Here is a 57,671-nt window from a genome sequence, read left to right on the forward strand (position 1 = left end):
AACTCAAGGGTTACCTTGTTTTAAAACGTTAATTCATGAAAAATAAATTAAATGTATTTATTGCATTATTCATCATAATCATTTTTATAGATGGCGTTTACGGCCAGCAAACGCCAGTTTTTTCAAGTTACAATTATAATGCAGTTTTAATCAATCCGGCGCACGCGGGCTATTATTCGGATACAGATATTGTGATGACAACAAATGGTTATTTCAATTCGGTTGACGGAAGTCCGAAGAATTTTGATATTTCGTTAAATACTTTGTCGTGGTCAGAAAAAGTAGGTTTGGCTGCCGGAATATCGCACGATCAGATTGGAGTAACCAATACGACTTCCTTTTTTGGCTCATATTCGTATAAAATCAAATTTGATTCTGATTATAAATATGGAAAATGGTGGGCATACGATCCTAATGTCATTTCGTTTGGAATCACGGCTGGAGCAATGATTTACAATGAAAACCTAACGCAATTAGGTTTAGAAAATGATCCTGAATTTCAGGAAAATGTAAACAGTTTTACGCCAACTCTTGGACTTGGTTTTCTATATAATAAAGATGCTATTTACTTCGGAGTTTCGGCGCCAAATGTTTTAAGCAGTACTTTCAATTCAAAAAATAATACCAATTTGCAGAATGTGTATTACAGTTATTTTGGCTATCGAATTTTCACAAATCGTTTTGAAGAAGTTCTTATTAATCCAAGTGTTTTATTCAAATATGTTGAAGGTGCCCCTTTTCAAGCCGATTTCAATCTTTTGGTCAATTATAAAAATAAACTGGAATTTGGAGGCGGATATCGTTCATCAAATACCTTGAATCTTCTGGCAGGTTTTCATTTAAACGAAAATTTCAGAATCATTTGCACGTACAATAAATCATTTGAAAATGTCGTAATTCCGGATACTTTTGGTTTGGTTTTAAATTATAGATTTGGTAATGGATTTGAATAAAATTAATCAACCAAACCATTTTCAACAGCATATTTTACAAGTCCCGCCGTGTTTTTTGCATTCAGTTTTGATAGTAAATTACGGCGGTGTGTATTTACAGTATTTAGGCTGATAAAAGTTTTTTCGGCAATTTCAGCTGTATTGTATTCGTGGGCAATTAAAACTAAAATCTCTTTTTCGCGCGAACTTAATTCGGTTAAAACAGAAACTTGTTTTTCAATTTTTAAATGATTTGCCAAATGTTTTTCTTCTGTTTCTTCGGAAAAATAATTTTCACCCGAAGCGATGCTATGAATGGCTTTTAATAACTCAGATTTCTCAGCATTTTTCAGCAAATAGCCATTTACGCCAATTCTGATTAATCGTGAAATAATTTTGACATTGCTGTGTGTACTTACAATCAAAATTTTTATTTCTGGAAAATCTTTTTTCAAAATTTTACTCAGTTCAATTCCATCCATTTCCGGCATACTGATATCGAGAATAACCAAATCAGGATTTTTGGTTTTTATTACTTCCAACGCTTCAATTCCGTTTATAGCTTTTCCAACAATATTTATTTCAGATTCCTGTTCCAATAAAGAAACAATTCCCTGTAAAAACATAGTGTGATCATCGGCAATAAGCAGGTTAATTTTTTTCATTTTAAGTGGTATTTTGGGATTAAAACCAGTTTTAATTAATAAGCTGATTTTTTATCTGAATTCCCTGAACAGGATTTTTCTTGACATTTGAATGATCTAAAATCGGAATTTCAATATTTGCAATTGTTCCTCTTTTGAGTTTTGAATCCAAAGCGAAAGTTCCGTTCAGTTTTGCAATTCTGGCTTCTAAGTTAATAAATCCGATGCCTCGGGAATAATTTTCGGTATTAAATCCAACACCATTATCTTCAAATAAAATATTGAACGAATTATCGATGAGGTTAAACTGTACTTCAACAGTTGAGGCTTTTGCATGTTTTATCGTATTAGTCAAAAGTTCCTGAACAATTTTAAAAGTTTCAATTTGAATTGTTTCATCCATCGCATTTATTTCTGTTTTTGGATAAGTAGTAAACGAAATTTTAATTTTGCTGGCTTCGCTGATGTTCTTCAGATAGGATTCTAAAACTTCACAAAATTTATGATTGCTGAATTTCTTCGGAATCAGATTATGCGCCAAATTCCGAACCTGTTGATACGTTTCATCAAGTTGTGAGTTGAGGTTTTCAACATTGGATAAATTTGATTCATTCAGGTTGTTTAATTGCAGTTTTATCGCCGCCAGATTCCCGCCAATACTATCATGAAGTTCCTGCGAAATGCGTTCACGTTCTTTATCCTGTCCGCTTATTGAAGCTTTTATTAATTTCAATTCCTGATCTTTCAAAATCCCGTTAATTCTTTGTGTGCTGATTTCAATTTGTTTGGCATTCAGCAAACGCTGATTTTTCAGACGATTTCGGTATTGAAATGAAAGTCCTGCAATCGGGATTAAAATAATCAGAAAAGCTAGAATTGTAAAAGCTCTGTTTTTCTTTTGTTGCGAAATTTCAAGCGTTTTTAATTGTTGATCTTTTTTTAGAAGCTTAATTTCATTTCGTTTTTTATCGGCTGAATTCTGAAAAAATAAAATCGTATTCTCATTTATTTTCTTCGTAATTTCTTCCCGAAGTCCCATATTTTTTAGCGCTTCAGCCTGATTAGCCAAACTCAGTTTTTTAGTTTCATTTTCAAACTCCAGCTGTTTTATTGCTTTCTCTTTTTCAGATGTATTGTATTTGATTTCAAGTTCGTTGATTTCTTTTATTTTCTGAAGTTTATTAATGGAGTCTTTAATCTGATTTGATTTTCCCAGATAATTATAAGCGTTTTTATAATCGTCTTGCAGAACGGCAATTTTTCGAAGTTCATCATAAAAATGAACCTGATCTTGCAGGAAACCAAATTGAACCGCTTTCTGAATTCCTTCAGAAAAAATAAGTTTGGCTTCGTTGTATTTTTTTTGATCAATATAAATATCGGCAACATTCCCGCGTGCAATCACCGCAATCTGGTTTAGTTCACCTTTATCGGCTATCAGAACTGCTTCCTGATACATTTTCAAGGCTTCATCAAGTTTGTGTTGTAGCTGATAATTTGCTCCAAGTCCAAGTAAAATGATAGCTTTTCCTTGATTATTATTGGTTTTTTCGCAGAGTATTTTTCCTTTTTTATAATAAGAATTAGCATTGTCGTATTCCTTCATTTCCGAATAAATATCACCAATGTTAATGCAACTTCCCAGAATGATTTCTTCATCTTCTTTGTACTCAAGGCACTTTTTAAAAAGTTCCAGCGCTTTTTTATAATCTCCTAAATCGCTGTATGTTTTTGCCAAACCGTGCGTGTGCGTGTAATAAAGGTTTTTCTCGTTGTATTTTTGAGAAACTTCAATTCCTTTAATATGCCACTTTTTACTTTCTTCGAATAAACCGCGTTTTTTGTAATTGATAGCCATTAAATTATAACTCAAACCGAAAAGCCTATTTTTGAGAGAGTCATTGACGGTTGTATTGAATTTTAAAGCTTGTCTGGTATAATAAAGTGAAGAATCTACAAGCGCTCTTTTGTTAAAATAATAAGCCAAAAGCAAATCTGCTGAAGCAATTGATCTATTGCTGGAAGATGATTTTAGTAGTGAATGTGCTTTTAAATAGGCTTTTTTTTCGTCGCCTTTGTTGTATAAAGCATATAGAGCTTTAATGTTTTTTTCTTCGGGGCTTAAGGCAGTATTTTTATGCACGATTGTTTTCTTTCCGTTTTCAAGCTGAGCCAGCGCAGAAAAAGAAAAGAACAAGAACATCCAGAAATGAAGTCTTTTAAAATAAACTGCCATAATCTTAATTTAAGCTCTTAAAGTAGAGCAGGTTAAAGTCTTGTAAATTTGGGATTTATAAGAAATTACAAAATTTTAATTAGCGCTTAAAAGTACTACAAAAGGATTAAAAAAGACTTGATTTTAATTCAATTTTTTGGGTTAAATTGTGATATAATTTCTGTAAAACAGAAAAGTTTAGAATTGTTTCTGCAAAACTTCTAATTCGGCTATAATCAATCCTTTCATTGTGGTGTTCACGTAATCTTTCACTTCGGCATATGAAATGTGATATTTTCTTTTAATGTCTTGAAAATGAATAGGAAATGGATTCAGGATTTTGTCGTAATAAAGATCTAACTGACTTTCATTTGGCATTTCAAAATTCAGTTTAATCTGAAAACGTCTTAATAATGCAGAATCAATGCTGTTATAAAAATTAGTAGCACAAACGAGCAGGCAATTTACTGGAAAATAATCTATTAACTGAATAATAGTATTGACAAGACGTTTCATTTCGGCAACATCTTTGTCATCGTTTTCGCGACTTTTGGCAATTTGGTCAAATTCATCTAAAAACAAAACGGCATTTTCGCGAGCCGCTTTATCAAAAAGGGCTTTTACATTTTTAGACGTTTCACCAATTCTCGCATTTATAATCGTACTTAGATTTACAATAATAATTTCTTTGTTTAATGCCGTTGCAATGGCTTTTGCAGTAGTAGTTTTGCCACAACCAGAATGACCGTGGAGCAAAATTTTATTGTCAACCTGAAGATTGTATTTTTTTAGCTCGTTAATATAACGATGCTCTTTTATAGTCTGTTCTAAAACCGCTTTGTTTTCAGGACTAAAAAACAGATCCTGAATCGCAATTTTTTCGGTATCGTTTACGGTAAGCTCGTATAGATTCATTAGAATTTTATTTGGTGCAAAATTAAAGTTTATTCTGGAATATTTTCATCCCAAATTTCTTTGCCTAAAAACCGATTTCCAAAGATGGAAGTTCCAATTCTGACCAAATTTGAACCTTCGGCTATTGCCAATTCTAAATCCTGAGACATTCCCATTGAAAGTTTTAAATCCTTGATTCCATGAATTTCGGCAGCATAAATCTCGTCTCTGATTTCTCTCAATAATCGGAGGGATGGTCTCATTTTTTCTTTTTCAACATCTAATAAACCAATAGTCATTAAACCTTTTATATTTAATGTATCAAACTGTTTTATTCTGTTTATAAAAGGAATCACTTCAGAAGGAGGAAGACCAAATTTGCTTTCTTCAAAAGAAGTATTGAGCTGAACATAAATATCAAGATTTCTGCCTTCCTTTTTCAATTGTTTGTCTAATTCTTCAGCGAGATTAAGTCGATCAATGGATTGAATACAAGTGGCGTATTTTAGAACATCTTTGATTTTATTGGTTTGTAAATGTCCAATAAAATGACGTTCAATATTGAGATTTTTTAAATCAGAATCTTTATCGCGAAGTTCCTGCATTTTGTTTTCGCCAATCAGAGTTTCACCAGCTTCAATCGCAATCTTGATTTTTTCTGCCGAAACGGTTTTGGTCGCCAATAAAAGTTTCACATCTGCCGAATTTCTGCCCGAAAGTTTGCAGGCATTTTCGATACGGTTGTGAACCTGTTCCAAATTAAAAATAATATCCTCTTTCATAATACAAAATTACGCTTATCTGGATGATGAATAAGATCCAGTTTTGATTATTTGAAATAGTCCAGTTTTAGATTTGATTTTGAACTGGACCAGTAATCTTAATATAATTCAAAAAACTGGATGAGTTGCAAAATTGAAAGCCGTAATAAATTTGCAGTACTAAAAAGTACTATAAAAATAGTTTAAAACATACAATTATGAAAGTAGCAGTATGGGATACTTATGTAACCCGAAAAGATGGTAAAATTATGCATTTTGATATTTTGGTTGACGAAAATACAGATGATGCAAATCAGGTTTTTGAATTCGGAAAAGCATACCTTAAATCAGTTGCGCAGGAAGGCCAACCTTTAACTTCAAAAGAATGTAATTTTTGCCATATTGATAAAGCTCCAATTGAAATTGAAAATCAGATTAGAGAAAACGGTTTTTCTATTATTGAAATGGAAAACTGCAATTAACTAATTTTTAAGGTATAAAGGCTGAAAATTTGGGGATTTCAGTCTTTATGCTATTATTTATAAAAGTTTTGAAAGAGCAATAATGCCTTCTTCCATTTGTTTTTCAGTAAGTGAGGCATAACCGAGTCGTAAGCCAGAAACAGGGTTTTTAAAACTAAATTTTTCGGGACTCATTATTTTAATTCCTTTGTCGAGTAAATTTTCACAAACAATCTGCAAGTCAATTTCTGACTTTGGAACAATCCAAAAAGCCAGTCCGCCTTCAGGTTTTGTGTAAGTAATTTTATCTTTTAGATATAGCTCACAAAGTTTTTCAAAGTGATCTCTTTTAGATTTATAAATGAGGTTTGCCTTTTTAAGATGCCGTTTTATCTGACCTTCATTAATGAGATTTAAAACAGCTTCTTCCATTATATTATCGCCTTGAACATCGATTATTTTTCTGTGTTTTGCTACTTTTTCGATGTTTGCAACAGAAGTAGCTAAATAACCAATACGCAGCGCTGGCGCCACAATTTTGCTCAGTGTACCAATATAAATGAAATTTTGAACGTTGCCGTAACTTGAAATAGGCAGAATAGGGCGTTGTCCAAAATGAAATTCATTATCATAATCATCTTCTATGATTGTAAAACCGTATTCGTTAGATAATTCGACAAGCTTTAATCTTTTCTTCAGGCTCATGGTGACAGTGGTAGGAAACTGGTGATGAGGCGTTACATAAATTGCTTTTATTGTTTTGTATTTTTTGAGATAGTTTTCTACTTCATCAATTGCAAGACCATCATTTTCGACATTTATTGGGAGTAAAGTGGCGCCTGCATTTTCAAAAGTTTCCCAAGCAGGTTTGTAGCCCGGATTTTCGACCATAACAAAATCTCCTTTTGAAAAAAGACTATGCGAAGCCAGATACATTGCCATTTGACTGCCTCGTGTTATGCAAATTTGATCTGATGAGATGTTGAGTCCTCTTTTAAAATTCAGCATTTGAACAATTGCTTTCCGAAATTCAATGTCGCCAAGTTCATTGCTGTAACCCATTATTTGCCAGCGTGATTTTCTGTTGAATATTTCTCTGTAAGCGCGCGCCAAATCCTTCATGGGAGCCAAACGACTATCTGGAAGTCCGTCGTCAAAAACAAGGTGAGGCTTTAATTCCTCTTTGTTTATATCCGCTTTTTTTTCTGGTTTTGTTGTGATGATATTGGTTTGCATTTCTGCAATAAAAGTACCTTTTCTGTCTATTGCAATAAGCCAGCCTTCGGCAATCAAAACATCCAAAGCTTCGACAACGGTATTTCGATTTACGTTCAGTAATTCAGCAAGTTTCCGACTTCCGGGAAGAGCGTTACCGGCAGTTAAGTTTCCAGATTTTATGGTGTTTATAATCGCATCGGCAATTTGCAGATAAAGTGCTTTATCTGATTTTTTGTTTAATTGAATTTCGAATTGCCAAGGACGCAACATCTGGACTAGCTTTTTTGACTAAAAATTGATTAAAAAGGTAGTCCAAATTTACAATATTTTAAAGTTGAAATTCAGAATATTTAGGTATTAACAATTTACTTTTTTTTCAGTTTCAATTTGAAAAAATCAATCGTTCTTGTCCATGATAATGTCGCTGATTTTTCATCATATCTTGGCGTTGTATTGTTGTGAAATCCATGATTTACACCTTCATAAAAGTAGGCCGTGTTTTCTACTTTATTTTTGTTTAGGATTTGTTCAAAAGCTGGCCAGCCGTCATTTATGCGCGTATCAAGACCTGCGTAATGCAGCATTAACGGGGTTTTGATTTTTTCTGCTTCTCCGGCGGTTGGTTGCCCGCCATAATAGGGAACTGCCGCTTTTAGATCGGGTAATTTAACCGCCATCATATTGGCAATCCAGCCACCAAAACAAAACCCAACAACACCAATATAACCATTACAGTCCTTATGCGATTTTAAATATTCAAAAGCGGCAATAAAATCTTCCAGCATTTCTTCGCGAGTACGTTTCTTTTGCAATTCCCTTCCGGCATCGTCATTGCCCGGATAACCGCCTAAAGGTGATAGGGCATCTGGCGCAAGTGTAATGAAACCTTCAATTGCGGCTCTTCTTCCAACATCTTCAATATAAGGATTTAGGCCTCGGTTTTCATGAACTACAATTATTCCTGGTAATTTCTTTTTGGTTTCTGCTGGTTGTGATAAAAGGCCTTTAATGCTTCCGCCGCCTTTTGGAGAATCATAATTGATATAGCCGGTTTTTAATCTTGGATCTGTGGGCTGAATTAAAATGCTGTCGACATAATTTGGTGTCATAAAACTTAAAAGCGATGGAAGTGTTAATGTTCCAACCGCAAAAATGGATAATTTCTCAATAAATATTCGGCGGTCAATTTTATTGTGAGCATAGTCATCGTATAAATCGAATACTTCCTGACTGATATCTTCTTTGGTTATTTTGTCCATAGCTTTTTAATTTTGAAAACTAATTTAGGAAATTAATTGATTACTTTTAAAGTTGATTTAATTCATACTTGTTTTGAAATACAGTGCACATTATCAGCGTTATATATAATTGTATAACTTCTGATGTAAATTATGTAAAGTATTCCGATTTCTATTTTAGAAATTTGGATAACATTAACCCAAAACTGTTTTTAAATTTTAAATAATCAAATAAGATGAAAAAGATAACCTGCTCACTTGCGCTTTCTCTAATATTTTTTATGTCGTTAAGCTGCTCTAGTTGTTCTAATGATAAAGATAATCCTGTAGATCCGGGAACTGCTACAGATCCAGTAGAAACAAATGCTCCTAATAGTGCTTATACGCCTGCATTTGCTGGACAAACGAGAATTGGCGGAATTAAAACCAATACCAGCTACGAAGGCGTTGTGGTAACAAGTGCATTGGCAAGTCCGTGGGGCGTAAAAATGCTTCCTGACGGCCGACTTTTAATCACTGAAAAAGCGGGGCAAATGCGTATTGTCACAACAGCTGGTGTTGTAAGCAGCCCGATTACCGGACTTCCTGCTGTTAATGCTTCAGGGCAAGGAGGTTTACTTGGTTTATGTCTTGATCCGGATTTTGCATCAAATAAAATGATTTATTGGGTTTATTCTGAATCGACTACAGGCGGAAATAATACGGCTGTAGCCAAAGGAAAATTAGCTACTGATGAAAAAACAATTGAAGGAATAACTGTTATTTACCGAGCAAAACCTGCAAATCCTAGTAATTTGCATTATGGAGGAAGAATTCTTTTTGATAAAACTGGAAATCTTGTTGTAAGTACAGGAGAACGCTCTGTTTTAGAAACTCGTCCTTTGGCACAATCTGTTTCTTCTGGTCTTGGAAAAGTTGTACGATTGACTAAAGAAGGACAAGCTGCTTCTGGAAATCCTATTTTTACAGGAACTGGAGCTTTATCAGAATTATACAGCATCGGACATAGAAATCCGCAAGGATTGGCACTTCATCCAGTAACTGGAGAAATTTGGGAAAGCGAGCATGGCCCTAGAGGCGGAGATGAAATCAACAGATTAAAAGCTGGCGCAAATTTTGGCTGGCCAACTATTACATACGGAATTGAATATAGCGGTGAAAAAGTAGGAGCAGGAATCCAGCAACAAAGCGGAATGGAACAGCCTGTTTATTATTGGGATCCTGTTGTTTCTCCAAGCGGTATGACATTTTATACAGGCAATCGTGTTCCAGAATGGGAAAACAATTTATTTATTGGAGCTTTAAGCGGTATGCACATTGTTAGACTTGCAATTGAAAATAACAAAGTTGTTGGAGAAGAGCGATTATTGGCTTCAGAAGGTCAACGTTTCAGAGATATTACACAAGGAAATGATGGCGCGCTTTATGCGGTAACAGATCAAGGCCGACTCTATAAAATTGACAAGAAATAAAAACTAAAAACGCTGCTGAGAATAAAAAATCAGCAGCGTTTTTTTAATGCAAAATCTTTTTTTTGAAATAAAGTATTTGAGTTTTATAAATTTTATTACTTTTACTAAATCGATTTAGGAATGTTTTTATTTTACTTTACATGAAGAAGATATTATTTAGTTGCCTGTTTATTTTTGTTTTAAACCTGTTTACAAATGCACAAGAATTAAAATCACCTGATGGAAATTTGAGGCTGGAATTTCATTTAGATTCAGCTGGAAGTCCTGTTTATTCTTTGAATTTTAAGGAAAAAGAAGTATTGAAGAAAAGTAAAATGGGGTTTATTTTGAAATCAGATATTTTGCTAAATAAAGATTTTAAGATTACTGATACTCAATTTCAGTCGGAAAATAGTGTTTGGCAACCCGTTCTTGGAGAACAAAAAGAAATCAAAAACAATTATAATGAAATGAAAGTTTCATTAGAGCAGGAAAAAAGCAAAAGAAAGCTGATAGTATGTTTTCGTTTGTTTAATGACGGATTAGGTTTTCGCTATGAATTTCCTGTTCAGGAAAATTTGCGTCATTTTATAATTCAGGAAGAAACAACCGAATTTAATCTGACTGGAGATCATAAACTTTTCTGGATTCCGGGCGATTATGATACAAACGAATACAGTTATACGACTTCAAAAATATCTGAAATGCAGGCTTTAGTTTATGATGCTGTGCATGTACCGTTAGCCGCACAGACTACGATTAAAAATTTAGCTACACAGACACCGCTGATGATGAAGACGAATGAGGGACTTTATATTAATATTCACGAAGCAGCTTTAAAAAATTATCCGGCAATGTGCCTGAATGTAAACGATAAAACTTTTTCATTGAGTTCACATCTTGTTCCCGATGCAGTGGGCAATAAAGGATATATCCAGACCGGAAGTTTTACACCTTGGAGAACAATTGTAGTCAGTGACGATGCCCGCAATATATTGGCTTCAAAAATGATATTAAATCTTAATGAGCCTTGTAAATATGAAGATGTTTCGTGGATTAAACCCGTAAAATATATTGGCGTTTGGTGGGAATATTTTACAGGCGGAGGATCGACTTGGGCTTATTCTGATAATCAGGATGTCGTAATTGGCAAGACTGATTTTTCTAAATTAAAACCAAATAATACGCACGGAGCAAATACCAAGCATGTTAAAGAATATATTGATTTTGCTTCTTCAAATGGTTTTGATGCTGTTTTGGTTGAAGGATGGAATGAAGGCTGGGAGGATAATACAGCTTTTAAAAAAGAGCGAATTTACAGTTTTACAAAAGCATATCCAGATTTTGATGTAAAAGAACTAAGCGAATATGCAAAGCAAAAAAAGGTAAAAATCATTATGCATCATGAAACGACATCTTCTGCTTCAGAATATGAAAGACAATTAAACGATGCCTTAGATTTCATGACCGCCAATAATTATAATGCTGTAAAAACAGGATATGTTGGTCCAATTATTCCGAGAGGAGAACATCATGATGGTCAGCAAATGGTGAATCATTATACTTATGTAGCAACTGAAGCAGCAAAACATAAAATTATGGTAGATTCACATGAAGCAGTTCGTCCAACTGGTTTACACAGAACATATCCAAACTGGTTTGCACAGGAATCGGCACGTGGTACTGAATTTGAATCGATGGAAGGAATTCATCCTGATCATACTACAATTTTGCCATTTACAAGATTAATGGGTGGGCCAATGGATTATACGCCGGGAATTTTTCAAGGCGATTTATCAGTTTACGGATCTAAGAAAAATAAATTGAGTACAACAATTGCAAAACAATTGGCATTGTATGTAACAATGTACAGTCCGTTGCAAATGGCAGCCGATTTGCCTGAAAATTATATCCGATTTAAAGATGCTTTTCAGTTTATTAAAGACGTTGCTTTAGATTGGGATGAAACCTATATTCTGGAAGCAGAACCAGGTGATTATATTACAATTGCAAGAAAAACAAAAGGAAAACAAGAATGGTTTGTGGGAGGTATTACAGATGAAAATTCACGCACAGCTTTAATCGATTTTAGTTTTCTTCCGACAGGAAAATCATTTACTGCAACTATTTATGAAGATGGCAAAACAGCTGATTATAAAACAAATCCGCAGTCGTATAACATTCGAAAAATAACCGTAAACAGTAAAAGTAAATTGAAACAAAAATTGGCTTCTAGCGGTGGAGTGGCCATTTCGATAAAATAGAAATAAAAAAAAAATAAAAATTTAGATATGAATACAATAAATTATCCATTACAGTTTGAACCAATTCTGAAAGAAAGAATTTGGGGCGGAGAAAAATTAAAAACGCTACTTAATAAGCCAATTGTTTCAGCTATTACAGGTGAGAGTTGGGAATTATCAACAGTTGAAGGCGATGTAAGTATTGTAAAAAACGGTGATTTAAAAGGAAAATCTTTAACAGAATTAATTGAAGATGCTCCAAATGAAATTTTAGGAACTGCAGTTTATGCCCGATTTGGAAAACAATTTCCGCTGCTTTTTAAGTATTTAGATGCCAGAGAAGATCTTTCAATTCAGGTGCATCCTAATGATAAATTGGCTAAAGAACGCCATAATTCATTCGGAAAAACGGAAATGTGGTACGTAATGCAAGCTGATACAGATGCCCGAATTATTGTTGGTTTTAAAGAAGATTCAAGCAAAGAAGAATATCTGGAAAATCTAAATAACAAAACATTGGTTTCGATTTTAGATGATGTAAAAGCCAAAGCAGGTGATGTATTCTTTCTGGAAACAGGAACAGTTCACGCAATAGGAGCGGGTTTGGTTGTGGCGGAAATTCAGCAGACCTCAGATATAACCTATCGTTTATATGATTTTGACAGAACAGATGCAGAAGGAAACAAACGTGAATTGCATGTAGATTTGGCATTAGACGCTATTAATTACAATAAAGTTTATACGTATAAAAATTACGAGAAAGTCGAAAATAAATCAAATGTTATTGTCGATTGCCCTTATTTTACCACCAATATTATTCCGCTTGACGGAGAAGTTGATTTTACGAAATCAGGAGAGACTTTTACCGTTTATATGTGTACAGAAGGTGGTTTTAAAATTGAAATTGAGGGTGAAACTTATTCTTATATAAAAGGAGATACAATTTTGATTCCGGCAGCAGTAAAAACCTTTACCGTAAAGGGAACAGCTTCAATTTTAGAAGTATTTATCTCATAAAAAAAGAGCATTTTATTTTCGGTAGAAAAAATTAATATAGCATATAATCCTTGTAAATACTGAGGAATATATGTTATATTAACTCTAAAAAAATGATTCGTTCAAAAAAATATTTACAAAATCGTTTTAGTAATCATTTTTAATATATATTTGTGAAATAATTAATAACCGCTTAATAAAAAATTAACTTCTTCAATGAAAAAAATAACTATAAAAGATATTGCTACAGAAGCTGAAGTTTCTATATCTACAGTATCTTTTGTTATTAATGGTAAGGGAGAGAAAATGGGCATTAGTGCAGCGGTTATTAAAAAAGTACAGGATGTTGCTGAAAGTCTGAATTATAGACCTAGTATGATTGCAACCAGTTTAAGAACCGGAAAAACAAGATCAATAGGACTTATCGTAGAAGACATTTCGAATCAGTTTTTTGCTGATTTGGCGCGAGTAATTGAAGATGAAGCAAAAAATATCGATTACAGGGTTTTCTATTGTAGTACCGGTGATGACGATGAACGTTCTGAAGAATTGATACATAGTCTTTTACAAGCAAATGTTGATGGTTTTATCATTACACCGACTAAAAATTTGGAAGAGAAAATTGATCTGCTTTTAAAACTGAAAAAACCGGTTGTATTAATTGATAGATATTTTCCAGGACAGCGAGTGAGTCATGTGGTTGTAGATAATTATGAAGCATCAAACTCGGCAACAAAATTCTTGATTAACAAAGGCTGTAAAAATATTGCCGTTGTCAATAGTACCTCTGAAATGGTTCAGATGAAACTAAGGGAGGATGGATACAGAGATGCTTTAAAAGAAAATGGAAATTATAATGAAGCGCTTGTTCTACATATTGATTACCACAGTAATGAAGAAGGTAGAATTACAGCAATTGTGAATTTTTTTGAAAAGAATCCAGACATTGATGCCGTTTTATTTTTAGCAAATTATATGGGACTTGCGGGTCTTCAGGCTTTTAGAAAAATAGGGGTCAGTATTCCTGAAGATATTTCAGTAATTTGTTTTGATGATCATGACAGTTTTAAATTGCATACGCCTACAATTACTGTTGTTGCACAGCCAATTGAAGATATTGCAATTAAATCAATACAATTGTTAATGAGTCAGATGACGGATATGGAAACATTTAAAGTTGAAAAAAGTCTGAAAAAAGGAAATTTGATTATTAGAGAATCGGTTTAATTTTAAGATGATATTAAATAAAAAGAAAGAAAACGTTTTCGTTTTTTTTTACCTATTTTACTAAATCGTTTTAGTAAAATTTTAGAAAAATAGATCTGATTAGAATTTGTCTTTTTCGATATAAAATATTGATTTTTTGGAGAGTAGCAAAAAATTATAAAGCATAGTATTTAAAGGTGGAGATCTTTAAGTGCCTATTACAATTGAGTTCGAATTTATTACTAATTATTAAAAAACAATCACGTTAAAACAAACAAAAATCAAAACAAATAACCAAAAAAAATGCTTATGAAACGAATTTTAGCAGTGTTAGGAATGGTATTGTTAAGCAGCCTTGGAGCTGTTGCGCAAAATCGATTAATAACAGGCATAGTTGCTGATGCAGAGAACAAGGGAATTGTTGCTGCATCCATTGAGGTTCAAGGAAAACCATTTAGCGCAGTTACTGACGCTGAGGGGAGATTTAAAATGAATGTTCCAGAAGGTAAGGTTACACTTAATGTATCTTCTATCGGTTTTGTATCAAAATCAGTAGTACTTCAGGAAAACGAAAACAGAGTTTCGGTTGTATTAATCGAAAATGCACAAGAATTAAAAGATGTAGTAGTAACTTCATTTGGAGTTAAAAAACAAAAGAAAGCTTTAGGTTACGCAGTTGGAGAACTGAAAGGAGATGACCTTACAAAGAATAAAGAAATTAACTTAGGAAATGCCCTTCAGGGAAAAATTGCCGGAGTTAACGTTTCTGCGCCGGTTACAGGACCTTCTGGTTCAAGCCGTGTGGTTATTCGTGGAGCAACTTCAGCTTCTGGATTAAACCAGCCTTTGTATGTTGTAGATGGTATTCCAATTGATAATAGCCAACAAGGAAATGCTAACATGTGGGGTGGAGCGGATAAAGGAGACGGAATGTCGTCATTCAACCCAGAAGATATTGCTTCTATGTCAGTATTAAAAGGTAGTGCCGCTTCTGCTCTTTATGGTTACAGAGGATCAAATGGTGTTATCTTGATTACGACAAAAAAAGGTAAAAACGGAACTGGTTTAGGAGTAGATTTCAGTACAAATTCTACTTTCAATACACCAGCAAGTCTTTTGCATTGGCAAGATCAATACGGAGCTGGAGCGCCTGTAAACGGTGTTGCTACAAGATTCAGCGATCTGCAAGAACTTAGAGATTCTTACTATTTTGCTTGGGGAGATAAATATGACGGAACGCCTTCTCTTTCGCTTGACGGAAAAACAAGACCTTACCAAGCATATGGAAAAGACAATGTTGAGAATTTCTACAGAAACGGATATTCTTTCAGTAATACATTAGCAGTTTCTGGAGGAAATGAAAGTACTAATTTCAGATTATCTTTCGGAAATACTAAAGATGAGTCAATTATGCCAGGAACAAATTTCGCAAGAAACAACGTGGCATTAAGTTTGAATTCGGCTCCAAACAAAAAAATAAGCATTGAGTCTAATGCGCAATATATTACAGAGAAAAGTCATAACCGACCTTATTTGAATGATTCGCCTAGAAATCCTTCTTTCCCAACCACTTTTATGACGCCGGGAACTGACATCAGATGGATTAGTGATGCTTATGATGCTAACGGAGGTGAAGCAGATTATTTTGGTGCAAACACGTACCATACAAACCCGTATTTTGCGACTCAAGAACCTTTAAATGATGACCTTAGAAAACGTTTCATCGGTTCTGCAAAAGTGAATTATAACATTACAGAAAAAATTTATGCTAAAGGTGTTATTGGTATTGACGATATTAATTATGAATATACTGAAATCGAGCCTACTGGAATAAACTACAATCCTGGAGGATCTTACGAAAACAGAGTAGAAGGTCGTACAGAGTACAACGCTTCGGGTTATTTAGGATACAAAGGTGATATCGTAAAAAATCTTTCATTAGATGCTTTTGTTGGAGCAAACCGTCAGCATAACAGATATAGCGGTATTAAAATGAAAGGAAATAATTTTATTGTTCCGTTCAAATATTTCTACGGAAATACACAGCCTGATAAAACAGAAAAATTATTTTCTGAAAGCGAAGTAAACTCACTTTTCTATTCTGCTGATATCGGTTACAAAGATTTCTTATATGTAAGTTTAACAGGTCGTGAAGATTGGTTTTCTACTTTAGATCCATCAAACAATAGTACTTTTTACCCATCTGTAAGTTCAAGTTTCATTTATTCTGAAGTTATTGATTTACCAGAATGGATGTCTTACGGTAAATTCAGAGCAGGTTGGGGTAACGTAGGAGGAGCTTTGCCAGATGCTTATGCTTTATCATTGACTTACACTGCGCCAGACGGACAAACAGATTCTCAAGGACAACCAATTTTAGGTGTTAACGGAGAAACAGTTCCAAACAAATTCCTTAAACCTTATAATGTAAGTACAATCGAATTTGGTTTCGAAAATACTTTCTTCAATAATAGATTAAGTACAGATTTGACTTTCTACCAAAAAAGAACAACAAACGATATTGCTGATGCTGATATTTCTCAGGCTTCTGGTTACAGAACAACAAAAATCAACGTTGGTGAAATCCTAAATAAAGGGGTGGAGTTTGCTGTGAACTTAAAAGCAGTTAAAACACCTAGTTTCTCTTGGAGTGTTGGATATAATTTTGCTTACAATGACAGTGAAGTAATTAGTCTTTCGGATAAAATTACAACAAAATCATTGGAAGGAAACAGAGATTCTAGAGCTTCTGTAGTTTTAGAAAAAGGACAGCCTTTTGGAGTAATCAAAGCGTATGATTATTTAAGAGATGCAAGCGGAAACATTGTTCTTGATACAAATGGAAAATTCATGAGAGGAAATTTAATCATTGCTGGTCAAGGTGTTGCGCCAACATCAATGGGACTTACAAATGATTTCTCTTATAAAAACTTTACACTTTCAGTTTTTGTTGATGCGAAATTTGGAGGCGAAATCTATTCTGCTACAAATCAGTTAGGAACTCGTTACGGATTATCAGAAATCACACTTCCAGGTCGTGAAGGAGGAATTGCAGTATCAGGAAAAGATGTTAACGGAAATGCTGTAAACACAACAGTTTCTGCTTATGATTACTGGAGAAGTTACAGTGATGTAACATCAAATTTTGTTTATGATGCTGATTTTGTTAAGCTTAGAGCGATCTCTTTTGCATACAATTTCCCAAAAACATATTTGCAAAAAACTCCATTTCAATCTATCAGTTTAGCATTTTCTGCACATAACTTATGGACTATTTATGACAAAGTGCCAAATATCGATCCAGAGTCTAACTATTCTAATAGTAATGCTCAAGGTCTTGAAAGAGCTTCTATGCCTTTGACAAGAAATTATGGTTTAACGCTTAATGTCAAATTCTAATCATAAAAATTGAAAGATGAAAAATAGATATATAAAAATATTTTGTGTCGCAATTGTTAGTGCAATGACATTGGCAAGCTGTGACAAAGGATTCGAAGAAATGAATACGAATCCAAATGCTTTGACTGATCCGGCTGTAAAATCAATGTTCACACTTGCTGAAATTTATGTTGATGGTCAGGATTATTCAAACACAAGAGGAAACAATGCTTATGCAGCTCAAATTGTACAGCACTTTTCTTCATTAGGAGGACCAGGTTCAAAATACACGTATTCTTCTGAGTATTCAGGTTCTCTTTTTGGAGAATCATACGGAAAAGGATTAAACCAGATTTTTCAGTTGATGTCTGTAATTAAAGACGCTCCGGATAATACAAATACGATTCAGGCTTGCCGAATCATGAAGGTTTTCTTGTTCCAAAAATTGACAGATACTTATGGTGAAATTCCTTATTTCGAAGCAGGAAAAGGATATAACGGAAATATTTTTGCCCCAAAATATGACACACAAGAAGCTATCTACAATGACCTTTTAAAAGAATTGGATGAAGCTGGAGATGCTTTAGATGCTAACAAAGCATTTGTAGGCAACGCCGATTTGTATTACCAAGGTGATGTTGCAAAATGGAAAAAATTGGCAAACTCTTTAATGTTGAGAGTAGCAATGCGTTTGTCTAAAGTAAATCCTGCAAAAGCAAAACAATATGTTGAAAAAGCAGTTACAAAAGGTGTTTTTACTTCAAACGATGACAGTCTTGTTTTAAAACACGATGCAGGACCTCAGGGAGTTAAAACAAATCCAATTACATCATCTTGGGTTAGAAATGATTTGAATGGAGGAGATGCAAATACAAAATACAGCAAAACCTTCATCGATTTATTGAAAAACAGCAATGACCCTCGTTTGAGAATTTATGCAAAATTGGAAGCGACAGGAAACAATAATCCTGCTAGTCAACAAGGTCTTGCAAATGATGCAAAAGAATTTCCTGGAGGAGACAAAAAACTGTTTTCAGATCCAAATACTTCTACAGTATTGCGTTTAGATGCTCCAACTTTGATTATGTCTTATGCTGAAGTTAAATTCATCTTGGCAGAAGCAGCTGTAAAAGGCTGGAATGTTGGTGGAACAGCTCAAAAATTATATGAAGACGGAGTTAGAGCCGCTATGGAAGTTTTAGTGATTTTTGGAGACAAAGTGCCTGCAGTTTCACTTGCTGAGTACAATACTTATATCACAGCAAATCCGTTTAAAGCTGCCGGAACTGAAGCACAAAAAATTGAGCAGATTATTACTCAAAAATGGATTGTATTATTATTTAATGGTTTTGAAGCATTTTCTGAATACAGAAGAACTGGATATCCAGTTTTAGTTCCTGTAAATGATCCTACCGGAGAAACTAAAGGAACAATTCCGAGAAGATTAATTTATGATCAGTCAGAATTAATCACAAACGCTGCAAATTATAAAGAAGCAATTTCGCGCCAAGGGTTGGATTTAATGACAACCAGAATTTGGTGGGATAAACAATAGTTTTTAAATATTGGTTAGTTAGTTGAATTAAGCCGGGTAGGAATACCTGTACCTCCTCCCGGCTTATTTTTTAATTTCTATTTTGATTTTCATTAAATTAGAAGAGTTTTATCACCCAATTATTCCCAGTTTTCAAAATCATTTTTTTCGCAGACGATAAAATTCGTGTGCTGAAAAAGATGAGATTATCTTCAAAAGAATATAATTAAGATGATAAAGATTTTAAGAGTTATGAATCTAAAATCAGAAATCTAAAATAAACTAAGCTTGGCAGCCGTAAAAGGGAAATTTTTTCTGAATATTTTGTTAGTTGCTTTTATTCTAAAATGTAAACCTAAAAGAGAAGCGCAATTGCGGTCAATTGCACTTCTCACTCTGCCGGCGATCAATTTGATTCGATAATAATTTAGTATTCAGTAAAAATGAAACATTTAAAGAGAGTTTATTGGTGTTTGGGCATTTGTGCAGCAAGTTTTTCATTTGTTGCCAATGCCCAAAATATAAATATAAAAGAAGGCTGGAAGTTCCGTGAAACGAAAACCGAAAAATGGTTTCCAGCTACAGTTCCCGGCGAAGTCCATACTGATTTGTTGAATAACAAAACAATTCCGGATCCATTTTATAGAGACAATGAAAAGAAACTGGTTTGGATTGAGAAAAAAGATTGGGAATACAAAACCACTTTTCAGGTTTCGCCAACACTTTTAAAAAAGAAAAATGCCGAATTAGTTTTCGACGGATTAGATACATACGCAACGGTTTATCTGAACAATAAAGAAGTTTTAAAAGCAGATAATATGTTTCGTCAATGGCGAGTTGATGTTAAAAAGCTTTTGAAATCGGGAAACAATGATTTGGTTGTCGTATTTAAATCGGCACAAAATGTTGTGGATTCTTTGGCAAAAAAAGATCTTCCTTTTGTAATTCCGGACAATCCTCGTGCTTATGTACGTAAAGCGCAATATCATTTCGGATGGGATTGGGGACCAAAATTCACCACTTGCGGTATTTGGAAAACACCTCGTTTAGAAGTTTATGACGAAAAAGCGCCAGAGAAACCCTATGTCCTGGATCGCAAAATAGAATTAGTGCAACAGCCGGATAATCTCGGGAAAACTTTCTTTTTTAAAATTGATGGAAAGCCAGTTTATATGAAAGGCGCCAATTATATTCCGTCAGATGCTTTTCTTTCAAGAGTAACCAAAAAGGAATATGAAAAAGTAATTGGAATGGCTAAAGATGCCAATATGAATATGCTTCGTGTTTGGGGAGGCGGTATTTATGAAGATGATTATTTCTACGATTTATGTGATAAAAACGGAATTTACATTTGGCAGGATTTTATGTTCGCCGGAACAATGGTACCGGGAGATGATGCCTTTTTTGACAATGTAAAAAAAGAAGTACAGTATCAGGTAAAGCGTCTTCGTCATCATAAAAGTATTGTTTTGTGGTGTGGTAACAATGAAGCCGATGAAGCTTTTAAAAACTGGGGATGGCAAAAAAGCATGAACATGTCTAAACAAGATTCGACTCGTTTATGGAAAGATTATGTTCGTTTGTTTCAGGACAGTATTCCAAAATGGGTGAAAGAAGTAGATACTAAACGTCCGTATATAAGTTCTTCGCCACGATTTCACTGGTCAAGACCTGAAAGTCTAACAGAAGGCGACAGCCACTATTGGGGAACTTGGTGGGGATTAGAAGATGTAGAAGCAGTTCAGAAAAAAACAGGCCGTTTTGTGAGCGAATATGGAATGCAGGCAATGCCAAATTATTCTTCAATGGAAAGAATTACGTTGCCAGAAGACCGATATTTATATTCAGATATTTTAGAAGCGCATCAAAAAGCAGGTAAAGGATTCATGAAATTAGATTCGTATTTGAATCGATATTTTATAAATGAGACAAAACTTAAGAAAATGAGTGTTGAGGATTATACATACCTCACACAATGTCTGCAATATTATTCGCTGAAGAATATTATCGGAATTCATCGTTCAAAAGCGCCTTATAATATGGGAACTTTAGTTTGGCAGTTAAACGATTGCTGGCCGGTAGCAAGCTGGAGCGTAACCGATTATTACGATCGTCAGCCAAAAGCCGCTTGGTACGCCATGAAAGAAGCCTACAGAGATGATAAAACGCCAGAAATAGATTTAACCCGCCCGATTGATTTAAAATTGGAAGACCCAAAAATCACTTGGGAAATAAAAGGAAATAAAGTAGTTTTAAAAGCATCAAAGTTGGCTAAATATGTAAATGTTTCCATAAAAGGCTATACAGGAAAATGGAGCGATAATTATTTCGATTTAAAACCTGGAGAAGAAAAAACAATCTCTTTTGAGGGAAAAATCGAAAAACCAGTTTTGAAGGTTTATTCGCTTTATGAGGTTTTAAAAAGATACAACTAAAAAAAGGTGCTAAGGTTCTAAGTTACTGAGGTTCTAAGGTTTTTGAGAAAGAGACAAAGAGACAAAGGCTTTCCGTAGAGACGCACAGTAGTGCGTCTCCTCAAAGTTTTAAAGTTCTAAAATAAAAAAATACCAGCGTAAATCAGTTCAATCCGTTTCATCCGTGGCCAATTACGCAAGTCAAATAAAAATAATATGATTACAAAATATACCAAAATAGCTTTTAGCGGTTTTTTAGCTTTAAATCTATTTTTTGCTAATCCTGCAATTTCACAGGAAAAGAAAGCAAAACAAGCAATTCCGGATTATACAAAATATGTAAATCCATTGATTGGATCAGCAGGTCATGGCCACGTTTTTGTTGGAGCCAATGTTCCTTTTGGAGCCGTTCAATTGGGGCCTGTGAATATTTTTGAAGGCTGGGACTGGTGCAGTGGTTATAATTATGTTAGCAATACCATTTTAGGTTTTACACATACACATTTAAGCGGAACTGGTATTGGCGATTTGAACGATATTTTAATTCTTCCAGTTTCGGGAAAAGTGCCTTTGTTTAAAGGAACAAAAGAAGATATGACAAATGGTTATGGTTCTTATTTTTCACATGAAAACGAAGTAAGCAAACCAGGATATTACAGTGTTTTATTGGATAAATATAAAATCAAAGCCGAATTAACTGCAAGCGAAAGGGTTGGTTTTCATAAATACACTTTTAATTCTGCCAATGATAATCACGTTTTAGTAGACCTTGCTGACGGAATTGGCTGGGACAAACCTATAAAAACCTTCATCAAAAAGATAAATGAAACAACACTTGCAGGTTATCGTTTCTCTGCTGGATGGGCAACAGATCAGCGCGTTTATTTTACAATGGAATTCTCTGAACCAATTTCGAATTTAGCTTTATACGATGATAAAGCAGCTGTAAATGGAAATGAAGGCGAAGGTTTGAAAATGAAAGCAGTTTTGGATTTTACAACTTTGAAAAACAAACAAGTTTTAGTAAAAGTTGGAATTTCTCCAGTAAGTGCTGAAAACGCTGCTGCAAATATAAAAGCAGAAATTCCGAATTGGGATTTTGATCAAACGGTTAAAACAGCTTCTTCAAAATGGAACGCCGAATTAAATAAAATCCAGATTACAGGAAATGATAAAACAATGAAAGTTTTTTATACTTCATTATATCACACCATGTTTGCGCCTTCCATTTTTAATGATGCCAACGGAGATTATAGAGGAACGGATAAAAAAGTGTACGAAAAAGCAAATTTCACCAACTACACAACTTTCTCACTTTGGGATACTTACCGCGGACTTCATCCATTATATACAATAACACAGCCAGATAAAATTAATGATATTGTAAAATCATTTTTGGCAATTTACCAACAACAGGGTAGATTACCGGTTTGGCATTTGATGGGCAACGAAACCAATACAATGAATGGAAATCATTCGATTGCTGTAATTGCTGATGCGTACTTAAAAGGATATCGCGATTATGATGTAGCATTGGCTTATGAAGCAATGAAAAAAACAGCCATGCAAACGCGTGACGGAATGGATTACGTTCAAAAACTGCAATATATTCCTGCCGATAAAATGCTGGAAACCGTTGGAAATGCTTTAGAATATGCCATCGATGATTATTGTATTGCACAAATGGCAAAGGCTTTAAACAAAACAGAAGATTATGATTACTTCACAAAAAGAGCCAATTTGTACAAATTGTATTTTGATAAAGAAACCACTTTTATGCGCGGTAAATTGACTGATGGAAATTGGAGAACACCATTCAATCCGCTTTCATCAGCGCATCGTAAAGATGATTATGTTGAAGGAAATGCGTGGCAATATACTTGGCTTGTTCCTCAGGATCCTTATGGTTTAATTGATTTATTTGGAAGTGAAAGTAAATTTTTGGCTAAATTAGATTCGCTTTTTCAAATTACAGATAAAGTAGAAGGAGAAGAAATTTCACCAGATATCAGCGGTTTAATTGGACAATACGCGCAAGGAAATGAGCCAAATCATCATATTCCGTATTTGTATGCCTTTGCCGGACAGCCTTGGAAAACAGCGAAATTAATTCGTGAAATCGATGATAAATTCTACTCAACAAAACCTGACGGATTATGTGGTAATGAAGATTTAGGACAAATGTCGGCTTGGTATGTTTTATCTTCAATGGGGTTTTATTCGGTTAATCCTGCAAATGGAGTTTACGTTTTAGGAAGCCCGCTTGTAAATTCGGCAGTAATTCATCATAAAAAGGGAATTTCATTTTTAATAAAAGCAATTGATAATAGTGCAACGAATATTTATATTCAAAAAGCGGAATACAACGGAAAACCTTATACAAAATCATATATCACGCAAGAAATGATTGTAAAAGGAGGAGAGCTGAAATTGTTTATGGGAAGTAAACCATCAGCAACTTTTGGAGTAAAAAAATCAGACAGACCGATTTAAAGCGTTTTCAGTCTTCCAAGGTTTTAAAAGCCTTGTAGATGTTTTTGAAAGTTTGAGTTTAGAATGGAATAAGAATAATTTATAATAATATGAAACTAAAGAGTTTAATTTTTTTAGGAGTATTACAAAGCTGCATTTTTCTTAATGCACAAGTAAAAACCGTTGATCCTGCAGAATATGTAAATCCGTTAATGGGAACACAATCGTTACATAGTCTTTCTAATGGAAATACGTATCCAGCGATTTGCAGACCTTGGGGAATGAATTTCTGGACACCACAAACCGGAAAAATGGGTGACGGATGGGCTTATATTTATACAGCCGAAAAAATTAGAGGATTTAAACAAACCCATCAGCCTTCACCTTGGATGAATGATTACGGTCAATTTTCGATTATGCCTGTTACGGGTAAATTGGCTTTCGCGGAAGCGGATAGAGCAAGCTGGTTCAGTCATAAAGCCGAGGTTTCAAAACCGTATTATTATAGTGTATATCTGGCTGATTATGATGTTACAACAGAAATTACAGCAACTGAAAGAGCAGCGCATTTTCAGATTACTTTTCCAGAAAATGAACAATCTTCAATTGTTGTAGATGCTTTTGATAAAGGTTCATATATCAAAATTATTCCTTCAGAAAATAAAATTATCGGTTACACAACACGCAATAGTGGAGGCGTTCCAACTAATTTTAAAAACTATTTTGTATTGGTTTTTGACAAACCTTTTGCAACAAATTCGACTTGGAATGACAAAGGTTTAGAAAAAGACAAACTGGAATTGCAAGATAATCACGCAGGAGCAGTTGTAGGTTTTAAAACTAAAAAAGGAGAAATTGTCAACGTAAAAGTGGCTTCCTCTTTTATAAGTCCGGAACAAGCAGAACTTAATTTAAAAGAATTAGGAAATGCTTCTTTTAATGAAACTGTTGAGGCTTCTAAAAATGAATGGAATAAAGTTTTAGGAAAAATAACTGTCGAAAGCAACGACGCGGATCAATTAAAAACTTTTTATTCTTGTTTGTACCGTGCAACTTGTTTTCCTCAAAAGCAATATGAAATAAATGCAAAAGGAGAAACAGTTCATTACAGTCCGTACAACGGAAATGTTGTGCCAGGTTACATGTATGCAGGAACTGGTTTTTGGGATACTTTCCGAGCGTTATATCCGCTATTGAATTTGGTTTATCCTTCAATAAATAAAGAAATGCAGGAAGGTTTGATCAATGATTATAAAGAAGGCGGGTTTTTACCAGAATGGTCAAGTCCAGGTTTCAGAAATGTAATGGTTGGGAATAATTCGGCTTCTGTAGTTTCTGAGGCTTACATTAAAGGATTACGCGGTTACGACATTAATACTTTGTATGAAGCTTTAGTTCACGGAGCAAATAATGAAGGACCTTTAGAAGCGGTTGGAAGAAAAGGAGTTTCGTATTACAATACACTTGGTTACGTTCCTTATGATGTGAAAATTAACGAAAATGCAGCAAGAACTCTTGAATATGCTTACGATGATTTTGCAATTTGGAAATTGGCGAAAGCCTTAAATCGTCCGAAAAAAGAAATCAGTTTATTCGAGAAACGAATGATGAATTATAAAAACTTATATAATCCGTCAATCGGTTGGATGAGTGGCAGGAATAAGGACGGAAGTTTCCCTACTAATTTTAATCCGCTAAAGTGGGGAGATGCTTTTACAGAAGGAAATGCATTGCATTACAGTTGGAGTGTTTTTCATGATGTTCAAGGTTTGATTGATTTAATGGGTGGACAGAAAAAATTCACAGAAAAATTAGATGCTGTTTTTACAACGCCTCCGGTTTTTGATGATAGTTATTATGGATCAGTTATTCATGAAATCCGCGAAATGCAGATTATGAATATGGGGCAATATGCACATGGAAATCAGCCAATTCAGCACATGATTTATTTGTATAATTATGCAGGACAACCTTGGAAAACGCAATATTGGTCAAGAGAAGTAATAAATCGTTTGTATAAGCCAACTCCAGACGGTTATTGTGGTGATGAAGATAACGGTCAGACTTCAGCTTGGTATATTTTCTCAGCAATGGGGTTTTATCCGGTTTGTCCAGCAACAGACGAATATGTTTTGGGAGCACCGTTATTTAAAAAACTGACTTTGAATTTAGAAAACGGAAAACAGCTTATTATCAACGCTTCAAAAAATTCAGAAACCAATAAATATGTAAATGATTTAAAATGGAACAACGCTTCTTATTCAAAAAATTATATCAATCATTTTGATGTTTTAAAAGGAGGCGAATTAAATTTTGATATGTCGGCAGAACCTAATTTACAAAGAGGAACTTCTAAAGACGCTTTTCCATATTCTTATTCAAATTCAAAATAATACTATGCAATCACGTAGAAAATTTATAAAAAATACAGGCATTTTTTCAGCAGGATTATTAGCGCTTCAAACGGATGTGTTTGCAATGAATTCAGACAGCTTTAATTTTGCACTTAAAGATTTTATCAGCAAAAGACCGCCATTAGCAGAAAGAAAATTTACAAGTCCAGCTATTGAAGCAGCGATTGTGCGAATCAAAAAACAAATTGTAAATCCAGAATTAGCATGGCTGTTTGAAAACTGTTTTCCAAATACATTAGACACGACAGTTGATTTTGAAATCATCGACGGAAAACCCGATACTTATGTAATTACGGGAGATATTGATGCTATGTGGCTTCGCGACAGTACAGCGCAAATTTGGCCTTATATTCCGTTTGTAAAAGAGGATAAAAAATTAGCTGAATTGGTAAAAGGTGTAATCAACCGCCAGACAAAATGTATTTTGTTAGATCCTTACGCGAATGCTTTTTATAAAGATTTTAATCAGGTAAGCGAATGGAAAAATGATATGACCAAAATGCAGCCTGGTATTCACGAACGTAAATGGGAAATTGACAGCTTGTGTTATCCTATAAGACTTGCTCATGGTTATTGGAAAGAAACTGGAGATATAAGCCTATTTGATAAGAAATGGAAAGAAGCAATGCTTTTAGTATTGCAGACTTTTAAAGAACAACAAAGATGGCATGATAAAGGCCCTTACAATTTTCAGAGAGTAACAGCTTGGGCGACAGACGGAGTGCCGTTAAGCGGTTACGGGTATCCTGTAAAACCTTGCGGATTAATTGTTTCTACATTTAGACCAAGTGACGATAGTACTTTATTTGGGTATTTGATTCCAAGCAATATGTTTGCGATTGAAGTTTTGGGTTATTTGATCGAAATTTTCTCTTTACCGGCTATGTTGGACAAAGATTTGGTTGCCAAAGCCACAGAATTAAGAAATCAAGTTCAAAAAGGTTTAGAAGAAAACGGAATTATCGAGCATCCAAAATTCGGAAAAATCATTGCTTTTGAAGTAAACGGATACGGCAGTTTTCATATGATGGATGATGCTAATGTTCCGTCATTATTATCGCTTCCATATTTAGGGGCGATTAAACCTGACAGTCCGTTGTATTTGAATACACGAAAAGTAGTGCTTTCAGAAAACAATCCTTTTTTCTACAAAGGAAAAGCGGGTGAAGGAATCGGCGGTCCACACACGGGTGCCGATACAATTTGGCCAATGAGTATTGTTTTGAGAGCGATTACAAGTGTTGACGAAAAAGAAATTAAAGCCTGCATTGGCAATTTGATCAAAACAAATGCTGATACTGGTTTTATGCACGAATCGTTTCATAAAGACGATGTAGCAAAATTTACCCGAAAATGGTTCGCCTGGGCAAATACACTTTTCGGAGAAATGATTGTTCACACGAGCATCAAATATCCACAGATTTTAAAAGAAAAATACATCTAAAATTTTCCTTTAATCAGAAATAGAATAAGTTAATAAATCAGTTGTAGTTATAGTTTCAATATTATAATGAAGGAATTTTTATGCCGTAAATGAAAATTGAAAAGCTAAAACTGAATTTCAAAAATAAGATAAAATAGAAGAAATGAATAAAGAATATGCCGTTGGAATTGATATTGGAGGAACGCACATTACCGCTGCAATCATTGATATTGTAAATATGAAAGTGATTGATTTTTCAGTGCAAAAAGAATCTTTCGATTCTAATTTGCCTGTGAATGAGGTAATGTCAATATGGGAAAAAGTAATCCGGACTTCGGTTGAAAATTCAAAAGTAGAAGCAATTAATGGACTTGCAGTTTGTATGCCTGGTCCGTTTGATTATACTAACGGACTTTGCTGGATCAAAGACCAGTCAAAATACGAACATTTTTATGGTTTGAATGTGCGTTATTTATTTCAGGGAACATTAAACTTATCAAGCGAATTTCCAATTCTTTTTGAAAATGATGCGGTTTGTTTTGGAAAAGGAGAAGTTTTTAAAAATGCCGAAAATTTATCTAAAAAAGTGATGGCAGTGACACTTGGTACTGGACTTGGAGCTTGTTTTATTGATAAAGGAATTTCAATTTCATCGGGAGAATCAGTTCCTCAAGATGGAGAAATTTGGAATCTTCCTTTTAATGATGGAATGGCTGAAGATTATGTTTCTGCAAGAGGTCTTTTGGCCAATTACAAAACTTTGGCAGGAAAAGAAAGCAACAGTGGATTAGAACTCTACAATCTTGCTTTGAATGGTGATGAAATCGCAAAAAAAGTTTTTGAAGAAATGGGAGAGAATCTGGCAGCAGTTGTAATTCCATGGTTGAAGAAATTTGGCGCGGATGAATTTATTATTGGTGGAAAAATTGCTAATGCGAGTCAATTTTTTCTTTCAGCTTTCAATAAAAAAATAAATGAAAGCGGAATCGAAATTGGTGTTTCTATTTCTACTGATAACGAAATTGCAGCTTTATTAGGTGCTTCAAGTATGTTTTATAAAGGATAGATTTTATAAATTTACAGTTAAGAAAACCTTATTCCCCCAAGTTTTAAAATACAAGTCATGACAAATCGCAGAAATTTTATAAAAACAACCGCAATTGCTTCTGTTGCAGTAGCATTGCAATCTTTTCAGACGAATTCTGAGAAAGATGAAAAAGTACTTTCTAAAAAAGGAAAGAAACCAATTGTACTTTCGACATGGCGATTTGGAATTCCTGCAAATGAAGCAGCTTGGGAAGTTCTTAAAAAGAATGGAAAAGCGCTGGATGCTGTAGAAGCAGGTGTAAAAGTCCCAGAAGCAGATCCAAAAGAAAGAAGTGTAGGTTATGGGGGACGCCCAGACAGAGATGGACGCGTAACACTTGATGCCTGTATTATGGACGAAAATGCAAATATTGGTTCTGTTGCTTGTCTTGAATTTATAAAACATCCTATTTCTGTTGCGAGAGCCGTGATGGAAAAAACGCCTCACGTAATGCTTGTTGGCGATGGTGCTCTGCAATTTGCATTGGAACAAGGTTTTAAAAAGGAAAATTTACTTTTAGAAGAATCTGAAAAAGAGTGGAAAGAATGGCTAAAAGACAGTAAATACAAGCCAATTGCCAATATTGAAAATCACGATACTATTGGAATGATTGCTTTAGATGCTGATGGAAATCTTTCCGGAGCGTGTACCACAAGCGGAATGGCGTTTAAAATGCACGGACGCGTTGGTGATTCGCCAATCATTGGAGCAGGTTTGTATGTTGATAACGAAATTGGTGCCGCAACTGCAACAGGCCATGGAGAAGAAGTAATCAGAATTGCTGGCTGTCATTTGGTTGTTGAATTGATGCGTCAGGGAAAATCGCCTCAAAAAGCCTGTGAAGAAGCTGTAGCCAGAATTGTCAAATTGACTAAGAACAGAAATAAAGATTTAAAAGATATTCAGGTTGGTTTTATTGCTTTAAACAAGAATGGCGAATATGGTTCGTATTGCGTTCAGGGCGGTTTTAATTATGCTGTTTATGACGAAACCGGAAATCGCTTAATTGATGCTGATTTTTTCCTGAAATAAACCTGTTGTGCGTAATTTATTCTAACACATAGAAACATAGATTTAGTACGCGTAAAAAAGGCGTTCCACTTATTTAAAGCAAACATAGTTGACTATGTGTTAGAAACTAGTTTCTTTCTACACACTTTTAAAATAAAATTCTATGTTTCTATGTGTTTAAAAAATAATCATTCATCGCCAGAATTTTCAGTAGTTGAAGGGGCTTTTTTCCGGATACTTGTATTCAGATAAAAAAACAACCTAATAGTATGATTCATATCATATTGATAACCTGAATATTTTTGCTGATACACATTCATATACCCAAAATCGTAACTCCATTTTGGGTTTATTGTTTTTTTGATTCCGATGAAAAAGCGGTTTTGATCAAAGGTATTGTAGACGGCTTCTTCGCCAAATTGTAAAAGAATTTCATCTGAAAGAACCATGGATGGCCATGATTTTTTATCGGAAATTCGGAAAGTAAAACTCATTAAATAGCGGATTCTATTTGTAAAACGCCAATCTCCGCTGGGTTTATCGTCAACCATTTTTTCCTGCCAGCGTTGCTCGTTTCTTAAGCGCTGCAAAACACTTATATTGGCAACTTTAGCATTTAATTGTGCCTGTTGATAAATCCTGTTTTCATCTGCAAAAGTACTCCAGTCTTCATTTGAAGGTGCCAGCCACATATGCGCATATCCTAAATTTAATGAAACGTTTGAATTAGGAATATAAGTGACACCTCCTCTTATAAAATAAAAACTAGGATTGGACACAAAATCGTTTCGACGGATATGAAAATCCCCAATTATCCCCCAATGATCAGCAAATTTTGTAACTGTATTAATAGAAATCCAAGTTTGAAGTTGTTGGTTGATTTCTTTTTTTTGATCGGTTTGTCCTATCACTAAAATTGGGAATAAAAGGATATAAATCCAAGTAAAATTGTTCTTCATATATAGTACGATAGAAATTAGATTAATCAGTAAATTTCTTTAGAATCGATAAAAGGCAATAATTGAAAACAATACAGAGTAAATGTACTCTTTTTTTAGAAAATTATGTTGTTTGTAAAAGTGTAATTTGTTTATTGTTAGTGTTTTATTTGTGTTTTTTTGAATGATATTTTAATTGAATTTTGTACTGATATCTGTATTGGTTTTAGAATAAAATAATTTTTCTAAATGCTATTTGTCTTTCAATAAAAGCTATATTAGCTATTCCTTTATTAAGGGAAATAAGATGTTTTAAAAATTAAAAATCCTCAAATAATCAAAACGAATGCGTAAAATTTTACTAATTATTGTAACAACTATAGTTTTTCAAAGCTGTAATTTTGGAAGTAGTGGAACACAAAAAAATGAAAGTATTGAAGCAAGTAAAATTCAGGAAATTAAAGTTTTAAATGATAAATTATTCAAAGCCATAATGAGCAATGATATTCCTGGTGTAAAAGCGCTGTTCTCTGACAAACTGCTTACAATTGTAAATTCTGATCTAGATAAGCTAGTGGGTACAATGAGCAATAATTATCCATCTAAAAGCTATACAATTCTGGATCAATATTATGTTTCAAATACAGCTGTAGATATTCCTAATACTTTGATATCTGGCGTTTCGGGAGACAATGACTATATTATTAATTACAAAGCATTAAATAAAGAGATGTTTACAGTATTGTTGATGCCTACTACTACACACAATGATGCACTAATAACCGTAATTTATGGTAAGTATGGCAACGAGTGGAAGATTAATATTTTGCAGTTTGGGCAATATACTTTATTAAAAAAGACAGCGCCAGATTATTTTAAATTGGCTCAGGAAAGTTATAAAAAAGGCTATTTGATTGATGCTGTGAACTATATTACTGTGGCTAAACAATGTTTAAATCCGGCTGGTGAATCCTTTAAATATCAAAAAGAACAGGAAATTAGCAATTTTTATGATAAAGTACTTGGTGAAGCGAAAGCAAAATTTATTTTGCCTTTTACATTAGATAATATTGAAAGCAAACCTAAAGTATTTCGAATTTTTCCTCAAATGACAAAAGATGGTTTTATGCCTGAGATTTGTTATGTTTCTAATATTAAATTGGCAGATACGGTTGCTTTAAAAGCTGAAAATGAAAAAGTTAAAATTGAAGTGGCAAAAACATTTTATGGAATCGATAAAGGAAAAACCAAAGTTTTTTATGGTGCTTATAACGAAATGCCTGATGGTAAAAAAGAAGTGATGCAATACCGATTTATTGAGGTAATGAATAAAGAAAAGAGCATTAAAACAAAATAAAAAAAAGGCGCTCTTATTTCAAAAAGAATAAGAGCGTTTTTTTTTTGAATTAGGTGTTAAACAAATTTTTTAATCATTTGATAAAAAAAAATAAACAATTTCAGGAAACAGTGGAGAAAAAGGAAATTTCAGAACCTAATCCGTTACATTTTTTAATGCATCTTTTGGGATTGGTAGTTTTCCATTTATTGCTAACCCTATCATTATGCTATTGAAGCTTATGTTTTTGTCTTTATGTTAAATGCACTCGCCATTTATAATTATAAGAAAACGAGTTAAGTAAAAAAGCAAGAATCTTTTTTAGATTAATTACTCATAAGGTAATACAGGCGGAGCATCAAATAAATAAGATTTTTGATCTGAACTTATAATATTGTTTTCTTTGTCTAAAGTCATATATATAGTTCCATATGCAACAAGATATTTTTGCACAGTATTTTCTTTAAATCCAAGATAAATAGGAAGTTGTGTTATAGCCTTAGTTATATTTTCTCCTTTTTGATTAAAGTAATTATACAGCTTTGATCTTTCTTTTACAGGCGGATATGTTGCATCTTCAGCTAAATACAGCCCTTCAGAAACTTCATATATCTCAGTTCTAATTTTTGACGAAGGAACAATTATATCACCATTATAATCAATAATGTATTGATTGTCAGTGTCGCCGTTTCTTATGTCTTCATATCTTCGATTTACAATAATCTGTCCGTATTTATTAAAACTGCTGATTGTTCTTTGTATGTCAGGAAGTGATTTTACGATCTCAAAATTTTCATTTATTATTTTAAAGCTTCGGGTTTCGCGTCGCGGAAATGGTTCTCCGTAATAATTATACCGCTGTTTTTCTTTTACTATTTCCAATACAATACAATGTCCGTTATAAAAATTGCTATGCGGAACAAAATCGCTTTCTATTTTATGACCATTTTTATCAAAAAATCCATTGTTATAAGTGAAGATTGTACTTTTGGATAGCGGAATGCCGTTTAGTCTTTTCAAATCTTTTGGAACAGGCTGTATTTTGCCATCATGAACTAAAATGTATTTTTCCTTTTTATACTTTTTAACCAAATAATTGTTTGGATTCCAATATTCCACAATACTGTCTTTTGTTGCCAATACTTCTTTTCCAGTTATTTGATCAATCAAAACAGAAACAAGCTTTTTTTTCTCGAAATAATAATTCAAATGCGGATTCTCTCTATAGTCAAAATCATTTGTATATTTTAAATCGGTCAGGAATTTTCCCGTACTATTGATTAATGCATATTTCCCGTTTCTTGATGCATAGCCGTATTCTTCTGTTAATCCTGAACGAATATTTCCATTTGTCAGTTCATTTGTTCCTTCAAAATTGTATTCATCAATAAAATGCAGTTCCTTCATTAATTCTAAAATATGGAAGTCACCTTGAATGCCGTGGTTATCATTATCTTTTTTTGGTTTTAGACGACTTTGCTTGCTATCTGTTTTTTTTAAAATTGCTGTAATTCTACAGTTATTATCTGGCATATATAGGTAGTCATATTCTTCAGATTTTTCATCTTCAGGCCCAATAAAAACATAACCGTTTAGTGTTTTTTCTATAGACAAATATCTGTTGATGATTTTAATGTCTCCCGTTTTTTGTAAATCTTGGGAAAAACTCAAAAATGATTTCATCAGTAAAATAAGCAATACAACTTTTTTCATAATTTCTCTTTTATAAGAAGATGTTCCTTTTTATAAAAAGGTTGTGACGAATGTATCACTTTTTAGTTTTTTCCAATCAAAGTACTGAGTTTATTATTTTTGAAATTTACTTCAGAAATTATAGTTCCGACAAAAATTAGGCTTCCGCCCAAAAGAAGTCGCCAGGAAAGATTTTCGCCCAAAATAAAAAAGGCTCCAATTGCCCCAAAAACAGGTTCAAACAAATAAATAACGGCAACTCTTTCTGCCGATAAATAACGTTGCGAAATATTTGAAACCGTGTACATATAAGCAGTTGAAAATAGTGCGCAGTAAATTACGCCAAGCCAGAATGTGTTATTTTCAGGAAGCCAATCTGCATTGTGATCTGTGATGGCAAGGATAAAAGTGAAAAGCGCACAAAAGGCAAACATTGGAACAATAGAATATAAAAGATTTTTTAAAGCTGAATGTTTTTCAACCGAAATCAAATAAACCGCAAAAGCAAAAGCGCCCGCAATGGTATACAAATCGCCTAAATTGATTGTAAATTTTTCTTTAATGGCGATAATAAATAAACCTGCTAAAGCAGTCAAAGCGGCGCCCCAGATTTTTAAAGAAGCATTGGTTTTGTAAATAGCCAATTTTAATAACGGAATTATGATAACGGTCAATCCGGCAATGAAAGAACATTGTGAAGCATCGGTATGTTTTAATCCAATTGTTTGCAAATGAATCCCTAAAAACATTGGAACTGCCAGAATCGCGCCGATTTTAATCGCTTCAAAATTGGTTTCTCTAACGTATTTCCAAAAGATTATGGTCAAAATAATAACAGCCAATAAAAAGCGATAAAATAAAAATGTAGCTGGAGAATAATTTCCAATCGCCATTTTTGTTATCGAATAAGAAATGCCCCAAAAGGCTGTACCAATGATTAATAAAATCAATAAAAGTCGTTTTTTTTCCATTTTGAAATCTTAAGATTTAAGGATTTTTTTCATCATCAAATCAGTTTGTTCGTCATCGCCTAATCTGAAAATATGGGTATCAAATTGCTCAAAACCGTTTTTGGTATAAAAACTCACCGCTCTAAAATTCTTTTCCCATACGCCAAGCCAAATGAATGAAGCATTTATTTCTTCGGCGATTAGCAAAGCCTGAGCATAAAGTTCCTGCGCTACTTTTTTACCATGAAATTCTTTTGCAACATAAATACGTTCAATTTCTAAAGCATTTTTTTCTTGTTTTTCGGTTTGGGCGTCTCCCGTATTTAATTTCAGATAACCAATTATTTTTTCATCCAATTCTGCCAAATAGAAATATGATGCTTCATTTTTAAGTTCCGAAGTTAATTTTTCAGTTGCGAAACTTTCTTCCAGATATTTAGTCATATTTTCTTCTGAATTCACTTCTGCAAAAGTTTCAGAAAAAGTTTGTCTTCCAATATCTTGAAGTTTTATAATATCATTAATTGTTGCTTTTGTAATTTTTAGTATATTCATTTTTATTTTTTTAATGCGTTAAAACATATTTTTTGTTCTTAATAAATGCGTAAATTGCATCAATGGACTTACAGCAAATCAAATATTTTTTGGCTCTTGCCAAAGAACTTCATTTCTGGAACACAGCCGGAAAGATGAATATTACACAATCGGCATTGAGTCGTCAAATTCAGTCTTTAGAAAACCAATTGGGCGTTCAGCTTTTTGAGCGCAATAAACGCAATGTCAAACTTACTGCTGCTGGCCAGTTTCTGAAAGAAAAATGGGAAGTCGAGCTTAATAAACTTGAATTTATACATCAATCAGCGCGTCAGATTCAATTGGGTGAAAGCGGAACCATTACGATTGCGCATCCAGATTCGATTTCTGCTTCTATCATGCCGGATATTTTGTCCCGAATTTCTGCTGCTTTTCCAAAACTTAAAATCAAACTGGTTCAGGTTCTTTATGAACATCAGCAGGATTTTCTTCGCAATTATAAAATAGATCTGGCGATTACCAGAGATATTAATAATGCCAAAGATATTCAATCAGAAAAATTCCATACGGATCATTTAGCGATTGTTGTTCCCGAAAATCATCCTTATAAAACACCCGAAGATTTGACTAAACAAACGCTGGCTTCTCAAAAAATCATTTTGCCAACCAATGATGAAGGTAGTAGTTACAGCGATTTGATTCAAAGATTATTCAATTCTTTTGAAAACGCTCCCGAAGTTTATCTTCATTCTGAATTCGGTTCAGCGATTATTGCTTTGGTTCGAAAAGGACTCGGAATTGCAATTTTGCCCGATTCTTATCTTTTTCATGAAATTCCAGGTATCCGATTTATTAAACTTCCAATGGAAACCGATCTGTATATCAATTGGAGAACCGAAGATCATAATCCTGTTTTGGCCAATGTTTTAAAATTGATTATTCCGTAATTTTTAAGCTCTCAGCATTTCGATATGTGGAATTCCGTCTTCGTCATAAGGTTGGCCTTGTTCCACAAATCCAACCGATTGATAAAATTTCGATAAGTGATATTGCGCACTAATCCGAATTGGGCCTTCGCCAAATTTTTCCTGACAGCCTGCAATTGAAGCTTCCATAATTTTTGTTCCTAATCCCAATCCGCGAAAGCGTGGAGCAATTACAACTCTTCCAATTGCAATTTCATCATACGATAATCCTGCCGGAAGCAATCGTGTACAGCCTGCCAATTCATCATTTACAAAATATAAAAGATGAAAACTTTGCTGATCTTTATTATCCAGATCAAGATAAGGGCAATTTTGTTCTACCACAAAAACTTCACTTCGTAACCGAAGCATTTGATACAGTTCGTGATTCGTAAATTCATCAAAAGATTTAATGATATGGTTAAATGTCATTTTAGTTCGTATTATTTATGACAAAGATAAAAGCAAGAGTAATGATATAAAATGCTAATTTTTTATCAATTGATGCTAAAAACGCATTAATAAAGGGGGTAATATTGTACAAAAAAAGGACTATTACCAAATTACCCCTTTTAGTATATCGGATTGCCCCTCATGTCTTTTAAGTGAATATCTAAATTTGTGATTCAGAATTTGTTATTCCAAATTGATTTAAGGTTTACGTTTTTAAGATTTGGTTAGTGTTAGGAAGGTTCTTTTTTATACGTTTTTTATAAAAGAAATACTTTAAATCAATTTGGAATGACAATTTTTTTCTGTTTCAAAAACAAAATTTAGACAATCAAAAAAAGTTAGATGAAGAAAATTTTTTTAGCAGCTGCGCTGTTCTTAAGTGCGCAAATTAATTTTGCACAAACCAATGAATGGGAAAATCCGCAAGTATTAGACAGAGGAAAAGAATCTGGAAGAAGTTCGTTTCTTTTATACGGCAATGCCGATGAATTAAAGGAAAACAATCCTAAAAAATCAGCATTGTACCAAAGCTTAAACGGACTTTGGAAATTTGATATTGTTAAAACTCCGGCACAACGACCAACGAATTTTTTCGAACCAGGACTTGATGTCAGCAAATGGTCAGAAATTCAAGTGCCATCAAACTGGGAATTGCAAGGTTATGATATTCCTATTTATACTAATATTACGTATCCATTTCCTAAAAATCCACCATTTATTGCAGGAGATTATAATCCGGTTGCAAGTTACAGACGCAATTTTACAGTTTCGGATTCCTGGAACGATAAAGAAATTATTCTTCATTTTGGCTCTATTTCGGGTTATGCGAGAGTATTTTTAAACGGAAAGGAAGTCGGAATGACAAAAGCGTCAAAAACTCCTGCCGAATTTAATATTACTTCCTTTTTGAAGAAAGGAGAAAATTTAATTGCTGTTCAGGTTTTTAGATGGCATGATGGAAGTTATTTAGAAGATCAGGATTTCTGGAGATTAAGCGGAATTGAGCGCGATGTTTATTTACAGGCAATGCCAAAAACTGTGGTTTGGGATTATTTTGTAAAAAGCGATTTAGACGATCAATATAAAAACGGACTTTTTAATGTTGATGTTACATTAAAATATTTTGAGAATAATAAAATTAAAAGTCCTTCGGTAAAAATTGAATTGTTTGATAAAGAAGGAAAAACAATTTATTCTGAAAGCAAAAAAGTAAATGCAAAAGAAACGAAAATCAGTTTTTCAAAAACCATTGAAAATGTAAAACAATGGAATGCTGAAACACCAAATCTATATCGCTATAACATTACTTTGTTAGACAGCAAAGGAAATATTTTGGAAGCAGTTTCTAAAAAAACAGGTTTCAGAAAAGTAGAAATAAAAGACGCACAGCTTTTAGTTAACGGAAAAGCGGTGATGGTAAAAGGAGTAAATATCCACGAACATGATGACGTAAACGGACACGTGCCAAACGAAGAATTGATGCTGAAAGACCTTAAGTTAATGAAGGAATTCAACATTAATGCAATTCGTATGAGTCATTATCCGCACGATACTAAATTGTATGATTTGTGTGATGAATATGGATTTTATGTAGTTGACGAAGCGAATATTGAATCGCATGCAATGGGCGCAGAGTGGCAAAACTGGTTTGATCAGAAAAAACATCCGGCGTATTTGCCAGAATGGGCACCGGCGCATTTAGATCGTATTAAAAGAATGTTTGCTTTTGATAAAAATCATCCTTCAATTATTATTTGGTCGTTAGGAAATGAATGTGGAAACGGACCTGTTTTTTACGATGCATACGATTGGTTAAAACAAGTAGATTCGACACGTCCGGTTCAATTTGAGCAGGCTGGAGAAAATAGAAATACTGATATCGTTTGCCCAATGTATCCGGGAATTAAAAGCATGAAAACTTATGCATCAGCCGATAAAAAGCGTCCGTATATTATGTGTGAATATGCGCACGCAATGGGTAACAGTGGCGGAAACTTTCAGGAATATTGGGATATCATCAACAGTAGCAAACACATGCAAGGTGGTTTTATTTGGGATTGGGTTGACCAGGGAATTAAAACGAAAGATGCAAACGGAAAAACATTTTGGGCTTATGGCGGTGATTTAGGCGCTTCAAAACTTCAAAATGATGAAAATGGTTGTGCTGATGGTGTTATTTTTTCAAACAGAACTCCAAAACCAGCTTTAAGCGAAATCAAAAAAGTATATCAAAATATTCATTTTCAGCTTAATGAATCTGATTTGACGGTGACAAACCTTTATAATTTCACCAATCTTTCTGATTTTAATTTTAAATGGGAATTGGTTAAAAATGGTGCAATAGCAAAATCAGGAGAATTTAATTTAGATGTTGCTCCTGCAGAAAGCAAAAAAGTGGCTTTAAATTTAGGTTCAATCGATGCTGATTCTGAATATTTTGTAAATGTTTATGCAGTTTCTAAAAACGATGCGCCTTTGGTTGCAAAAGGTCATGAGTTTGCAAGAGAGCAGTTTGCAATAGGAAAAGGTTCTTATTTTAAAAATAATAAGATTGTAGAAAGTGCTTCAAAACTTAAATATTCGGTTAAAAATAATGTGCTTTCTTTTGAAACTGAAAGTGTTTCTGGAGAATTTGATCTTCAAAAAGGAGAAATTTTAAAATACAATTTGAAAAATGAAGCAAATCCAATTTTCAATAATTTCCCAACGCCTTATTTCTGGCGTGCTCCAACTGATAATGATTTTGGAAGCAACATGGAAAATAAATTGGTAATCTGGAAAGAAGCATCACAAAATCCATCGACTGTAAGTGTGACTTTGGACAAAAAATCTCCTGAAGGTTTATTGATAAAAGCGGTTTACAAATTAGCAGCTGCTGATGTACCTTATACTGTTGATTATTTAATTCAGAATAACGGTTCAATAAAAGTTACTGCAGCTATCGATTTGGCCGGAAAAGAATTGCCTGAAATGCCTCGTTTTGGAATGCGTGCCAAGTTAAATGGAGCATTCGACAATTTGAGTTATTATGGAAGAGGTCCTTGGGAAAATTATTCTGATCGAAATTCTGCAGCGTTTATTGGTGAATATTCAGATAAAGTGATCAATCAATATACTAAAAGCTATATTCGTCCACAAGAAGGCGGTTATAAAACTGATGTTCGTTGGTTGACTTTAAAAAACGCAAAAGGCCAAGGCGTAAAATTTGAAGGATTGCAGGCATTAGGTTTTAGTGCTTTAAATATTTCAACAGAAATGTTGGATCCCGGAAAAACTAAAGCACAACGCCATCCATCTGATTTGGATTTAGATTCTAAAGAAGCCGTTTATCTTCATTTGGATTATAGACAAAGAGGAGTAGGTGGAGATGACAGCTGGGGACGTTTGCCACATGATCAATATCGTTTAACAGATAAAAAATATACTTACTCTTATGTAATTTCATTGGTTAATTGATAAGAATTGTATGTGTTTTTTTACATGAAAAACCTATGATTTATTTTCATAGGTTTTTTTTAAGATTAATTTAATAATTGTATTTTTCACACGAATAATTTATATCCCTGATTTCTTTAAGAAAATAAAAATATACTTAATCTCAAATCCGAAATTTTGAAAACCAAAATTCTATTGTTTTTTGCACTTTTAGTTCATTTGTCAGCTCAACCACAGGCTGTAGGAACTTCTATTCCAAAATTTGGACAGAAAAAATATGAGATTGGGTATCTCGGTATCAAAAATGGCCTTGCTAATAATGCGGTAACTTCGGTTTATAAAGACAAAAGAGGTTTGATGTGGTTTGGAACTTATGACGGCGTTAGCAGATTTGACGGTTACAATTTTTTAAGTTTCAGAAACGAACCAAACGATTCTAAATCATTGGTAAATAATAGAATAGTTAGCGTTTGTGGTACTCAAAATAAAATTTGGATTGGCACAAAGGGCGGTATCAGCGTTTATGACTATTTGAGTAATCAGTTTACTTTAAAAAATTACATCAACGCAAAGACTTCTAAAAGTGAAAAGATAGATTTTGTAGTCAATCAAATTAGGGATTTTAATTCGAAAATGTACATTGCAACAGCGGGAAAAGGTTTGCTCTATTCTGCTGGTGAAGATAAAGAGATTGTGCAGATTCCGCTTTTGGCAAATGGAAAAATGCAATGGGATTTTCACGTGCAGGAAATGGATTTTGATCCAACCGGAAAACTGTGGTGTTCTGTTGCAGGAGTTGGTTTGGTCGCTATGGAATCTGGCGCAAAAAGACTTTCTGTTGTTTTTGCAACTTCTGTGGGCAGTGGCTGTATTTTATTCGACAAATTTTCAAATATTTGGCTAGCTGCTGAAGAAGGGCTTTTAAAATACAATACAAAAAACAAGGAACATCATCTTTACACGAATCAGGAAATTCAATATCCCATTTCGGACTTAATGTTTAAGGCTTCCGCCAATGAACTTTGGATCGCCACAAACGGAAACGGAGTTATTAAATACAATTATAACAAAGACTCTTTTTCACTTTTAAGCACGAGTCTCGATGAAGAAAAACTCAATAGTAACGCCATTTCGTCGCTTTATTTAGATAATGAAAATCGGGTTTGGATAGGGACTTTAAGAGGCGGAGTAAATACTATAGAAGAGACAAAAAGTCCTTTTGTAACGATTTCTAAAAATGAACGTACAAAAAATACTTTGCCGAGTGATTTCATTCTTTCACTGTGCGAGCAAGATTCTGAAAACCTTTGGATTGGAACTGATGGCGCAGGTGCAAGTCTTTGGAATAGAAAAACAAACACGTTTACGAACTATTCTTATAATTCGGGAAATCCAAATTCGCTTAGCAATAATTTCGTTTCTGTAATTTTAAAAGACAATAAAGGAACCTGGTTTGGAACTTACGGCGGCGGCGTTTGTCTTTTTAATTCGCAAACGCACAATTTTAAAAAATACAATCTTTTTCATCCAAAACTTAAAGCGGTTCAAAAAAACATTTGGGTATTGTTCAAATGCAAAAAGAACATTTTATGGGCAGCTTCGCCTGATGAAGAAGGTTTGTACAAATACAATGAAATAAAAGATCAGTTTGATTTTGTTGACGCAAAAATTCGCGGTATTATTTCGATGACGCAAGATCAGAATCATCTTTGGATTGGAAATTTTTCAAAATTATTTCGATTCGATCCCAAAACAATGCAACGAAAAGAGGTTGATGTGAAATATCCAGTTCGTTCGATTGTTTCGCATTCCGATACCAAAATGCTTGTTGGTACAGAAGGCGGTGGATTGATGATTTTTAATCCGAAAACTTTTGAACGCAAATTCCTGACGCAACGAAACGGACTACCTAATAATTCGATTCTAAATATTGTTCGCGATAAACAAGGAGCTTATTGGTGCAGTACTTACAACGGAATATTTGTTTACAATGTTGACACCGGAAAAATCACAAGTTATCATGATACTGACGGACTTCAGAGCAATCAATTCAATTACAATGCGGCGTTGCGACTTTCGACAGGCGAGATTGTATTTGGCGGAATCAAAGGTTTTAATATAATTGATACTAAAATAAACAGTCAGGTTCATGCTTTCCCAAAGTTGATTATCAATTCGATTAAAGTAAATAATAAAGTTTATGATCAGGACGGTTTGGGCGCTTTTGGAATTGAAAAATTAAAACTGCCTTATGATGAATCGATGCTGAATATTGATTTTGCGGCTTTGGAATACAGTTTGCCGGAAAAAATCTCTTATGCTTATTTTTTAGAAGGATGGGATTCGCAATGGCATTATGTGGATAATATTCGAAGTGCGAATTATTCGAGAATCACAGAAGGTGATTATGTTTTGAAAATCAAATCAACAAATGCTGAAGGATTATGGAATTCTAAATCTATTTCTTTGCCTGTTACGATTTTACCGCCTTGGTATAGAAGTGGTTGGGCATATTGTTTTTATTTTGTTGTTTTAATTCTGCTAATTTATGTAGTAGATAAATACCAACGTGAACAAGCGCAGCTTAAATACGAAGTTCGACTTTCGCAGGATTTGGCAAAACAGGAAAAAGAATTGAACGAGAAAAAATTGACTTTTTTCACGAACATTTCTCATGAATTCAGATCGCCTCTAACGATGATTATCAATCCGTTAAAGGATATTATTTATGGAACCGAGCAGCAAATTGATCCCGCAGCAATTGAAATGGTTTACAGCAATTCCAGAAGATTGTTGAGTTTGGTCGATCAGTTGTTGCTTTTTAGAAAAACGGAAACTGAAACCGGAAAACTAAAAATTGGACAAATAGATATTGTTGAGCTGTGTAAAGAGGTTTTCAGCTGTTTTGTACATCACGCAAAATCAAAAAAAATAGATTACAGTTTTAGTATTTCTGAAGAAAAACTGTTGGTTTATGTCGATCGCGAAAAAATAGAAATGGCTTTGTTTAATTTGATTTCGAATGCCTTAAAATTCACAGAAAAAGAAAACGGAAAAGTGGCTGTGAATTTGAGATGTACCGAAACAGAAGTCATTATAAATGTTACAGATAACGGAGAAGGAGTTCTGGATGCCGACAAAGACAAAATCTTTAATTTGTTCTATCAATCGGGGAAAAATGTCAAAAACAATCGCAAAGGATTTGGTATCGGATTGTATTTGGTACAACAATTTATAGCGCAACATCAAGGAAAAGTAAGCTGTCGTGATAATGAAAATGGAGGTTCTGTTTTTGAAATTAAATTGCTTCTCGGAAAAGAACATTTTGGAGATATTGAAATCCGTGAAGATTTAAGTGACCGAACTTTATTTCTGGATGAAGCTTTAGAAGAAACTGCAATTCGGGAAAATGTTTTGCAGCCAATTGAAGAAGAACCTGAAAATGTAAAAGATGTAATTAAAGACGCAAAAAGCATTTTAGTTGTTGATGATAATGTTCAGATCAGAAATTATCTGAAACGAATATTAGCATCAAAATATCACGTTACTGCAGCCGAAAATGCTGAAGCAGCTTTAAATATTGTAAAAAATGTACAACCCGATTTAATCATTTCAGATGTTGTAATGGGTGAGATGAACGGCGTAGCTTTCTGCAAACACATAAAATCCGATCCTGATTTAAAACATATTCCCGTGATTTTGCTTACCGGAGGAACATCTGAAGATGTAAAACTAAAAGGAGCTGAAGTTGGCGCTGATGACTACATCACAAAACCATTTGATAATGATTATTTATTGGCCAGAATAAACGGAATCTTGACGCGTCGTGACAGCGAACAGAATTATTTACTTAATTCGGTCACAAAAAATGTTGCCGGACCAAAACTTTCTGATGAGGATAAAAAACTGCTCGATAAAATCATCGAACTCATTGATTCTAATCTAGATGTCGACAATTTTAATATCAAAGATTTAGCATCTGAATTAGGTATGAGTCATTCATTGGTTTACAAAAAAATCAAAAAAATTACTGGAAAATCGGTTTTAGAGTTTACCCGAAATGTTCGTCTACGAAAAGTAGCAACATTATTAATTACAACCGATTTACAAATTAGTCAAGCCGCTTCAATAGCTGGCTTTGGCGATATTAAATATTTCCGAAAACACTTTCAACAATTTTATAATCTGAATCCTTCGGAGTTTAAGAAAAAGTATCAGAATGTAAAGGACAATAAATATATTCTGAATGAAAGTTTTTGGAAATCAACTTAAATTAAAAAGAAAAAAGAAGAAAGAAGAAAGAAGCAAGAAAAAAGAAAATATAAAAAGATAAAAGAAAATATATGAGTCATCGTTTTAAAAATGCTGTTTTAGCAGTGTTGATTTGTTTTATAATTTCAAATGTACAAGCACAATCAAAGAAGCCGGAAAAAGATTCTCCTGAAAAAGTCCGCGAGTTTTTTGTAGCTTCTTTAGTAAAAATTGGGGATCCTGTTTTGACTGCTTTAAGTAATAATCAATTGAAAATGTTGATGCCTGTTGAAAAATCACCTGGTGCTTGGGATGAAAGAACACATGTAACTTATTTAGAAGCTTTTGGAAGAACTCTTTCGGGAATGGCGCCTTGGCTTGAATTAGGTCCAGACGGTACTTCCGAAGGAAAATTAAGAGCAAAATATATTGCTTTGGCACAAAAATCAATTCATAATGCAACCGATCCAAATGCGGCTGATTTTATGAATTTTGTAAACGATAAACAGCCTTTGGTTGATGCTGCTTTTTTTGCTCAAGCTTTGCTTCGTGCGCCAAAACAGCTTTGGGAACCGCTTGATGTTGTTACAAAAGAAAATGTTATTACAGCTTTAAAGTCATCTCGAAAAATTGAACCTTACAATAGTAATTGGCTTCTTTTTGCCGGAATGGTTGAAGCAGCGATTATCAAATTTGATAAAGAAGAAGATGCAAATCGTTTGAATTTTGGTTTATCTAAACACAAAGAATGGTATTTGGGAGACGGAATTTACGGCGATGGCCCGGATTTTCACTGGGATTATTACAACAGTTTTGTCATTCACCCGATGCAGCTTGACATTTTGAATTTGCTGAAAGATAAAAATAGTGATTATAAAAAAGATTATGAAACTGTGTTGAACAGGTCCCGAAGATATGCCGCAATTCAGGAAAGATTAATTTCTCCTGACGGAACTTATCCACCAATCGGACGATCATTGGCGTATCGTTTTGGTGCTTTTCAATTGCTTTCTCAGATTGCACTTTGGAAAGAATTACCAAAAGATATTGCTCCGGCACAAGTCCGCTCAGCACTTTATTTTATGATCAATAATCAAATAAATGCCAAGGAAACTTTTGACAAAAACGGGTGGCTTCAGATAGGATTATACGGTCATCAGCCTAATATAGGCGAGGGTTATATTTCAACCGGAAGCTTGTATTTATGTACGGAAGCCTTTTTAGTTTTGGGTTTGCCGGCGACAGATTCGTTTTGGACAACTGCTTACCAACCTTGGACACAAAAGAAAATATGGTCGGGTCAGGAAATCCCGATTGATCATGCTTCGAAATAATTAAACGCTTAATCTTATTATAATTATGTTTTTGAAAAAATCAATTTTTATTGTATTGACAGCAGTTTCAGCACTTGCTGTTGGCTGTAAAAGCAGTGCCGTAAAACAGAAAACGACAATAAAAGAATCTAAAAAAGAGGTTGTTGCTATTATTGATAAAGTAAATAATCGCTGGCAAAGTACACATCAGGAACCAGGAAATTCCTTTTGGCATGTTTCTGCTTATCACACTGGAAATATGGAAGCTTATAAGGTAACTAAAAACAAAAAATATTTAGATTATTCAATGGTTTGGGCAGATAAAAATCAATGGATGGGCGCCAAATCAACGGATAAATCAGAATGGAAATACAATTATGGCGAAACAGATAAACATGTTTTATTTGGCGATTGGCAGATTTGTTTTCAGACTTATATTGATTTATACAATTTCACAGGAAAAAAAGATCCTCAAAAAATTGCTCGCGCAAAAGAAGTTATGGAATATGAAATGAGCACTTCTGCAAATGACTATTGGTGGTGGGTTGACGGTTTGTATATGGTGATGCCAGTTATGACAAAGCTGTACAACGTTACCGGAAATGAAATGTATTTGGAAAAATTAGATTCGTATTTACAATATGCAGACAGTATTATGTACGATTCGGAAGCAAAATTATATTTCCGTGATGCCAAATATGTTTATCCAAAACATACAAGTGCCAATGGGAAAAAAGACTTTTGGGCGAGGGGCGACGGATGGATTTTTGCGGGTTATGCTAAAATTATTCAGGATTTGCCGAAAAAAGCGAAACATAGAAAAGAATATATTCAACGTTTTAAAGATATGGCTCAGGCATTGGCGTCAGCACAGCAAAAAGAAGGATATTGGACCAGAAGTATTTTGGATCCAGAACATGCGCCAGGTCCAGAAACAAGTGGAACTGCTTTTTTTACGTATGGCTTTTTATGGGGAATCAATAACGGAATTTTGGATAAAAAGACCTATTTGCCAGTTGCAGAAAAATCCTGGAACTACTTAACCACGTTTGCGCTTCAGGCAGATGGGACTGTTGGGTACGTTCAGCCTATTGGCGAAAAAGCAATTCCGGGACAAGTTGTAGATAAAAATTCTACAGCTGATTTTGGAGTGGGAGCTTTTCTATTGGCAGCTTCAGAAATGTATCGCTTTGTGAAGTAGTTTTTAGTATTAAATTTTATTAAAATCGGCTTGATTTCTGAAATGAAATTTAGCCGTTTTTTTGTAGAAATGTTTTTCATCTACATTTTAAAATAATACTTAATAGAACAAGATAGATCAGAGAAAAGCTCTTTTGGCTTTTATTCCAAAAAATGAATTTTCTTGTTATTTATATAAATTGTTGCAATTACTTTAAACATTCGCTCTCTAAAAAACGGAATATATATTTATTAAATTTTGATTTCTGAAAGGCTTTTTTTCTGAAATACATTAAAACCTTAGTGTTTTTGCGGTCTTGTACTAATTTGACCCTTCTTTATTATCATATTTCCCCCCTCTGAAACAACAGTGTTCTGTTAGATTTGTAGCTCAGATTGAATGTCGCAATTTGAGAAAAATGAATATGAAAGAATGTTTTCCCCAAAAAACAACAATCATGATTTTTTTATTTCAAACGCGACTGAGATTTAAACCAAACTAATTATTTAACCAAAATTACAACCAAGAAAATGAAAAACTTTATTAGGAAGATGACGACTCCTGATTATGTATCTGGATTTGATTTTAAAAAGAAATTGGCCATTTTTTGTGTGCTGGTTTCGTTATCTCAAGTACAGGCATATGCAGGAGAACCATCAGGAACAAATGCGCTGGAAAAAATAGAACAGCAAAATGGAATTAGCGGGCAGGTTAAAGACCAAAACGGATTGCCGCTTCCAGGAGCTACAGTTTCGATTAAAGGAACTAAAATTAGTACAATTACAGATTTTGACGGAAAATTTGAATTGAAAGGAGATCAGAACGCAACATTAGTGGTGTCTTATATTGGGTATATGACTCAGGAAATTCAAGTAAAAAATAGAACAAATATCACAATTCAACTTGCAGAAAATGCAGCTTCATTAAATGAGGTTGTAGTAGTTGGATACGGTAAAATGAAAAAGAGCGATTTAACAGGAGCAATTGTTCAGGTTAAAGCAGAATCGTTAGCAAATCAAAATCCACAAACGGTTCAGGATTTATTAAGAGGAGTTCCTGGTTTAAAAGTAGGTTATGATCCTGCTGCAAAAGGAGGAGGATCTTTACAGATTCGTGGGCAGACTTCTGTTTACAATCCGGATGGTGCTGGTCATAATTCACCGCTTATTATTTTAGACGGAATGCAGTTTTATGGTGAGCTTTCAGAAATTAATCCTGATGATGTTGGTCAGATTGATATTTTGAAAGATGCATCTGCAACTGCTGTTTATGGTTCTAAAGCGGCAGCAGGAGTTATTGTTCTTTCAACTAAAAAAGGAAAAACGGGTAAGCCTATTATTAATTTGACGACAAACATGACAATCGTTAATGAAAGTGCTTATCGCGATGTATATTCTCCAGAAGGATATGTAAAATATCGTGAAGATTGGGAAACGGCTAAAACGTATGGTACAAATACAACAACCGGAAATTATGAGGCATGGGTTACAGGAACAGTAGCTAACAAACCAGGATATTACACAAACCCTAGTCAATTAAGTCAGTACGGTATTAGTGAAGCGCAATGGTTAGCTTATCAGCCAGCTGCACAAATTCAAGGCAAAAGTTTAAAGGAAGTTTGGGGATTACGTCTGGGAATTACTGATGCTACGCTTTTGAAAAATTTCACAGATGGAAAAACGCACGATTGGTATGATAGTACTTTTAGAACGGGAATAAATCGTGATAATAATTTAAGTGTTTCTGGAGCAAGCGACAAAGTGAATTATTATATCTCTTTGGGCTCTTTAACTTCAGAAGGTGCTATTCAGGGAAATGATTATTCTGCAGTTCGTGCGAATATGAAAGTGGATGCTAAAGTTACAGATTGGCTTGAATTTGGAGCAAATGTTAACTTTCAAGACCGTTCAGATGGAGATATTTCTGTTGGTACAGGAACTAATTATTGGGATGCAAATATGTTAAGAAATAGCCCTTTTGCTAACTTTAAAGAAACAAACGGTGATTATGCAAGACAACCAATGGGACCAACAATTGGAGGTTATAACTATTACTATGATCGCCAATATATGGATCTTGACAGAGGATATACTGTATTGAATACTATTTTTAATACAAAAGTAACTTTGCCTTTAGGTATTACATATTCATTTAATGCTTCTCCTCGTTATGAATTCTTTTACAACCGTTATTTTCAGTCGGCTGGAAATAAAAACTGGAGTCCTGCTAACATAGGAGTTGACAGAGAAAACGGTAAAAAATTCACATGGAACATAAACAATACTGTAGCATGGGATCATACATTTAATGGCAAACACCATATTATAGCAACTTTTGTTCAGGAAGCTGAAGATTTAAAAAGTTGGTCAGATCGCGTAGATGCTAATAATATTCAACCTTCAGATGCTTTAGGATATCACAATATTTCTAATGCAACATTGGCTAATAGTACATTTACATCAACAGATACGCATCAAACAGCAGATGCTTTAATGGCAAGACTTTTCTATTCATTCGACAATCGTTATATGATAACAGGAACGGTACGTCGCGACGGATATTCAGCGTTTGGAGCTTCTTATCCTTATGCAACTTTTCCTTCTGTAGCATTGGGATGGAGCTTTAATAAAGAAAGTTGGTTTCAATGGGCGCCTATGAGTACTGGTAAATTGCGTTTGTCATGGGGTAAAAACGGAAACAGATCACTTGCTGATCCTTATTTGGCTTTAGCAAATTTAAGCTCTGGTACGGGGGCAACAATGGGATATCTTGACGCTTCAGGAAACATCGTTGACACGAAATATTTAGGAATTGACCGTATGGCAAATCCTAATTTGCAATGGGAAAAAACAACAGCAACAAACATTGGTCTTGATCTAGGTTTCTTAAATGACCGAATTACAAGTACAATCGATGTTTACAGATCCGTTACAAATGATATGATCATGAGTCAGCGTCTGCCTGTGTTTACTGGATTTTCATCAATTGCAACCAATCTTGGAGAGGTTGAAAATAAAGGTGTTGAAATAAGCCTTACAACTTTAAATATGAAAAAGCCAAACTTTGAGTGGACTACAATGGTTGCTTTTTCATACAACAAGAATATTATTAATAGATTGTATGGAAACATGGAAGATGTTAAGGATGCCAATGGAAATGTAATAGGAGCTAAAGAGGCAGATGATAAAACGAATGTATGGTTTATTGGTAAACCTATTTCTCAAATCTGGGATTATAAAGTAATCGGAATTTGGCAGAAGGATGAAGCTGTAGAAGCTGCAAAATACGGACAGCGTCCTGGTGATCCAAAAGTTGAAAACAGTTACACAGCAGATGATGTTAACGGAAAACCAACATACAACGAAAAAGACAAACAATTTTTAGGACAGACCGCACCTCCAATCAACTGGTCGTTGCGTAACGAATTCAAAATTTATAAAAACTGGAATTTGGCAATTAACATGTATTCGTACATGGGACACAAATCGCTTGATAGCCGTTATATGAATAATTATAATGACGGAAGTTTGTATACGAACAATTACAATCCATTTGTAAATCCGTATTGGACACTTGATAATCCAACAAATGACTGGGCGCGTCTTGATGCAAGAGGACCTGCAGGAGCTGGAGTTTCAAAATTATACGATCGCAGTTTTATCCGTTTAGATAATATTTCGTTGGCTTATTCACTTCCTAAAGATCTTGTTGATCGTTTGCATGTGAGAAACTTCAAAATTTATGCTTCGGTTCAGAACGCTGCAACATGGTCTGCTTCTAAAGAATGGAAATATTATGGAGATCCAGAAACAGGTGGGCTAGCTACACGAATGTTTAATTTAGGATTTAACGTTTCACTTTAATAATTACAATAATGAAAAAATATATAAAAAATAAAATCTCAACACTTGTGCCTTTAGTAGCAGTCACTGCTCTTTTGGTTTCTTGTTCAAAAGATTTTTTGGAACCAGATCCGCTTTCGTTTTACGAGCCTGAAACTACTTTTAGTACTGAATCTGGATTGCAGGCAGTTTTGGCAAGTGCCGATAAACAACTTCGTAACAATTACATTCATTATAATAGCGCTAGTAATAGTGTGCCAATTGGAACAGAATACGTTTTCTCTGATATGGCAAAATATGGAAAAACAGATAATAGCAGTACTATTTCTGATTTTGCTAACACTATAGTTCCCACAGGAAGTTTTAAAACAGCAACAAACGATGATTTTTACCTAGGATTTTACTGGGACGAAGCTTATACGGGTATCAAACATGCTAACACTGTATTGACTTATATTGATAAGGTAACAAGTTTATCTGAAGAAGTTAAACGTAAATATATCGGTCAGGCTTATTTTCATAGAGCATATCGTTATCTTAATTTGGTATATCAATTTGGAGATATTCCATTGATTACTAAAATTTTGGAAGTTCCAAAACAGAGTTATTATTCTACTAGAAAAGAAGCCATCATTGAAATGATTACTGCCGATATGGAAAAAGCTGTAGAATGGGTACCAGATCAGGCAAAATTACCTTATTTAGGTGTAGTGAACAAAGGAGCTTGCCGTCAGTTATTGATTAAATGTTACTTGGCTTCTGGAAGATTTAAAGATGCAGAAAATCAGGCAGATTTACTGATTAATTCATCTGGTTATTCTTTAATGCAAGCTAGTTTTGGAACTTTTGATCCAGGTGGAAATCCAACAACATGGACAATTAACAGAAATGTAATTTGGGATTTGCACCGACCTGAAAATAAAGTTATTGCAGCTAATAGAGAAGCCATTATGATAATGCCAAATGGTGGAGTACAATCATTTTTACCTTTTGCCTCAATGAGAATTTTTGGACCTAACTGGAATTCTGCAACTGTAACAACTCCTGACGGAAAACAAGCAGCAAATCGTTTTGCCTCAAACAACACTGCCAACTACCAAGCTAATTATGATTATGCAAGAGCGCTAGGGCGTGGTATTGCTACAATTAGTGCTTCTTATTATTCACAACATCCTATGTGGGTTGTAAATGGTGTTGAAGACAAAAAAGACCTTAGACATAATAGTACTGTTGGTAACTGGGTAAATATGGAAGATCTTAAATATAGTGATAGAACTTCGGCATTTTACGGTCAAAATTTCAGATTAAGAAATGGTACGACTTTGTTATCAAAAGATACCCTTCGTGAATGGTTTGATTTTCCGTTATATAAAATTTATTTGCATGACGTTGTAAATGAAACGAATCCAAATGCAACAGATTTTCAGGGAGCAAGTACAGGAAGTAAAGCACATTGGTACTTATATCGTTTAGCTGAAACTTATTTATTAAGAGCCGAAGCACGTTTTTATCAAGGAAACGTTGGTGGAGCAGCTCAGGATGTGAATACAGTGAGAGCCAGAGCAGGCGCAGCACAAATGTATGGTACAGTAACAATAGGTGATATTTGTGCAGAAAGAGGAAGAGAACTTTATCTTGAAGAATGGAGAAATGTCGAGTTAAAACGTATCTCACACTGTCTTGCACTCAGCGGAAAACCTGACGAATGGGGTCAAACTTATAATAAAACCAATTGGGATAAACAATCCGGAACTGATAATGCCGGCGGAAGTTATTGGTGGCAGCGTATCGTTCATTATACATTGTACAATAAATATCCTAGTGGTATAGTGGTTCCAAATGGAACTAAGTTTTATACGATGGACAAACGTAATAACTACTGGCCAATTCCAAGCAGTGCTATAACGGCAAACATTAAAGGAAAATTAAGTCAGAACTTCGGTTATGATGGCTATGACGCTAACATTAAAGTCTGGGATAAATGGCAGGATGCTGTCGCAGATGAAAGTCAGCTTTAATTAGCTGTATAATTAAAAAATATCGGAACTGCAGTAACCTTGAATTGTTATCTTGTTACTGCAGATGACGATATCCTTTTCGGATTTAAAACATCCAACTTCCTAAAACTAATTTTTATAAATTTTGACTGTTAAAGCATTATCCCTAATGTGTTTAGGGATAATGCTGACAGTTATAATAATTCGCATGAATAAATATATTGTACCCGTTTGTTCCAAAAGAATCAGGTTTAACAATATAAATAACAACAATAAATTTCAATACAATTTTGCCTGTTAATAAAAGCGAAAGAAATTTTCTGCTCTGTTTTGATTTTAAAATCAGCTAGTTGAGATTTCTTGCGCCAATAATTTTGTCGGTTACCAATGAAAGCATTAAACAAAAATTATAAATAATTTTTAAATCAAATATTTCATATGAAAAAACTATACGCATTTTTATTATTCTCGTTATCGGTTTTTGTATTCAATATACATGCACAAGCTCCCAATTTACCTGTAAAGGCAAATTTAGCCACAACATTAAATGGTTCTAAGACTTTTACAAATGCTGTGAGTTCAGATATTATATCTTTTCCATTATCTAATCAAACGGAATTTACTTTAGAAGTAAAAGCAAAAGTGAATTCGGCAGTTGGGAGAGGACTCGATGTAGAGGTTAAAAATACAATTGGCCTCGGATTTAGAACCTCTTTAGATAAAACAACTTTTAATAGCACTACAATATTATCAACACCAGATAATTTAAGTACTTCTGTAGATAATGCTCAGGAACAAACTTATAGATATGCCATAAAAGATGGCGTTGCAAATATTTTTCAGGACGGGCATTACTTGACTTCTAAGACACTTGATTTTTTAAATGATACTTCAGGAGCAACAATTGCGTATGGCACAGATAATTTATTGGGAAGATGGACTGGAGTTACAGGAAATAATTCTGGAAAGCCGAACGATTATGGCTGGGCAAATACGTCAACAAGTCTTCCGTGGAATACAGCCAATTCAACTTCTGGTGTTCGCTATTTGGATGTAACTTCTGGACATACGTTTGAATCTGATAATTCGGTTTACAGTGGAAGAATAATGTATATTCGTTGGGATAATGCAAGTTATTCAGCTTCAACTTATAGTTTTCCTGTAAAACTAGAACAAGGTTTGAGATATGAATTTTCATGGCTTTACGAATATATTTCTAATGCTGCTCCCGGCATCAAATTGAATGTAGCAATATCGTCAGGTGCTGACGGATCAGGCGCTATAGTTTCTAAAACATTTACAACGGGTAATGCCAATAAATTGCGAAAAGGAGATTTATCTTTTGTTTCGAATTTTGATGGAAATTATTACCTGACCATTACAGGTGATTACGGCCTTATGGCTATTGCCGATTTGAAACTAAAATCTTCAAACTTAATCAATAACTGGGACGGTCTTTTTAATGATAATGCCGGAACTCCAGCTGCTTATGCATGGACGAATGTGGCTTCTCCATCTATTTTTAATACTGCAAACAGTACAAGCGGTACGCGCTTCATGGATGTAACTTCTGGTCATACATTTGAATCAGATAATTCTGTTTATAGTGGCAGATTAATGTATATTAGATGGGACAGTACTGCACTTCAAAATTCGGTTTATTCTTTTCCGGTATCATTAGAAGCATCAAAAGGATATCAGTTTTCTTGGATATATGAATATATTTCGAATTTAAGTCCAGGTTCTCAAATGACGGTCTCAATTTCTACAGCTGCAAATGGTGGCGGAACCGTTTTGGCAACAAAAAATTTTGTAACCGGAGCTGTTAATAAACTTAGAAAAGGAGATTTGACATTTCAGTCAACAAGCGCAGGTACTTACTATATTAATATCACCGGAGCAAAAGCACTTTTTGGAATAGCCGATCTAAAAGTTCAAGAGCAACAGACAGCAAATATTGTAATTGGTAAAAATTACGCAACAGGCGCTGTAGATATGGCAATATCTTCGGTTACTTTTGAGAATGTAGCTTACGCACCCGAAAAAGTGATTAGTCCATCTTTACAAACTAACACTATTTCGAGTAATACAAGTACAGGAGCTTTTGCAAAATCAAAAGTTGTTTTAAGCGGAACTGCTTCTTTATATCTTAAAAATGGATATAATCCTTTAATAAATTCAACTGTAAACTTAACTTCAGCAGATAACAGTTTGTATTTTGAAAATGTCAAACCAAGTGAAGTAATCAGTTCACAGTTGCAGTACGTTTCAGTAAATGGCGTTTTAGCGGGCAATGGCACAAATGTAAATGTTACAAATTACGGGGCAGGTTCCGTTGTATCGCTATATGTTGCAGATTATCAGCCGTTGCAGGTTTTTACCGAAGAAAATTTTGCAGGAACATCACAACAATATGTTACAGTAACTCCATTTGATAATTTAGGATCATTTGACAATGCCATAAAATCATTCAAATTGAAAAAAGGTTATATGGCAACTTTCGCTACAAGTGCAGACGGATCTGGATATAGCAGAGTTTATATAGCAGAAAATGAAGACCTTGAAGTTCCAGTTTTACCAATTAATTTAAAAGGAACAATTTCATTTATCCGAACAATGAGATGGCATCAAGTTACTAAAAAAGGACTTGCCGGCGGAAGCACGGAAGCTATCAATTCAACTAATATTACATGGTATTATAATTGGAATACTGGAATGGATACCACTCCAAATGTTGAGTATGTTCCAATTCGTCAAACACAATATTGGCCAGCATTTGCCCCAGCATATACTAAAGAAGGATATACCCATTTGTTAGGTTTTAACGAACCAGATCATACAGATCAAGCAAATATGACTGTTGACGCGGCGATAAGTTCATGGCCAGGTCTTTTGAAATCTGGATTACGAGTTGGTTCTCCTGCAACTTCAGATCCTTATAATCCGTGGATGGCTAATTTTATGACGCAGGCTGAAGCTAATAATTATCGAGTTGATTATGTGGCATTGCATTGTTATTGGTATAAAACGGCAGCACAGTGGAAAAGTGATTTACAATATATCTATGACAAATACAAAAGACCAATCTGGATTACAGAATGGAATATTGGAGCAAACTGGACCGCTAATAATTTCCCTGATGATGTAAATACGCTTACAGATGCCAATGCAACAAAACATAAAAATGATTTAGCAGCGATTTTAACTGTTTTAGAAAGTGCTGATTATGTAGAGCGTTATTCAATTTACAATTGGGTACAAGACGCCAGAGCAATGTATGTTACTATTAATGACGCATTTAAAACAAGAAATCCAAATTGGCAAAATTATGTTTGGCTGCAGACCGCGCCAGTAATTTCGAGCACATCAACTGATTACACCGTTTTGACTCCTGCGGGGCAATATTATGCTAAAAATGCATCGGCGAAAGCTTATAATTCCGCTAAAGAATATATTCCGTTATGGAAAACAAAAGTAGAAACGTTGAGCTATACGCTTTCATCAGATTATAAAAACATTACAGTTAAATGGACAGGAACCAATCAGGAATTAGTTAATAAATATGTTCTTGAACGAAAACTAACAGGTGAAAGCGCATTTTCAGTTTTTTATGAATCAACAGATTACAATATTATTGAGAAAATCGACCAAGTTCGTACACATGCTGAGTATAGAATAAAAGTTGTAGGCAAAGACAATGTTGAGTCAGCCTATTCAGCAGTATTGGTTTATGATCAGCCTGCGATTTCAGCAATTCCAGCAAATTTTACTGGAGAAGCTGTGTCATCATCGGCAATCAATTTAAAATGGTCGCTTGTAACAGGAGCCGAATCGTATAAAATCAAAAGAGCGACAACTGTTAATGGTACATACGATATAATAAATGCTTATGTAAAAGACAGCATTTTTGGCGATACCAATTTAGAAGCAAATAAAGATTACTTCTATAAAATTGCTTCTGAAAATGCTGGTGGAGAAAGTCAATATTCGGCAGCTTTACAAGTTAAAACATTATCATCTTCAGGTTCTTTTACGGCTAAAAGCGCAAATACGTTGGCTTTAAGTCCAATAGAAGAAGAATCTGTTGAAACAATCAGCGTGTTTCCAAACCCTACAACAGGACAGTTTGATATTATTTTGCCAAATAATGAAGTCGCTGGAATAATTACAATTTATACTTCAGATAGTAAAGTAATTTCAACAGCAAATTATGGAAATGCGAGTGGCAAAATTCATTTGAATATTGAAAATCAGCCTCCAGGAATTTATCTGATAAAGATGCAATCACATCCAGCTTTAACTCTTAGAGTTATCAAAAAGTAATGAAATGAATATAAATAAAAGTAGGTTTTAATTAGTATAGAAATGATTAGGGATCTTTCGGGATCCCTAATCTTAATAAAAATTCTTAGAATTTCCTGAGATTGATCAGGATTTAAAAATAGATTTAAAATGAGATTTATTGGTAAGTTTTTGGCATTAGGTATCGTCTTAATGCTTCTTTTTAGTTTTGTAAATTACAAGCAAAGATTTTCATCTTCTGAAGATTATAAATTGGTCTGGGCAGATGAGTTCAATAAAAATGGTCTTCCAAATGAAAAGAATTGGAGTTACGAAACAGGTTTTGTGAGAAACCAAGAAGATCAATGGTATCAAAAAGAAAATGCCTACTGCAAAGATGGTTTTTTGATTATTGAAGCCAGAAAAGAAAACAGAGCAAATCCGAATTTTATTTCTAAAAATCATCGTGACTGGAAAAAACAAAGAGATTCTATAAAAGTCACTTCTTCATG

General features: G+C 34.1%; 36 protein-coding genes (2 of these 36 cut by a window edge). 25 read left to right on the plus strand and 11 right to left on the minus strand.

The features are described 5' to 3' along the window. Positions 1-32: the 3' end of an HYR domain-containing protein gene (locus GQ47_RS17835; RefSeq protein ID WP_193745233.1), read on the plus strand. It extends 6,586 nt beyond the left edge of the window; 32 of the gene's 6,618 nt are visible here — the last part of the coding sequence; its start codon lies beyond the left edge, outside the window; it ends in the stop codon at positions 30-32. A 3-nt stretch (positions 33-35) separates the two neighbouring features. Then, positions 36-953 (plus strand): PorP/SprF family type IX secretion system membrane protein, encoded by a 918-nt coding sequence (locus GQ47_RS17840; RefSeq protein WP_035651267.1) that lies wholly within the window; start codon positions 36-38, stop codon positions 951-953. 2 nt (positions 954-955) lie between these two features. On the opposite strand, the gene GQ47_RS17845 is transcribed toward GQ47_RS17840, so the two are convergent. From GQ47_RS17845 to GQ47_RS17860, 4 genes are all read right to left on the minus strand, one after another. Continuing rightward, positions 956-1,597, minus strand: coding sequence for a response regulator (locus GQ47_RS17845; RefSeq protein WP_035651269.1), 642 nt, complete (start codon positions 1,595-1,597; stop codon positions 956-958). A 31-nt stretch (positions 1,598-1,628) separates the two neighbouring features. Further along, complete coding sequence (locus GQ47_RS17850; protein ID WP_035651271.1) at positions 1,629-3,812, minus strand: tetratricopeptide repeat-containing sensor histidine kinase; 2,184 nt, start codon at positions 3,810-3,812, stop codon at positions 1,629-1,631. Between the two features lie 177 nt (positions 3,813-3,989). Next, positions 3,990-4,706, minus strand: coding sequence for an AAA family ATPase (locus GQ47_RS17855; protein ID WP_035651272.1), 717 nt, complete (start codon positions 4,704-4,706; stop codon positions 3,990-3,992). 29 nt (positions 4,707-4,735) lie between these two features. Beyond that, positions 4,736-5,467 carry a YggS family pyridoxal phosphate-dependent enzyme gene (locus tag GQ47_RS17860; RefSeq protein ID WP_035651274.1) on the minus strand — a complete coding sequence of 244 codons (732 nt, stop codon included), beginning with the start codon at positions 5,465-5,467 and terminating at the stop codon, positions 4,736-4,738. A 197-nt stretch (positions 5,468-5,664) separates the two neighbouring features. Here GQ47_RS17860 and GQ47_RS17865 point away from each other — a divergent pair, with 197 nt between their 5' ends. Then, positions 5,665-5,928 carry a DUF2024 family protein gene (locus GQ47_RS17865; protein ID WP_035651277.1) on the plus strand — a complete coding sequence of 88 codons (264 nt, stop codon included), beginning with the start codon at positions 5,665-5,667 and terminating at the stop codon, positions 5,926-5,928. Positions 5,929-5,985: 57 nt separating this feature from the next. Here GQ47_RS17865 and GQ47_RS17870 read toward each other — a convergent pair whose 3' ends face one another. Then, entirely contained in the window at positions 5,986-7,395 is a 1,410-nt protein-coding gene (locus tag GQ47_RS17870) for a MocR-like pyridoxine biosynthesis transcription factor PdxR (protein ID WP_035651279.1), read from the minus strand. A gap of 95 nt (positions 7,396-7,490) precedes the next feature. Next, positions 7,491-8,384 (minus strand): dienelactone hydrolase family protein, encoded by an 894-nt coding sequence (locus GQ47_RS17875; protein ID WP_035651282.1) that lies wholly within the window; start codon positions 8,382-8,384, stop codon positions 7,491-7,493. A 215-nt stretch (positions 8,385-8,599) separates the two neighbouring features. Between GQ47_RS17875 and GQ47_RS17880 the strand changes: the two genes are divergently transcribed. From GQ47_RS17880 to GQ47_RS17935, 12 genes are all read left to right on the plus strand, one after another. After that, positions 8,600-9,835, plus strand: coding sequence for a PQQ-dependent sugar dehydrogenase (locus GQ47_RS17880; protein WP_035651284.1), 1,236 nt, complete (start codon positions 8,600-8,602; stop codon positions 9,833-9,835). A gap of 140 nt (positions 9,836-9,975) precedes the next feature. Next, positions 9,976-12,078, plus strand: a complete 2,103-nt coding sequence (locus GQ47_RS17885; protein ID WP_035651288.1) for a glycoside hydrolase family 97 protein — start codon at positions 9,976-9,978, stop codon at positions 12,076-12,078. A 27-nt stretch (positions 12,079-12,105) separates the two neighbouring features. Then, positions 12,106-13,074: a type I phosphomannose isomerase catalytic subunit gene (locus GQ47_RS17890; protein WP_035651291.1), complete on the plus strand. Its 969-nt coding sequence runs from the start codon at positions 12,106-12,108 to the stop codon at positions 13,072-13,074. A 195-nt stretch (positions 13,075-13,269) separates the two neighbouring features. After that, positions 13,270-14,280, plus strand: coding sequence for a LacI family DNA-binding transcriptional regulator (locus GQ47_RS17895; RefSeq protein WP_035651293.1), 1,011 nt, complete (start codon positions 13,270-13,272; stop codon positions 14,278-14,280). A 288-nt stretch (positions 14,281-14,568) separates the two neighbouring features. Further along, entirely contained in the window at positions 14,569-17,658 is a 3,090-nt protein-coding gene (locus GQ47_RS17900) for a SusC/RagA family TonB-linked outer membrane protein (RefSeq protein WP_035651451.1), read from the plus strand. A 16-nt stretch (positions 17,659-17,674) separates the two neighbouring features. Then, positions 17,675-19,192: a SusD/RagB family nutrient-binding outer membrane lipoprotein gene (locus GQ47_RS17905; RefSeq protein WP_035651296.1), complete on the plus strand. Its 1,518-nt coding sequence runs from the start codon at positions 17,675-17,677 to the stop codon at positions 19,190-19,192. 422 nt (positions 19,193-19,614) lie between these two features. Beyond that, entirely contained in the window at positions 19,615-21,606 is a 1,992-nt protein-coding gene (locus GQ47_RS17910) for a beta-mannosidase (RefSeq protein ID WP_035651298.1), read from the plus strand. A gap of 195 nt (positions 21,607-21,801) precedes the next feature. Beyond that, positions 21,802-24,078, plus strand: a complete 2,277-nt coding sequence (locus GQ47_RS17915) for a GH92 family glycosyl hydrolase (protein ID WP_035651300.1) — start codon at positions 21,802-21,804, stop codon at positions 24,076-24,078. Between the two features lie 89 nt (positions 24,079-24,167). Further along, positions 24,168-26,450 (plus strand): GH92 family glycosyl hydrolase, encoded by a 2,283-nt coding sequence (locus GQ47_RS17920; protein ID WP_035651303.1) that lies wholly within the window; start codon positions 24,168-24,170, stop codon positions 26,448-26,450. A gap of 4 nt (positions 26,451-26,454) precedes the next feature. After that, positions 26,455-27,915: a glycoside hydrolase family 125 protein gene (locus GQ47_RS17925; RefSeq protein WP_035651306.1), complete on the plus strand. Its 1,461-nt coding sequence runs from the start codon at positions 26,455-26,457 to the stop codon at positions 27,913-27,915. Between the two features lie 142 nt (positions 27,916-28,057). Beyond that, positions 28,058-28,960 (plus strand): ROK family protein, encoded by a 903-nt coding sequence (locus GQ47_RS17930; RefSeq protein ID WP_035651308.1) that lies wholly within the window; start codon positions 28,058-28,060, stop codon positions 28,958-28,960. A gap of 57 nt (positions 28,961-29,017) precedes the next feature. After that, positions 29,018-30,013 (plus strand): isoaspartyl peptidase/L-asparaginase family protein, encoded by a 996-nt coding sequence (locus GQ47_RS17935; RefSeq protein ID WP_035651310.1) that lies wholly within the window; start codon positions 29,018-29,020, stop codon positions 30,011-30,013. Positions 30,014-30,180: 167 nt separating this feature from the next. Here GQ47_RS17935 and GQ47_RS17940 read toward each other — a convergent pair whose 3' ends face one another. Beyond that, positions 30,181-30,951: a DUF2490 domain-containing protein gene (locus GQ47_RS17940; RefSeq protein WP_035651312.1), complete on the minus strand. Its 771-nt coding sequence runs from the start codon at positions 30,949-30,951 to the stop codon at positions 30,181-30,183. Between the two features lie 325 nt (positions 30,952-31,276). Here GQ47_RS17940 and GQ47_RS17945 point away from each other — a divergent pair, with 325 nt between their 5' ends. After that, positions 31,277-32,287 carry a hypothetical protein gene (locus GQ47_RS17945; RefSeq protein WP_035651315.1) on the plus strand — a complete coding sequence of 337 codons (1,011 nt, stop codon included), beginning with the start codon at positions 31,277-31,279 and terminating at the stop codon, positions 32,285-32,287. A gap of 309 nt (positions 32,288-32,596) precedes the next feature. On the opposite strand, the gene GQ47_RS17950 is transcribed toward GQ47_RS17945, so the two are convergent. The 3 genes from GQ47_RS17950 to GQ47_RS17960 all read right to left on the minus strand — a co-directional run bounded on the left by GQ47_RS17950 (position 32,597) and on the right by GQ47_RS17960 (position 35,463). After that, positions 32,597-33,979: a hypothetical protein gene (locus GQ47_RS17950; protein ID WP_035651317.1), complete on the minus strand. Its 1,383-nt coding sequence runs from the start codon at positions 33,977-33,979 to the stop codon at positions 32,597-32,599. A 62-nt stretch (positions 33,980-34,041) separates the two neighbouring features. Next, the gene (locus GQ47_RS17955; RefSeq protein ID WP_035651321.1) at positions 34,042-34,929 is read right to left on the minus strand and encodes a DMT family transporter; all 888 of its coding nucleotides are present in this window, start codon (positions 34,927-34,929) and stop codon (positions 34,042-34,044) included. Positions 34,930-34,938: 9 nt separating this feature from the next. Further along, positions 34,939-35,463, minus strand: a complete 525-nt coding sequence (locus GQ47_RS17960; protein WP_035651324.1) for a GNAT family N-acetyltransferase — start codon at positions 35,461-35,463, stop codon at positions 34,939-34,941. Between the two features lie 62 nt (positions 35,464-35,525). Between GQ47_RS17960 and GQ47_RS17965 the strand changes: the two genes are divergently transcribed. Next, positions 35,526-36,389, plus strand: coding sequence for a LysR family transcriptional regulator (locus tag GQ47_RS17965; RefSeq protein ID WP_035651327.1), 864 nt, complete (start codon positions 35,526-35,528; stop codon positions 36,387-36,389). A gap of 3 nt (positions 36,390-36,392) precedes the next feature. Here GQ47_RS17965 and GQ47_RS17970 read toward each other — a convergent pair whose 3' ends face one another. Then, complete coding sequence (locus GQ47_RS17970) at positions 36,393-36,839, minus strand: GNAT family N-acetyltransferase (RefSeq protein WP_035651328.1); 447 nt, start codon at positions 36,837-36,839, stop codon at positions 36,393-36,395. Between the two features lie 363 nt (positions 36,840-37,202). On the opposite strand from GQ47_RS17970, the gene GQ47_RS17975 reads away from it, so the two are divergent. From GQ47_RS17975 to GQ47_RS18010, 8 genes are all read left to right on the plus strand, one after another. Further along, positions 37,203-40,316, plus strand: a complete 3,114-nt coding sequence (locus tag GQ47_RS17975; protein ID WP_035651330.1) for a beta-galactosidase, LacZ type — start codon at positions 37,203-37,205, stop codon at positions 40,314-40,316. Between the two features lie 156 nt (positions 40,317-40,472). After that, the gene (locus tag GQ47_RS17980) at positions 40,473-44,567 is read left to right on the plus strand and encodes a hybrid sensor histidine kinase/response regulator transcription factor (RefSeq protein WP_081909377.1); all 4,095 of its coding nucleotides are present in this window, start codon (positions 40,473-40,475) and stop codon (positions 44,565-44,567) included. Between the two features lie 71 nt (positions 44,568-44,638). Further along, entirely contained in the window at positions 44,639-45,880 is a 1,242-nt protein-coding gene (locus tag GQ47_RS17985) for a DUF2264 domain-containing protein (RefSeq protein WP_035651338.1), read from the plus strand. A 25-nt stretch (positions 45,881-45,905) separates the two neighbouring features. Then, positions 45,906-47,060: a glycoside hydrolase family 88/105 protein gene (locus GQ47_RS17990; RefSeq protein WP_081909378.1), complete on the plus strand. Its 1,155-nt coding sequence runs from the start codon at positions 45,906-45,908 to the stop codon at positions 47,058-47,060. A 509-nt stretch (positions 47,061-47,569) separates the two neighbouring features. Beyond that, the gene (locus tag GQ47_RS17995) at positions 47,570-50,902 is read left to right on the plus strand and encodes a SusC/RagA family TonB-linked outer membrane protein (protein WP_051951635.1); all 3,333 of its coding nucleotides are present in this window, start codon (positions 47,570-47,572) and stop codon (positions 50,900-50,902) included. An 11-nt stretch (positions 50,903-50,913) separates the two neighbouring features. Then, on the plus strand, positions 50,914-52,899 hold the full coding sequence (locus GQ47_RS18000; protein ID WP_035651343.1) for a RagB/SusD family nutrient uptake outer membrane protein: 1,986 nt from the start codon (positions 50,914-50,916) through the stop codon (positions 52,897-52,899). A gap of 417 nt (positions 52,900-53,316) precedes the next feature. Continuing rightward, positions 53,317-57,201, plus strand: coding sequence for a glycosyl hydrolase (locus GQ47_RS18005; protein WP_035651346.1), 3,885 nt, complete (start codon positions 53,317-53,319; stop codon positions 57,199-57,201). A 129-nt stretch (positions 57,202-57,330) separates the two neighbouring features. Continuing rightward, positions 57,331-57,671, plus strand: the 5' end (the start) of a protein-coding gene (locus GQ47_RS18010) for a glycoside hydrolase family 16 protein (protein ID WP_035651347.1). It continues 514 nt past the right edge of the window; 341 of the gene's 855 nt are visible here — the first part of the coding sequence; the start codon lies at positions 57,331-57,333; its stop codon lies beyond the right edge, outside the window.

It is taken from the genome of Flavobacterium sp. ASV13 (genome assembly GCF_000745775.1).
Classification (GTDB): domain Bacteria; phylum Bacteroidota; class Bacteroidia; order Flavobacteriales; family Flavobacteriaceae; genus Flavobacterium.

Excerpts from the sequence above, each read along its gene's own strand:
- GQ47_RS17890 (WP_035651291.1), top strand. The coding sequence starts at position 12,106 with ATGAATACAATAAATTATCCATTACAGTTTGAACCAATTCTGAAAGAA.
- GQ47_RS17925 (WP_035651306.1), top strand. The coding sequence starts at position 26,455 with ATGCAATCACGTAGAAAATTTATAAAAAATACAGGCATTTTTTCAGCA.
- GQ47_RS17985 (WP_035651338.1), top strand. The coding sequence starts at position 44,639 with ATGAGTCATCGTTTTAAAAATGCTGTTTTAGCAGTGTTGATTTGTTTT.
- GQ47_RS17945 (WP_035651315.1), top strand. The coding sequence starts at position 31,277 with ATGCGTAAAATTTTACTAATTATTGTAACAACTATAGTTTTTCAAAGC.
- GQ47_RS17905 (WP_035651296.1), top strand. The coding sequence starts at position 17,675 with ATGAAAAATAGATATATAAAAATATTTTGTGTCGCAATTGTTAGTGCA.
- GQ47_RS17950 (WP_035651317.1), bottom strand. The coding sequence starts at position 33,979 with ATGAAAAAAGTTGTATTGCTTATTTTACTGATGAAATCATTTTTGAGT.
- GQ47_RS17850 (WP_035651271.1), bottom strand. The coding sequence starts at position 3,812 with ATGGCAGTTTATTTTAAAAGACTTCATTTCTGGATGTTCTTGTTCTTT.
- GQ47_RS17920 (WP_035651303.1), top strand. The coding sequence starts at position 24,168 with ATGAAACTAAAGAGTTTAATTTTTTTAGGAGTATTACAAAGCTGCATT.
- GQ47_RS17990 (WP_081909378.1), top strand. The coding sequence starts at position 45,906 with ATGTTTTTGAAAAAATCAATTTTTATTGTATTGACAGCAGTTTCAGCA.
- GQ47_RS18005 (WP_035651346.1), top strand. The coding sequence starts at position 53,317 with ATGAAAAAACTATACGCATTTTTATTATTCTCGTTATCGGTTTTTGTA.
- GQ47_RS17880 (WP_035651284.1), top strand. The coding sequence starts at position 8,600 with ATGAAAAAGATAACCTGCTCACTTGCGCTTTCTCTAATATTTTTTATG.
- GQ47_RS18000 (WP_035651343.1), top strand. The coding sequence starts at position 50,914 with ATGAAAAAATATATAAAAAATAAAATCTCAACACTTGTGCCTTTAGTA.
- GQ47_RS17960 (WP_035651324.1), bottom strand. The coding sequence starts at position 35,463 with ATGAATATACTAAAAATTACAAAAGCAACAATTAATGATATTATAAAA.
- GQ47_RS17870 (WP_035651279.1), bottom strand. The coding sequence starts at position 7,395 with ATGTTGCGTCCTTGGCAATTCGAAATTCAATTAAACAAAAAATCAGAT.
- GQ47_RS17875 (WP_035651282.1), bottom strand. The coding sequence starts at position 8,384 with ATGGACAAAATAACCAAAGAAGATATCAGTCAGGAAGTATTCGATTTA.
- GQ47_RS17845 (WP_035651269.1), bottom strand. The coding sequence starts at position 1,597 with ATGAAAAAAATTAACCTGCTTATTGCCGATGATCACACTATGTTTTTA.
- GQ47_RS17885 (WP_035651288.1), top strand. The coding sequence starts at position 9,976 with ATGAAGAAGATATTATTTAGTTGCCTGTTTATTTTTGTTTTAAACCTG.
- GQ47_RS17955 (WP_035651321.1), bottom strand. The coding sequence starts at position 34,929 with ATGGAAAAAAAACGACTTTTATTGATTTTATTAATCATTGGTACAGCC.
- GQ47_RS17860 (WP_035651274.1), bottom strand. The coding sequence starts at position 5,467 with ATGAAAGAGGATATTATTTTTAATTTGGAACAGGTTCACAACCGTATC.
- GQ47_RS17965 (WP_035651327.1), top strand. The coding sequence starts at position 35,526 with ATGGACTTACAGCAAATCAAATATTTTTTGGCTCTTGCCAAAGAACTT.
- GQ47_RS17940 (WP_035651312.1), bottom strand. The coding sequence starts at position 30,951 with ATGAAGAACAATTTTACTTGGATTTATATCCTTTTATTCCCAATTTTA.
- GQ47_RS17900 (WP_035651451.1), top strand. The coding sequence starts at position 14,569 with ATGAAACGAATTTTAGCAGTGTTAGGAATGGTATTGTTAAGCAGCCTT.
- GQ47_RS17895 (WP_035651293.1), top strand. The coding sequence starts at position 13,270 with ATGAAAAAAATAACTATAAAAGATATTGCTACAGAAGCTGAAGTTTCT.
- GQ47_RS17865 (WP_035651277.1), top strand. The coding sequence starts at position 5,665 with ATGAAAGTAGCAGTATGGGATACTTATGTAACCCGAAAAGATGGTAAA.
- GQ47_RS17855 (WP_035651272.1), bottom strand. The coding sequence starts at position 4,706 with ATGAATCTATACGAGCTTACCGTAAACGATACCGAAAAAATTGCGATT.
- GQ47_RS17970 (WP_035651328.1), bottom strand. The coding sequence starts at position 36,839 with ATGACATTTAACCATATCATTAAATCTTTTGATGAATTTACGAATCAC.
- GQ47_RS17935 (WP_035651310.1), top strand. The coding sequence starts at position 29,018 with ATGACAAATCGCAGAAATTTTATAAAAACAACCGCAATTGCTTCTGTT.
- GQ47_RS17840 (WP_035651267.1), top strand. The coding sequence starts at position 36 with ATGAAAAATAAATTAAATGTATTTATTGCATTATTCATCATAATCATT.
- GQ47_RS17910 (WP_035651298.1), top strand. The coding sequence starts at position 19,615 with ATGAAACATTTAAAGAGAGTTTATTGGTGTTTGGGCATTTGTGCAGCA.
- GQ47_RS17995 (WP_051951635.1), top strand. The coding sequence starts at position 47,570 with ATGAAAAACTTTATTAGGAAGATGACGACTCCTGATTATGTATCTGGA.
- GQ47_RS17975 (WP_035651330.1), top strand. The coding sequence starts at position 37,203 with ATGAAGAAAATTTTTTTAGCAGCTGCGCTGTTCTTAAGTGCGCAAATT.
- GQ47_RS17930 (WP_035651308.1), top strand. The coding sequence starts at position 28,058 with ATGAATAAAGAATATGCCGTTGGAATTGATATTGGAGGAACGCACATT.
- GQ47_RS17915 (WP_035651300.1), top strand. The coding sequence starts at position 21,802 with ATGATTACAAAATATACCAAAATAGCTTTTAGCGGTTTTTTAGCTTTA.